This window comes from Micromonospora sp. NPDC023633 (assembly GCF_040640035.1).
GTDB lineage: Bacteria > Actinomycetota > Actinomycetes > Mycobacteriales > Micromonosporaceae > Micromonospora.
This window is the reverse complement of the sequence record NZ_JBFABB010000022.1, coordinates 1-56193: the sequence shown is the minus strand read 5'-3', so window position 1 is coordinate 56193 and position 56193 is coordinate 1. Positions and strand designations below refer to the sequence as shown.

At 72.7% G+C, this 56193-nt stretch carries 54 protein-coding genes and 2 pseudogenes (1 of these 56 only partly in view); 24 read left to right on the top strand and 32 right to left on the bottom strand.

Annotation, left to right across the window (positions count from 1 at the left end; translation table 11 throughout):
* Positions 1–99 carry the start of an APC family permease gene (locus AB0G13_RS09840; RefSeq protein ID WP_357871509.1) on the bottom strand. It extends 1977 nt beyond the left edge of the window, so the window shows 99 of its 2076 coding nt (coding positions 1–99); its start codon is at positions 97–99; its stop codon lies off the left edge, out of view.
* 162 nt (positions 100–261) lie between these two features.
* Here AB0G13_RS09840 and AB0G13_RS09835 point away from each other — a divergent pair, with 162 nt between their 5' ends.
* Together AB0G13_RS09835 and AB0G13_RS09830 are read left to right on the top strand one after the other, a co-directional pair.
* Positions 262–927: a TrkA family potassium uptake protein gene (locus AB0G13_RS09835; RefSeq protein WP_357871507.1), complete on the top strand. Its 666-nt coding sequence runs from the start codon at positions 262–264 to the stop codon at positions 925–927.
* 2 nt (positions 928–929) lie between these two features.
* The gene (locus AB0G13_RS09830) at positions 930–1619 is read left to right on the top strand and encodes a TrkA family potassium uptake protein (protein WP_357871504.1); all 690 of its coding nucleotides are present in this window, start codon (positions 930–932) and stop codon (positions 1617–1619) included.
* Positions 1620–1629: 10 nt separating this feature from the next.
* Here AB0G13_RS09830 and AB0G13_RS09825 read toward each other — a convergent pair whose 3' ends face one another.
* The 4 genes from AB0G13_RS09825 to dut form a co-directional block, all read right to left on the bottom strand.
* Positions 1630–2313 (bottom strand): DUF3159 domain-containing protein, encoded by a 684-nt coding sequence (locus AB0G13_RS09825; protein ID WP_357871502.1) that lies wholly within the window; start codon positions 2311–2313, stop codon positions 1630–1632.
* Positions 2314–2344: 31 nt separating this feature from the next.
* Positions 2345–2725 carry an OB-fold nucleic acid binding domain-containing protein gene (locus AB0G13_RS09820; protein WP_357871499.1) on the bottom strand — a complete coding sequence of 127 codons (381 nt, stop codon included), beginning with the start codon at positions 2723–2725 and terminating at the stop codon, positions 2345–2347.
* Positions 2726–2847: 122 nt separating this feature from the next.
* Positions 2848–3516, bottom strand: coding sequence for a DUF3710 domain-containing protein (locus AB0G13_RS09815; RefSeq protein WP_357871496.1), 669 nt, complete (start codon positions 3514–3516; stop codon positions 2848–2850).
* A gap of 25 nt (positions 3517–3541) precedes the next feature.
* Positions 3542–4132 (bottom strand): dUTP diphosphatase, encoded by a 591-nt coding sequence (dut, locus tag AB0G13_RS09810; RefSeq protein ID WP_357871493.1) that lies wholly within the window; start codon positions 4130–4132, stop codon positions 3542–3544.
* Between the two features lie 85 nt (positions 4133–4217).
* Here dut and AB0G13_RS09805 point away from each other — a divergent pair, with 85 nt between their 5' ends.
* A complete protein-coding gene (locus tag AB0G13_RS09805) occupies positions 4218–4724 on the top strand; it encodes a DUF3093 domain-containing protein (protein ID WP_357871490.1) in 507 nt (168 codons plus the stop codon).
* A gap of 163 nt (positions 4725–4887) precedes the next feature.
* On the opposite strand, the gene AB0G13_RS09800 is transcribed toward AB0G13_RS09805, so the two are convergent.
* Together AB0G13_RS09800 and AB0G13_RS09795 are read right to left on the bottom strand one after the other, a co-directional pair.
* On the bottom strand, positions 4888–5757 hold the full coding sequence (locus AB0G13_RS09800) for a hypothetical protein (RefSeq protein ID WP_357871487.1): 870 nt from the start codon (positions 5755–5757) through the stop codon (positions 4888–4890).
* Between the two features lie 139 nt (positions 5758–5896).
* Positions 5897–6193 carry a DUF4193 domain-containing protein gene (locus tag AB0G13_RS09795; protein ID WP_007075406.1) on the bottom strand — a complete coding sequence of 99 codons (297 nt, stop codon included), beginning with the start codon at positions 6191–6193 and terminating at the stop codon, positions 5897–5899.
* Between the two features lie 435 nt (positions 6194–6628).
* Between AB0G13_RS09795 and AB0G13_RS09790 the strand changes: the two genes are divergently transcribed.
* Positions 6629–7144, top strand: a complete 516-nt coding sequence (locus AB0G13_RS09790) for a LytR C-terminal domain-containing protein (RefSeq protein WP_357871539.1) — start codon at positions 6629–6631, stop codon at positions 7142–7144.
* Positions 7145–7222: 78 nt separating this feature from the next.
* Here AB0G13_RS09790 and AB0G13_RS09785 read toward each other — a convergent pair whose 3' ends face one another.
* Complete coding sequence (locus tag AB0G13_RS09785; RefSeq protein WP_357871484.1) at positions 7223–8038, bottom strand: inositol monophosphatase family protein; 816 nt, start codon at positions 8036–8038, stop codon at positions 7223–7225.
* Positions 8039–8325: 287 nt separating this feature from the next.
* Between AB0G13_RS09785 and AB0G13_RS09780 the strand changes: the two genes are divergently transcribed.
* Positions 8326–9936: an RNA polymerase sigma factor gene (locus tag AB0G13_RS09780; protein WP_357871482.1), complete on the top strand. Its 1611-nt coding sequence runs from the start codon at positions 8326–8328 to the stop codon at positions 9934–9936.
* 244 nt (positions 9937–10180) lie between these two features.
* Positions 10181–10414: a hypothetical protein gene (locus AB0G13_RS09775; RefSeq protein ID WP_074474066.1), complete on the top strand. Its 234-nt coding sequence runs from the start codon at positions 10181–10183 to the stop codon at positions 10412–10414.
* 212 nt (positions 10415–10626) lie between these two features.
* Here the strand turns inward: AB0G13_RS09775 and AB0G13_RS09770 are convergent, their stop codons facing one another.
* The 3 genes from AB0G13_RS09770 to AB0G13_RS09760 form a co-directional block, all read right to left on the bottom strand.
* The gene (locus AB0G13_RS09770; RefSeq protein ID WP_357871479.1) at positions 10627–12357 is read right to left on the bottom strand and encodes a DEAD/DEAH box helicase; all 1731 of its coding nucleotides are present in this window, start codon (positions 12355–12357) and stop codon (positions 10627–10629) included.
* Positions 12358–12525: 168 nt separating this feature from the next.
* Positions 12526–13176: a TRIC cation channel family protein gene (locus AB0G13_RS09765; RefSeq protein WP_357871476.1), complete on the bottom strand. Its 651-nt coding sequence runs from the start codon at positions 13174–13176 to the stop codon at positions 12526–12528.
* 40 nt (positions 13177–13216) lie between these two features.
* The gene (locus AB0G13_RS09760; protein ID WP_089001394.1) at positions 13217–13435 is read right to left on the bottom strand and encodes a DUF3039 domain-containing protein; all 219 of its coding nucleotides are present in this window, start codon (positions 13433–13435) and stop codon (positions 13217–13219) included.
* 87 nt (positions 13436–13522) lie between these two features.
* Here AB0G13_RS09760 and AB0G13_RS09755 point away from each other — a divergent pair, with 87 nt between their 5' ends.
* The gene (locus tag AB0G13_RS09755) at positions 13523–14452 is read left to right on the top strand and encodes a pseudouridine-5'-phosphate glycosidase (RefSeq protein WP_357871473.1); all 930 of its coding nucleotides are present in this window, start codon (positions 13523–13525) and stop codon (positions 14450–14452) included.
* Complete coding sequence (locus tag AB0G13_RS09750; RefSeq protein WP_357871470.1) at positions 14449–15339, top strand: PfkB family carbohydrate kinase; 891 nt, start codon at positions 14449–14451, stop codon at positions 15337–15339. Before AB0G13_RS09755 ends, AB0G13_RS09750 begins: the two co-directional genes overlap by 4 nt.
* A gap of 16 nt (positions 15340–15355) precedes the next feature.
* On the opposite strand, the gene AB0G13_RS09745 is transcribed toward AB0G13_RS09750, so the two are convergent.
* Positions 15356–15712 (bottom strand): DUF3099 domain-containing protein, encoded by a 357-nt coding sequence (locus AB0G13_RS09745; protein WP_357871467.1) that lies wholly within the window; start codon positions 15710–15712, stop codon positions 15356–15358.
* Between the two features lie 106 nt (positions 15713–15818).
* Here AB0G13_RS09745 and AB0G13_RS09740 point away from each other — a divergent pair, with 106 nt between their 5' ends.
* Positions 15819–16106, top strand: coding sequence for a hypothetical protein (locus AB0G13_RS09740; RefSeq protein WP_225851882.1), 288 nt, complete (start codon positions 15819–15821; stop codon positions 16104–16106).
* A 13-nt stretch (positions 16107–16119) separates the two neighbouring features.
* Positions 16120–16431 (top strand): hypothetical protein, encoded by a 312-nt coding sequence (locus tag AB0G13_RS09735; RefSeq protein ID WP_357871464.1) that lies wholly within the window; start codon positions 16120–16122, stop codon positions 16429–16431.
* A 10-nt stretch (positions 16432–16441) separates the two neighbouring features.
* Here AB0G13_RS09735 and AB0G13_RS09730 read toward each other — a convergent pair whose 3' ends face one another.
* The 4 genes from AB0G13_RS09730 to AB0G13_RS09715 form a co-directional block, all read right to left on the bottom strand.
* Positions 16442–17680 carry a low temperature requirement protein A gene (locus AB0G13_RS09730; RefSeq protein ID WP_357871461.1) on the bottom strand — a complete coding sequence of 413 codons (1239 nt, stop codon included), beginning with the start codon at positions 17678–17680 and terminating at the stop codon, positions 16442–16444.
* Between the two features lie 56 nt (positions 17681–17736).
* Positions 17737–18327, bottom strand: a complete 591-nt coding sequence (locus AB0G13_RS09725; protein ID WP_357871459.1) for an HhH-GPD-type base excision DNA repair protein — start codon at positions 18325–18327, stop codon at positions 17737–17739.
* Between the two features lie 185 nt (positions 18328–18512).
* A complete protein-coding gene (locus tag AB0G13_RS09720; protein WP_357871456.1) occupies positions 18513–19181 on the bottom strand; it encodes a response regulator transcription factor in 669 nt (222 codons plus the stop codon).
* The gene (locus AB0G13_RS09715) at positions 19178–21529 is read right to left on the bottom strand and encodes a histidine kinase (RefSeq protein WP_357871453.1); all 2352 of its coding nucleotides are present in this window, start codon (positions 21527–21529) and stop codon (positions 19178–19180) included. The genes AB0G13_RS09720 and AB0G13_RS09715 overlap by 4 nt, the downstream gene beginning before the upstream one ends.
* A 137-nt stretch (positions 21530–21666) precedes the next feature.
* Between AB0G13_RS09715 and AB0G13_RS09710 the strand changes: the two genes are divergently transcribed.
* The 5 genes and pseudogenes from AB0G13_RS09710 to AB0G13_RS09690 form a co-directional block, all read left to right on the top strand.
* Positions 21667–22674, top strand: coding sequence for a CPBP family intramembrane glutamic endopeptidase (locus AB0G13_RS09710; protein ID WP_357871450.1), 1008 nt, complete (start codon positions 21667–21669; stop codon positions 22672–22674).
* 158 nt (positions 22675–22832) lie between these two features.
* Complete coding sequence (locus AB0G13_RS09705; protein WP_357871447.1) at positions 22833–24317, top strand: methyltransferase; 1485 nt, start codon at positions 22833–22835, stop codon at positions 24315–24317.
* A complete protein-coding gene (gene dtd / locus AB0G13_RS09700; protein WP_357871444.1) occupies positions 24317–24739 on the top strand; it encodes a D-aminoacyl-tRNA deacylase in 423 nt (140 codons plus the stop codon). Before AB0G13_RS09705 ends, dtd begins: the two co-directional genes overlap by 1 nt.
* Positions 24740–24834: 95 nt before the next feature.
* Positions 24835–25598: pseudogene (locus tag AB0G13_RS09695) on the top strand (peptidase S8); the annotation flags it as partial.
* Between the two features lie 33 nt (positions 25599–25631).
* Positions 25632–26438 (top strand): annotated as a pseudogene (locus AB0G13_RS09690) (transcriptional regulator TrmB); the annotation flags it as partial.
* A 26-nt stretch (positions 26439–26464) separates the two neighbouring features.
* On the opposite strand, the gene AB0G13_RS09685 reads toward AB0G13_RS09690, so the two are convergent.
* Positions 26465–27253, bottom strand: a complete 789-nt coding sequence (locus tag AB0G13_RS09685) for a sporulation protein (protein ID WP_357871442.1) — start codon at positions 27251–27253, stop codon at positions 26465–26467.
* A gap of 271 nt (positions 27254–27524) precedes the next feature.
* Here AB0G13_RS09685 and sigB point away from each other — a divergent pair, with 271 nt between their 5' ends.
* The gene (gene sigB, locus AB0G13_RS09680; protein ID WP_357871536.1) at positions 27525–28529 is read left to right on the top strand and encodes an RNA polymerase sigma factor SigB; all 1005 of its coding nucleotides are present in this window, start codon (positions 27525–27527) and stop codon (positions 28527–28529) included.
* Positions 28530–28629: 100 nt separating this feature from the next.
* Positions 28630–29037, top strand: a complete 408-nt coding sequence (locus tag AB0G13_RS09675) for a VOC family protein (RefSeq protein WP_357871439.1) — start codon at positions 28630–28632, stop codon at positions 29035–29037.
* Between the two features lie 54 nt (positions 29038–29091).
* Here the strand turns inward: AB0G13_RS09675 and AB0G13_RS09670 are convergent, their stop codons facing one another.
* From AB0G13_RS09670 to AB0G13_RS09660, 3 genes are all read right to left on the bottom strand, one after another.
* The gene (locus AB0G13_RS09670) at positions 29092–31644 is read right to left on the bottom strand and encodes a GNAT family N-acetyltransferase (protein ID WP_357871436.1); all 2553 of its coding nucleotides are present in this window, start codon (positions 31642–31644) and stop codon (positions 29092–29094) included.
* A 25-nt stretch (positions 31645–31669) separates the two neighbouring features.
* On the bottom strand, positions 31670–32851 hold the full coding sequence (locus tag AB0G13_RS09665; protein ID WP_357871433.1) for an acetoin utilization protein AcuC: 1182 nt from the start codon (positions 32849–32851) through the stop codon (positions 31670–31672).
* Between the two features lie 121 nt (positions 32852–32972).
* Entirely contained in the window at positions 32973–33830 is an 858-nt protein-coding gene (locus AB0G13_RS09660; protein ID WP_357871430.1) for a sulfurtransferase, read from the bottom strand.
* A 97-nt stretch (positions 33831–33927) separates the two neighbouring features.
* Between AB0G13_RS09660 and AB0G13_RS09655 the strand changes: the two genes are divergently transcribed.
* Positions 33928–34614: a metal-dependent transcriptional regulator gene (locus AB0G13_RS09655; protein ID WP_357871427.1), complete on the top strand. Its 687-nt coding sequence runs from the start codon at positions 33928–33930 to the stop codon at positions 34612–34614.
* Positions 34615–34636: 22 nt separating this feature from the next.
* Here AB0G13_RS09655 and AB0G13_RS09650 read toward each other — a convergent pair whose 3' ends face one another.
* The 7 genes from AB0G13_RS09650 to AB0G13_RS09620 form a co-directional block, all read right to left on the bottom strand.
* A complete protein-coding gene (locus AB0G13_RS09650) occupies positions 34637–35179 on the bottom strand; it encodes a hypothetical protein (RefSeq protein ID WP_357871425.1) in 543 nt (180 codons plus the stop codon).
* A gap of 334 nt (positions 35180–35513) precedes the next feature.
* Positions 35514–36995, bottom strand: a complete 1482-nt coding sequence (locus tag AB0G13_RS09645) for an ABC transporter substrate-binding protein (protein WP_357871422.1) — start codon at positions 36993–36995, stop codon at positions 35514–35516.
* Between the two features lie 32 nt (positions 36996–37027).
* Entirely contained in the window at positions 37028–37927 is a 900-nt protein-coding gene (locus AB0G13_RS09640; protein ID WP_357871419.1) for an ATP-binding cassette domain-containing protein, read from the bottom strand.
* Entirely contained in the window at positions 37924–39627 is a 1704-nt protein-coding gene (locus AB0G13_RS09635; RefSeq protein ID WP_357871416.1) for a dipeptide/oligopeptide/nickel ABC transporter permease/ATP-binding protein, read from the bottom strand. Before AB0G13_RS09635 ends, AB0G13_RS09640 begins: the two co-directional genes overlap by 4 nt.
* Before the next feature lie 40 nt (positions 39628–39667).
* Positions 39668–40654: an ABC transporter permease gene (locus AB0G13_RS09630; protein WP_357871414.1), complete on the bottom strand. Its 987-nt coding sequence runs from the start codon at positions 40652–40654 to the stop codon at positions 39668–39670.
* Between the two features lie 51 nt (positions 40655–40705).
* Positions 40706–42190: an ABC transporter substrate-binding protein gene (locus tag AB0G13_RS09625; RefSeq protein WP_357871411.1), complete on the bottom strand. Its 1485-nt coding sequence runs from the start codon at positions 42188–42190 to the stop codon at positions 40706–40708.
* Positions 42191–42217: 27 nt separating this feature from the next.
* Complete coding sequence (locus AB0G13_RS09620) at positions 42218–43894, bottom strand: ABC transporter family substrate-binding protein (RefSeq protein WP_357871408.1); 1677 nt, start codon at positions 43892–43894, stop codon at positions 42218–42220.
* A gap of 375 nt (positions 43895–44269) precedes the next feature.
* Between AB0G13_RS09620 and AB0G13_RS09615 the strand changes: the two genes are divergently transcribed.
* A complete protein-coding gene (locus tag AB0G13_RS09615; protein ID WP_357871404.1) occupies positions 44270–45661 on the top strand; it encodes a PLP-dependent aminotransferase family protein in 1392 nt (463 codons plus the stop codon).
* 91 nt (positions 45662–45752) lie between these two features.
* On the opposite strand, the gene AB0G13_RS09610 is transcribed toward AB0G13_RS09615, so the two are convergent.
* Complete coding sequence (locus AB0G13_RS09610) at positions 45753–45995, bottom strand: DUF5522 domain-containing protein (protein ID WP_357871401.1); 243 nt, start codon at positions 45993–45995, stop codon at positions 45753–45755.
* A 209-nt stretch (positions 45996–46204) separates the two neighbouring features.
* On the opposite strand from AB0G13_RS09610, the gene AB0G13_RS09605 reads away from it, so the two are divergent.
* Entirely contained in the window at positions 46205–47476 is a 1272-nt protein-coding gene (locus tag AB0G13_RS09605) for an MFS transporter (RefSeq protein ID WP_357871398.1), read from the top strand.
* Positions 47477–47826: 350 nt separating this feature from the next.
* Positions 47827–48144: a TraR/DksA C4-type zinc finger protein gene (locus AB0G13_RS09600; RefSeq protein ID WP_357871395.1), complete on the top strand. Its 318-nt coding sequence runs from the start codon at positions 47827–47829 to the stop codon at positions 48142–48144.
* Between the two features lie 47 nt (positions 48145–48191).
* Here the strand turns inward: AB0G13_RS09600 and AB0G13_RS09595 are convergent, their stop codons facing one another.
* Positions 48192–49127 carry a DUF2332 domain-containing protein gene (locus AB0G13_RS09595; RefSeq protein WP_357871533.1) on the bottom strand — a complete coding sequence of 312 codons (936 nt, stop codon included), beginning with the start codon at positions 49125–49127 and terminating at the stop codon, positions 48192–48194.
* A gap of 435 nt (positions 49128–49562) precedes the next feature.
* The gene (locus AB0G13_RS09590) at positions 49563–50438 is read right to left on the bottom strand and encodes a barstar family protein (RefSeq protein ID WP_357871392.1); all 876 of its coding nucleotides are present in this window, start codon (positions 50436–50438) and stop codon (positions 49563–49565) included.
* A 70-nt stretch (positions 50439–50508) separates the two neighbouring features.
* On the opposite strand from AB0G13_RS09590, the gene AB0G13_RS09585 reads away from it, so the two are divergent.
* A complete protein-coding gene (locus AB0G13_RS09585; protein ID WP_357871389.1) occupies positions 50509–50706 on the top strand; it encodes a hypothetical protein in 198 nt (65 codons plus the stop codon).
* Positions 50707–50946: 240 nt separating this feature from the next.
* On the opposite strand, the gene AB0G13_RS09580 is transcribed toward AB0G13_RS09585, so the two are convergent.
* Together AB0G13_RS09580 and nrdR are read right to left on the bottom strand one after the other, a co-directional pair.
* Positions 50947–53820, bottom strand: a complete 2874-nt coding sequence (locus AB0G13_RS09580; protein ID WP_357871386.1) for a vitamin B12-dependent ribonucleotide reductase — start codon at positions 53818–53820, stop codon at positions 50947–50949.
* 68 nt (positions 53821–53888) lie between these two features.
* Positions 53889–54389 (bottom strand): transcriptional regulator NrdR, encoded by a 501-nt coding sequence (gene nrdR / locus AB0G13_RS09575; RefSeq protein WP_121395973.1) that lies wholly within the window; start codon positions 54387–54389, stop codon positions 53889–53891.
* A 567-nt stretch (positions 54390–54956) separates the two neighbouring features.
* On the opposite strand from nrdR, the gene lexA reads away from it, so the two are divergent.
* Both lexA and AB0G13_RS09565 read left to right on the top strand, forming a co-directional pair.
* Complete coding sequence (gene lexA, locus AB0G13_RS09570; protein ID WP_132232962.1) at positions 54957–55739, top strand: transcriptional repressor LexA; 783 nt, start codon at positions 54957–54959, stop codon at positions 55737–55739.
* Positions 55740–55810: 71 nt separating this feature from the next.
* Positions 55811–56193, top strand: a 383-nt coding sequence (locus AB0G13_RS09565) for a hypothetical protein (protein ID WP_357871381.1), incomplete at its 3' end; no start/stop codon positions are given.

Sequence of the window (56193 nt, the reverse complement as noted above, 5' to 3'; positions counted from 1 at the left end):
CAGCGCGATGCGCTTGGGCAGAAGCGTGTGCTTGAGCCGGTCGGACCGGAACGGTCGACCGAGGAGCAGCCGCTTCAGCAGCGAGGTGGGTCTGGCCACAACCGCCAAGCGTACGACCACCCGGGCGGGCGTCGCGGGGTGGTCGATCGCGGCGGGCCGGACGGGCGGAGTACCGTCGGTCCGCGTCCACGCCCGGAACGTGGCAGGCTCGCAGACGGCACGCTCACCGGCCGGGCGTTGCGCACCTTGAGGAGGGACGCGGTGCATGTCGTGATCATGGGTTGTGGCCGCGTCGGCTCGACCCTCGCCTACAGCCTGGAGTCCCGGGGGCACTCGGTCGCCGTCATCGACCAGGACGCCGACGCCTTCCGGCGGCTCGGCCCCGACTTCGCCGGGATCACCGTCACCGGCGCCGGCTTCGACGGCGAGGTGCTCCGGCAGGCCGGCATCGAGCGGGCGGACGCCTTCGCGGCCGTGTCCAGCGGCGACAACTCGAACATCATCTCGGCCCGGCTCGCCCGGGAGACGTTCGGCGTGTCCCGGGTGGCGGCGCGGATCTACGACCAGCGCCGCGCGCAGGTCTACGAGCGGCTCGGCATCCCCACCGTGGCCACCGTCCGGTGGACCGCCGACCGGATGCTGCGGCACCTGGTGCCGGAGGGGAACGTGGAGATCTTCCGGGACCCGACGAGCACGGTGTCGATCGTCGAGGTGCCGGTGCACAAGGACTGGGTCGGCCGGCCGGTGCGCGTCCTGGAGGAGGCGACCGGGGCCCGGGTGGCGTACCTGATCCGCTTCGGCATCGGCACCCTGCCGACCCCGTCCAGCGTCGTCCAGGAGGGCGACCAGCTTTTCATGCTGGTCACAGACGACATGGCGGCTACGGTCACGTCGGTGGCGGGGACGCCGCCGGAAGGAGGGCTGTGAGCATGCGTATCGCCATCGCCGGCGCGGGCAACGTGGGCCGCTCGATCGCCCAGGAGCTGATCGACAACGGCCACCAGGTGATGCTCATCGAACGCCAGCCCCGGATGCTGCGCCCCGACCGGGTGCCGGCGGCCGACTGGGTGCTGGCCGACGCGTGCGAGCTGGCCAGCCTGGAGGAGGCCAACATCGCCGGTTGCGACGTGGTGGTCGCGGCCACCGGGGACGACAAGGTCAACCTGGTGGTCTCGTTGCTGGCCAAGACCGAGTTCGCGGTGCCCCGGGTGGTGGCCCGGGTGAACCGGGCCGAGAACGAGTGGCTCTTCACCGAGCAGTGGGGCGTCGACGTCGCGGTGAGCAAGCCGCGGGTGATGGCCGCGCTGGTCGAGGAGGCGGTCACCGTCGGCGACCTGGTCCGGCTGATGACCTTCCGGCAGGGCGAGGCGAACCTGGTGGAGATCACCCTGCCGCCGACCGCCCCGTACGTCGGGGAGCCGCTGCGCGCGGTCCCGCTGCCCCGCGACTCCGCGCTGGTGGCGATCCTGCGCGGCAAGCGGGTGCTGGTGCCCACCCCGGACGACCCGCTCGAGGCGGGCGACGAGCTGATCTTCGTGTGCACCGCGGAGGTCGAGGACGCGGTCCGCGCGGTGGTGCTCGGGGCGGACAGCGTCGAACGCACCCGCGAGCGGCGCTGAGGCCGGCGGCTCAGCCGCCGGGCAGCCCCTCGGGCTCCGCTTCCCGGGTCACCCGCCGCACCGTCCAGACCGTGATCAGCAGCAGCAGCACGTACGGCGGGTAACCCAGCACCAGCCGCGCCACGCCGAGCGCCGTGTCCTGGTGGGCGAGGTAGAGCCCGGCCTGCACGCCCACCTTGGCCAGCCACACCACGCCCCAGAGCACGGTGAGCCCGGTGAAGGTCCGCACCAGGCGCGGGTCGTCGCGCCACTCCGCGCGGCCCTTCGCCACCAGCACCGACCAGATCCACCCCACCAGCGGCTGCCGGACGGCCGCCGAGACCAGCAGGGCCAGCCCGTAGCCGATGCCGTAGAGGATGCCGGGGAGGTAGAAGTCGCGTTCGTCGCCGGTGCGCCAGGCGATCGCGGCGCCGACGGCGATGCCGAAGAGCCCGTTGACCGCGTGCCGGACCGGTCGGCGCTGCGCCAGCCGGAGCCCGGCGATCACGAGCGCCACCGCCACCGAGGCGATCACGGCGGGCCGCAGCTCGCCGATGATGTTGGCCAGCACGAAGACGACCACGGGGATGCTGGACTCGACCAGGCCGCGCCAGCCGCCGAGCTGGTCGGCCATCTGCTCGGCGAGGGTCGGCAGCCGTTCCTCGTCCTGCGGGTCGCTCTCCGGCTGTGCCGCCCGGTGCTGTCCCGTCGTCATCGCACGCCTTCCGTCCGCCGCGGCCACCGGGTCACTTCGGCGGTTCCAGCTCGTAGTACGGGTTGTAGATCACCTTGCGGTCGTCGCGCACGGCCACCCGCCCGCGCGCGGTCAGGTGCCGGCCGGGCTCGATCCCGGCGATGTGCCGCCGACCCAGCCAGACCAGGGTGACCACGTCGCTGCCGTCGTAGAGGTCCGCCTCCAGGGTGGGCAGGTTGGTCCGCGGGGTGTAGACGACCGTGCGCAGCCGACCGGCCACCGAGACCACCTGGCCCCGCATGCACTGCCCGGCCGGGACACCACCGTGCTCGGCGCTCTCCCGGCGCAGCTCCTGCGCCTCGATCTCCGCCTCGCTCGCGGTGAGCCGTCGCAGCATGCGGCGCAGCGAACCCCGGCTCTCGTCGGTCGACATGACCTCCGCGTCACCCTCTCCACGCTGGCCGACACGACGCCGGCACCCGGGCCCCGGCGGCGCCGGAACCGTCCCGCCAGCGTACGCCGACGGGGCCGGTCCCGGCGCGTCGTGACGGACGGTCAGGCCTCGCGGGGCGCGGGCGCGGGGTTGCCGTCGGCCGGTGCTCCCTCGACCGCCTGGTCGGCCACCTCGCGGGGCAGCCGCAGCGGCAGCGGCTCGCGCACCGGCTTGGCCTCCTGGCCCCGGTCGACCACCAGGCCGTCGAGGCACTCGGCGAGCGGGCCGGCGGCGGCCGGGTTGGTGGCCACCTCGCCCTGGTAGACGCCGCGGACCATCCAGCGTGGCCCGTCGATGCCGACGAACCGCAGGTCGGTCAGCCCGTCCGGGGTACGCACCCGGGCGTGCAGCTCGGTGCCGTACTCGCCCTGGACCTCCTGGGCCGCCGCGCCGTCGTTGAACAGCGACTGGCGGATCTCCTCGCGCACCTCGTCCCAGATGCCCTCGGAGCGCGGCGCGGCGAAGACGCCGAGCTGGAGCGCGTTCGGGCCGTGCACGAGCACGACCTGCTGGATCACGCCCTCCGGGTCGGCCTGCACCCGCACCTCGACGTCGCGCACCGCCGGGATGTGCAGGCTGCCCAGGTCGAGCCGCTGCACCCCCTCGGGCGCCTCCGAGATGTCGTACGGGCCGCGGGCCGGGGCCGACTCCTCGTGGGAGTCGAGGACCTCGGTCGTCCGCTCGTCACGGGCGTGCCGTCCGGCACTGTCCCGCTTCCGGGAGAAGATCACTGCGCCAACCCTCCGCTGTTCGCACTCACCCTGCCACCTCTTCCGTCCGGCCGCCTGCCCGGTCCCGCTCTTCCCGTCGCGCGTCCGGCACGTCCGGCGCCCGCCGGCCGTCCGGGGCCGCGTCCTGCCCGCCGCCCGCCCCGACGGTCGCGGGGGACGGCACCAGGCCGGCGTGGCCGCCCGTGGAGCCGTGCCCGCCGGTCCCGCGCCGGGACACGGCCAGCTCGGCCGCCGGCTGGAAGTCCGCCCGCGCCACCCGCTGCACGACGAGCTGCGCGATCCGGTCACCGCGGGAGATCTTCGCCGGTGTGTCCCGATCATGGTTGATCAGGTTGACCAGGATCTCACCCCGGTAGCCGGCGTCGACCGTACCGGGCGCGTTGAGCACCGTCACGCCGAGTCTGGCCGCAAGCCCCGAACGGGGGTGGACGAGGCCCACGTACCCCTCGGGCAACGCGATCGCCACGCCGGTCGGGACCAGGGCCCGGCCGCCGGGTGGCAGCTCGACGTCCGCCGCCGCCACCAGGTCTGCCCCGGCATCGCCGGGATGTGCGTACGCCGGCAGCGGCAGCTCGGGATCGAGCTGCCGTACGGGCACGGGTACGACGTCGGTCACGGTTCCCCTCTTCCGTCCGTCCTGCTGGGGTGACCCTGCCATCCTGCCGGTTCCGCCGGGCGTCGTGCGCCGTACCCTCGGAGGAGTGAGCCGGTCACCATCCTCGCCGTCCCCGGCGCCGCCCGCCGCGGCGCCCTCCCAGCACGCCGAGCGGCTCGGTCTGCCGTGGTGGTTGTGGCTCGGCGGGCTGGCCGCGGCCGCGTTGCTCGCCGTGGAGGTCTGGATGGGCGCGCCCGGCGTCCGCGCCTGGCTGCCGTTCGTGGTGCTGCTGCCGGCGACCGTCGCCGGCCTGGCCTGGCTCGGCCGGATCCGGATCGCGGTACGCGACGGCGAGCTGCGGGTGGACGACGCCCGGCTGCCGGTCCGGTTCGTCGCGGACGTCGTCCCGCTGGACGCCGCCGGCCGGCGTGAGGTGCTCGGGGTCGGCGCCGACCCGCTGGCGTTCGTGGTGCAGCGGCCGTGGATCCCCGGCGCCGTCCAGGTGGTCCTCGACGACCCCGCCGACCCCACCCCGTTCTGGGTGGTCAGCACCCGCCGCCCGGTCGAGCTGGCCGAGGCGCTGCTCGCCGCCCGCGACGCCGCCCGCCCCTGAGTCGTCCGGCACCCTCCGCGCCGTCCCCCTGCCCCGCTCGGCCGCCGTGCCGCTGCCTTGCTCGGCCGCCGTCTGCCTGAGCCGCCCTGCCGCGCTCAGCCGCCGTCCGTCTGCCCGGCCGCCGTCCGGCGCCCGGTCCCGTCCCGCACCCGGTGCCGGCCGCTCAGCGGGCGCCGGGGAGGGCCGGCGGGGTGCCCGGCAGGGCCGTGGTGCGGCGGCGCAGATCGCTGCGGAGCTGGTCCGCCATCGTCCGGGTGGCCCGGCGGTTGAGGTAGCTGGCGACCGCCGCCCCGGTGAGGAAGGGGCCGAGGGTGGTCAGGTTGCGGCCGAAGCGCCTGAGCAGGGTGTCCCGCAGCTCCTTGCGCGCGGCGGTGCCCAGCACGGCGCCCACCCCGACACCCGGCATCATCGGGTTGATCCCCCGCTGGCCGGCCCAGGACTGCACCAGCGCGACCGCCCGCTGGGTGCCGCCGCTCGGCACCGGGACCCCGTAGACCTCGTGCAGCTCGCCGATCAGCTTCAGCTCGACGGCCACCACGGCGACCGTCTCGGCGGCCAGCAGCACCGGCGCGGAGAGCAGGGCCGGAGCGACCGTCCACTCGACCGCCGCCACTCCCCCGCCGGCGGCGCCGATCCCGGCCGTCGTCCGCGCGGCGTTGCGCACCAGCCGATCGGCCAGCGCCTCGCCGTCCAGGCCGTCGAAGTGCCGGCGCAGGGTGGCCAGGTCGCGCACGGGCACGTGCGGGGCGATCTCGGCGACCGTGTCGACCATCCAGCGCACCGCGCTCTTCGGTTTGAACAGGTCGGCCAGCCCGCGCGCGCGGGCCTGCCCGACGAGCCGGCCGAGCAGCTGCCGCCGGCGGGCCGGCTCGATGTCGTCGGCGGTCAACGCCGCGACGGTGGCACCCAGCTCGTCCGCCCCGCGCGCGGGCACGGCGTCGGCGTGGTCGTCCCGCGCGGCGTGGTCGCCCACACCGTCGGCCCGGGTCGTGTCCGCGCCACGCGTGCCGCCGGACTCGCTCCGCTCGCTCATGGTCCGACCTCCCGAATGGACCGACGTCGACATGACGGTCTCCCGTCAACGAGTCAAGCAGGTCCCCCGGAGTACCGCACGGCGACTCGGGCAGCGGCGGCCCCGACGAGGGAGCCGCCGCTGGTGCGGACGAACGGTGTCAGACGCACTCGCGGCAGATGAGCTCGCCGTTGCGCTCGACCGCCAACTGGCTGCGGTGGTGCACGAGGAAACAGCGGGCGCACCGGAACTCGTCCTGCTGCATCGGCAGCACCTTGACCGTGAGTTCCTCGTCCGCCAGGTCGGCGCCGGGCAGCTCGAAGCTCTCGGCCACCTCGGCCTCGTCGACGTCCACGGCGCCCGACTGTGAGTCGACGCGTCGGGCCTTGAGCTCTTCCAGGCTGTCCTCGCCGAGGTCGACCTCGTCGCGACGCGGGGCGTCGTAGTCGGTGGCCATCGGTTTCACTCTCCCATATCGATGTTGTCGCTTCCGGTTGTAACGCCGGACGACGCTGTTTCGGTTCCGCTGGCCGGCCACCACTTGTGTCGGTCACCCGACCCGAAGACAGCACGGACGGAGGCACCCCCAAGGAACGGCCGGCGAGGCGCGGAACCATACCCCCCCTCTGGGCGAGGCATGTATACCGCCCTCGTGGCTGAGATGTACGCCCCCGCACGCGAAGTTGTTCCCAATGTGACTCAGGCGACACGAAGATAGGGGTAGTACTACCCGGTTCCGGGATGGCGCGCCGGCATGTCCGGCTGTTTCCACGCGACGGCCGGACAACCGTTAACCTCAGCGGCGTACTCGACGGCCGGCGGGGCGGCCCGACCACCGGCGGCCGCCACCACCCACCACTGTCCGGGGAGCACCCTGATGAGCTTTGCGCGAGTGCGAGCACTCGTTGTCGTCGGCCTGCTGGCGGTGCTGGCCCTCGTCTTCGTGGTCGTCGCGCTGGTCCGCGACACCCAGAGCAGCGCCGGCCTCGCCGGAGGTTGCCCGGAGGGCTGGCCGCTGGCCGACGTGACCCTGCGGGAACCCAAGGACGTCAAGATCAACGTTTACAACGCGACCGATGAACCGGGTCGAGCCACCACCGTCGCGGACGACTTCCGCAACCGCAAGTTCCAGGTCAAGAAGGTCGGCAACGAGAAGAAGCAGATCGACGACATCGCGGTCCTGCGCTACGGCCCGAAGGGAGTCGGCTCGGCGCACCTGCTGCGGGCGTACTTCCTGAACAACGCCGAGTACGACTACGACGCCAAGCGCACCGACGACGTCGTCGACGTGGTGCTCGGCGGCGGCTTCCAGCAGCTCGCCACCACCACCGAGGTCAACCAGTCCCTGGGCGACCTCGGCCCGCCGGTCGCGCCGGAGGAGTCCTGCCCGATGCCCCAGGACGACTGACCGCGTCGTGCCCCGGTCCCGCCGGGGCCGCACGACCGCGCCGCGCCCCCGGTCGTGCGGGGGCGCGGCGTCGGCCGGTCAGGGACCGCCCGAGGCGTCCAGGTCGGCGAGGCGGTCGTGCAGCGGCTTGAACAGCGCCGCCGGCGCGGCGATCACCAGGTCCGGGCCGGCCGGCAGCCCGCCCAGCCCGGCGACCAGCAGTCCCGCCTCGGTCGCCACCAGGGCGCCGGCCGCCTGGTCCCAGGCGGCGAGCCCCTTCTCGTAGTAGGCGTCCACCCGCCCCTCCGCCGCCAGGCAGAGGTCCAGCGCGGCGGCGCCGAACCGGCGGATGTCCCGGATGTGCGGGATCAGCTCGGCGATCACCCGGGCCTGGTGCGCCCGGCGCGCCGGGTCGTAGCCGAACCCCGTGGCGACCAGCGCCTGGCCGAGGTCGGTCTCGGTGGAGCAGCGCAGCCGCTCGCCGTCGCGCCACGCGCCCCCGCCGACGGTGGCCGTCCACTCCTCGCCGGTGCTGACGTTGCGCACCACCCCGGCGACCACCTCGCCGTCGACCTCGGCGGCGAGCGACACCGCGCAGTGCGGGATCCCGTAGAGGTAGTTGACCGTGCCGTCGATGGGGTCCACGATCCAGCGGACCCCGCCGGGGCCGACCGGGCCGGTCTCCCCCGCGCCGTACTCCTCGCCGAGGACGGCGTCGCCCGGCCGCAGCCGGCGCAGCGCGTCGATCACCTGCCGCTCCACCGCCCGGTCGGCGGCGGTCACCACGTCGGTGACCGTGCTCTTGGTCGCGGCCACCGACACGCCCTCGACCCGCATCCGGTGCGCGGTCGCGGCCGCGTCCCGGGCCACGTCGACCGCGATCTCCAGCAGTTCCGACGGCGCCGAGCGATCCATCGTTCGTCCCCTTCCCGCACGCCCGGGGTGTTCCGGGTCACGCGCGGTACCATCCTTACAAAGTCCACATCTGCGTCGAATCGGCGGTCCCCGCCGCCGGTCCGCCGTGCGGCGACGGATGATCGCCGCAGACGGCGTTACAATTCACCCCTGCCCACGCTGCGACGGACCGCCACGACCGGCCGGCCCGGGACACGGGGGTCCCTCAACCACATCGCCCGGCAAGGTGCCCCGCTCTGCGTCGGACGACCCGGCCGTGCTCGCTCTTCGCCTCCGGAAGGTCATTCGTGACAGAACCCCGCCAGACCGGCGCCGACGTTCGCTCGCTCACCGACACTCTGATCGCCCACGCGCAGAGCGCCGGCGGTCAGCTCACGTCGGCTCAGCTCGCGCGCACCGTCGAGTCCGCCGAGGTGACTCCGGCCCAGGCCAAGAAGATCCTCCGGGCGCTCTCCGAGGCGGGAGTGACCGTGGTGGTGGACGGCTCGGCGAGCACCCGCCGCCGCGTCGCCGCCGCCCGGTCGGCCACCCCGGCGTCCCGGGCCACCACCGCCAAGACCACCAAGAAGGCCGTCGCGCCCGCCCCGAAGCAGGCGCCCGCCGCCGACGAGGCCACGGCGCCCGCCCCGCGCAAGGCCGCCCCCCGCAAGGCCGCCGGCACCACCGCCGAGGTGGCCGCCAAGGCCGCCGCGCCCGCGAAGGCCACCAAGTCGACCCGGGCCACCAGGGCGACGGTCGCGGCGGCCGGCGCCAAGCCGGCCAAGGCCGGCGGCAAGGCCAAGGGCGAGGGCGCCGAGGGCGACATCGACCCGGAGGAGCTCGCCGCCGAGATCGAGGACGTGGTCGTCGAGGAGCCGGCGGAGCTGACCCGGGCCGCCGAGACCGACGCCGCCAACTCGGCCAGCGACAACGACTTCGAGTGGGACGACGAGGAGTCCGAGGCGCTCAAGCAGGCGCGCCGCGACGCCGAGCTGACCGCCTCCGCCGACTCGGTCCGGGCCTACCTCAAGCAGATCGGCAAGGTCCCGCTGCTCAACGCCGAGCAGGAGGTGGAGCTGGCCAAGCGGATCGAGGCCGGGCTCTACGCCGCGGAGCGGTTGCGCGCGGCCGAGGAGGGCGAGGAGAAGCTCACCCGCGACATGCAGCGGGACCTGGGCTGGATCTCGCGGGACGGCGAGCGCGCCAAGAACCACCTGCTGGAGGCCAACCTCCGGCTGGTCGTCTCGCTGGCCAAGCGCTACACCGGCCGCGGCATGGCCTTCCTCGACCTGATCCAGGAGGGCAACCTCGGCCTGATCCGCGCGGTCGAGAAGTTCGACTACACCAAGGGCTACAAGTTCTCCACGTACGCCACCTGGTGGATCCGGCAGGCGATCACCCGGGCGATGGCCGACCAGGCCCGCACCATCCGCATCCCGGTGCACATGGTCGAGGTCATCAACAAGCTCGGCCGCATCCAGCGCGAGCTGCTCCAGGACCTGGGCCGCGAGCCCACGCCGGAGGAGCTCGCCAAGGAGATGGACATCACACCCGAGAAGGTGCTGGAGATCCAGCAGTACGCCCGGGAGCCCATCTCGCTGGACCAGACCATCGGCGACGAGGGCGACAGCCAGCTCGGCGACTTCATCGAGGACTCGGAGGCCGTGGTCGCGGTCGACGCGGTCTCGTTCTCGCTCCTGCAGGACCAGCTCCAGCAGGTGCTGCAGACGTTGTCCGAGCGTGAGGCGGGCGTGGTACGCCTGCGCTTCGGCCTGACCGACGGCCAGCCGCGCACGCTGGACGAGATCGGGCAGGTCTACGGGGTGACCCGGGAGCGCATCCGGCAGATCGAGTCCAAGACGATGTCCAAGCTGCGTCACCCGTCGCGTTCGCAGGTGCTCCGGGACTACCTGGACTGATCGCGATCGTCAACCGAACGTGTCGTTTTGACCACCTGGCGTGCAACGTCGGAAGGTGATCGTCCGGTTGCACGATTGTGATCGTTGACGTGGCACCCTTGGTGCACGGCACACTGTCCCTGCCATGTGTGACCTCGGTCCCCCGCGGGCACACAGGGAAGGCAGCGCCGGGACAGGGTGTTGCACGATAGGTGAGCAACGACCGAAGAGATTGTTCATCGGTGACGACCAGAGGAGGAAGGCGATGACCCCGACCCTCACGCCGCCGCCCGAGACGGTGGCTCCCCCAGCCGCCGATGAACGGTGCGACCGCTGCAATGCTGCCGGCAAGCTCCGGATCACTCTGGCGGGTGGGAGCGAGCTGGTGTTCTGTGGGCACCACGCGAACAAGTACGCGGAGGATCTCGTGAAGATCACCGTGCGGTTCGCGACGGACCCGGAGTTCAGCTGGCGTGGCGCCGATCTGATGGCGAACTGAGAGACCGCAACCCACGACATAGCCGGCCGGAGGCCCCCTGAGGGGGCCTCCGGCCGGCTTTTCGTGTCCACCCGCCCAGCCCCCGCCACGCCCGCCCGAGGGGGGCACGGGCGGAACGGATCGCGCGGTCCCGCCACGGGCGGCCACGCACCCCCGGCCGCGACGCACCGGCCGGGTCGCCCGCCGCGACCGGCCGTCGACCGGCTCGCCCGTCAGAGGGTCTGGACGGTGGCGATGCGTTCCTCGAGCTGCTCGATGGTGGCCTGCGCGCTCGGCGGCCCGCCGCAGAGGCGGCGCAGCTCCGCGTGGATCTTCCCGTGCGGCTGCCCCGTGCGGTGGTGCCGGGCGGCCACGAGGGCGTTCAGTTGGCGGCGTAGGGCGACGCGACGCTGGGCGGCACTCATTGGTACCGGCGGGGCCGTGGGCGCCTCAGCGGCCGCCTCAGCGGGCCTGGCGGCCCGGCGGCGCTGGGCCGCGAGCTGCTCCTGCTGCCGCTTGGTCAGCAGCAGGGCCACCTGGTCGGCGGTGAGCAGCCCGGGCAGGCCCAGGTACTCCTCCTCCTCGGGCGTCCCGGCCTGCGCGGCGGTGCCGAACGAGGCGCCGTCGAAGATCACCTGGTCCAGCTCGGCCGTCGCGGAGAGCGCGGCGAACCGCTTCTCCAGCTCGCCGCTGGCCTGGTCGGCGCGCTGGGCGCGCTCCAGCAGGTCGTCGTCGAAGCCCTCGCGGTCCTTGGGCTTGCCGAGCACGTGGTCCCGCTCGGCCTCCATCTCGCTGGCCAGCCCGAGCAGGTGCGGCACGCTGGGCAGGAAGACCGACGCGGTCTCGCCGGGGCGGCGGGCGCGGACGAACCGGCCGATCGCCTGCGCGAAGTAGAGCGGGGTGCTGGCGCTGGTCGCGTACACGCCGACGGCCAGCCGGGGGATGTCGACGCCCTCGGAGACCATCCGGACCGCCACCAGCCAACGCTGCTCGGACGCCGCGAACGTGGCGATCCGCGCCGAGGCGCCCACGTCGTCGGAGAGCACCACCGCCGCGCGCTCGCCGGTCACCTGCGCGATGAGCTTCGCGTACGAGCGGGCGGCCTGCTGGTCGCTGGCGATGATCAGCCCGCCGGCGTCGGGCATCCCCGCGTTGCGCAGCACGGTCAGCCGGGCGTCGGCGGCCCGCAGCACCTGGGGCATCCAGTCGCCCGCCGGGTCCAGCGCGGTACGCCACGCCTGCGCGACGAGGTCCTGGGTCATCGGCTCGCCGAGCCGCGCCGCCAGTTCCTCCCCCGCGTTGGTGCGCCACCGGGTCTCCCCCGAGTACGCCAGGAAGAGCACCGGCCGGACGACGCCGTCGCGCAGCGCGTCAGCGTAGCCGTAGACCGAGTCGGCGCGGGAGCGCAGCAGGCCGTCCCCGCCCCGCTCGTAGCTGACGAACGGGATCGGGTTGTCGTCGGAGCGGAACGGGGTCCCGGTGAGCATCAACCGGCGCTCGGCGCCCTCGAAGGCGGCCTTCACCCCGTCGCCCCAGGAGCGGCTGTCGCCCGCGTGGTGGATCTCGTCGAGGACGACCAGGGTGCGCCGGGTGAGGGTGCGCCGCTTGTGCACGTGGGGCGCCATGCCCACCTGCGCGTACGTCACGACGGCCCCGTGGAAGTCGGCGGAGGAGTGCAGGTCGGCGTTGCGGAACGCGGCGTCGAGCTGGATGCCGACCCGGGCCGCCGCCTGCGCCCACTGGGTCTTCAGGTGCTCGGTCGGGGCCACCACGGTCACCGCCTCGACGGTGCCGTCGGCGAGCAGCTCGGCGGCGATCCGCAGGGCGAAGGTGGTCTTTCCGGCGCCCGGGGTGGCGACCGCCGTGAAGTCGGGGTCCCGCCGGCGCAGGTACTCCACGAGTGCCTTGCGCTGCCACGCGCGCAGTGCCGGAAACGTCTCGATCGCCGGCAACCGGGCCGCCACGGGAAGCTCCTCTCCGACCGCCTGACGGCGGACCCCGGGCGAGGGCCACGGGTACCGCCGCCCATGAAAACGCCTCCGCGCAGATGGTGCCGCGAAGGCCGACTCAGCATAACCAGCACGGGCCGCCGGACCCAGCCGACGCCACGCTGGTCACATCCGCCACCCGGGTCAGGGGTGGCTGCCGCGGGTTCCCGTACGCGAGGGACGCAGGGTGGCCACCGGCGCCGACCAGCGCCGCCGCAGCGCCACCAGGCGGAGCAGGAAGACCACCGCGGCCGCCGCGGTCAGCCAGCCGGCGTTGGCGTGCCCGAGGGCGTCCAGCAGCGCCACGAGGATCGAGCCGGCGAGCGCGGCCACGGCGTAGATCTCCCGCCGCAGCACCACCGGGATCTCGGCGGTGAGCAGGTCCCGCCCGAGACCGCCGCCGATCGCGGTGAGCATGCCGATCACGCAGGCGCCCACCGGCGGCACCTGGGCGTCGAGGGCCTTGACCGTGCCGGTGACGGTGAACAGCCCCAGCCCGGCCGCGTCCAGCACCAGCACGGTGGTGCGCAGCCGGGCGAACTGGGGATGCAGCCAGAAGACGGCGGCGGCGGTGACGGCGGCCGTGGCGGCGTACCGCCAGTCGCCGAAGGCCAGCGGCGGCGCCTCGTCGATCGCCAGGTCCCGGAAGATCCCGCCGCCGAGCGCGGCCACGAAGCCGACGAAGACGACGCCGAAGAGGTCGAGCCGTTTGGCCACCGCCGCGGAGGCCCCGGAGGCGGCGAAGACCGCCACTCCGGTGAGGTCGGCGAGGAGCAGGGCGGTGGAGGTGGTCACCGGCGAAGGTTACGTGCGCGACCGGGGAGGCCGCACACGGTCACTCGCCCCAGGAGTCGTAGATCTCCTTGCACTTGGGGCAGACCGGCGAGCCGGGCTTGGCGGCCTTGGTGACCGGGAAGGTCTCCCCGCACAGCGCGACGACGAAGGTGCCCATGACGGCACTCTCGGCGATCTTCTCCTTACGCACGTAGTGGAACATCTCGGGACCGGTGTCGGCGTCCTTCAGCTCCGGACGCTCGAGAACCTCTGTGCTCACTTCTGCACCTCCGACCGTCAAGTCTGGCAGGTCACCCCCGGCCCGGTCCACTGCAGGTAGCCCGGACGGGGGCCGTACGGTGGTGACGTGACCGACTTTCACATCCGCTACGGCAGCGAGGTTGCCGACGCCCTGCGCGACGGGCGTCCCGTCGTCGCCCTGGAGAGCACCATCGTCTCGCACGGCCTTCCCCGGCCGGACAACCTCCGGGTGGCCCGCGAGATCGAGCAGGCCGTCCGCGACGCGGGTGCGGTCCCGGCGACCATCGGCATGGTCGGCGGGCGGCTCGTGGTGGGCCTGGACGACGCGGAGCTGACCCGGCTCGCCACCGTCGACGGGGTCGCCAAGCTCTCCGTACGCGATCTCGCCATCGCCGCCGCGACCGGCGCGGACGGCGCCACGACCGTGGCCGCGACCAGCGCGGTGGCCGCCGCCGCCGGGATCGGGGTGTTCGCCACCGGCGGCCTCGGCGGGGTGCACCGGGAGGCGGCGCAGACCTTCGACGAGTCGGCCGACCTGGGCACCCTGGCCCGGACGCCGATCGCGGTGGTCTGCGCCGGGGTCAAGTCGATCCTCGACGTGGGCGCCACCCTGGAGCGGCTGGAGACCCTCGGCGTCGGCGTGGTCGGCTTCCGGACCCGGCGCTTCCCCGGCTTCTTCATCACCGACGGCGGCTTCGACCTGGACTGGTCGCTGGACTCGGCCGGGCAGGTCGCGGACGTGCTGGCGGCCCGGGAGCAGCACCGCGTGCACCACGGCGGCCTGATCGTGGCGAACCCGCTGCCGACCGACGAGCAGCTCGACCCGGAGCTGCACGACCGGACCCTCGCCGACGGGCTGGCCCTGCTGGAGCGCGACGGGGTGACCGGCAAGGCCGTGACGCCCTACCTGCTCGCGCACTTCCACTCGGCGACCGAGGGGGCGAGCCTGGCGGTGAACGTCCGGATCATCCTGCGCAACGCCGACCTCGCCGCCCGGATCGCCGTCGCCGCGGCCGCCCGCCGCGCCGGGGCATGACCGCAGGCCGCGTCCTCGTCGTCGGTGACCTGATCACCGACGTGGTAGCGGTGCTGGCCGGGCCGATGGCCACCGGATCGGACACGCCGGCGGCGATCCGGTTCAGCGGCGGCGGGCAGGCCGCCAACACGGCGGCCTGGCTCGCCGCCCAGGGCGTACCGGTCACGCTGGTCGGTGCCGTCGGCGACGACGACGCCGGGCGGGACCGGGTGGCCGAGCTGGAACGCGCCGGGGTCGACTGCGCGACGACCGTGTGCCCCGACCGCGCCACGGGGACGGTCATCGTGCTGGCCACGGCCGGGGAGCGGTCGATGATCACGGAGCGCGGCGCAAACCTGCGGCTGGCCCCGGCCGACGTCGACGCGGCGCTGGCCGCGTCGCCGGAGGCGCGGCACCTGCACCTGTCCGGGTACACCCTGCTGGACGCCGAGTCGCGACCGGCGGGGCTGCGCGCGCTGGCCGCCGCCCGCGAGCGCGGGCTCACCACCAGCGTCGACGCGGCCTCCGCGGCCCCGCTGCGGCGGGTCGGCGCGGCGGCCTTCCTGTCCTGGGTACGCGGGGTCGACCTGCTCCTGGTCAACGCCGACGAGGCGACGGTGCTGGCCGGTGGGATGGACCCGGCGGCGCAGGGGCGGGCGCTGTCGGCCTCCGCCCGGCGGGTCGTCGTCAAGCAGGGCGCGGCCGGGGCGGTCTGGGTGGACCGGGACTCCTCGGCCACCGTGGCGCCGGCGCGCCGGGTGGCGGTGGTCGACGTCACCGGGGCCGGGGACGCGTTCGCGGCCGGGCTGCTGGCCGCCTGGCTCGACGGCGCGGAGCCGGCGGTGGCGCTGGGCCGCGCCGGCGACCTCGGCGCCCTCGCCGTCTCCCAGGTGGGCGCCCGCCCCTGACCCCCTCTCGGGTGGGTCAGGGCTCGACGTCGATGATCTTGTGGGGACGTTCCTCGGCGGTGAGGCTCATCGGTGGGGTCTCGTCCCGGTGTCGCGGCTGGAACCGGTTGGCCAGCCGGTGCTGCTCCTTGGGCGGGCGGTCGTTGGCCAGCAGGACCGCCAGCCACGGGATGAGCACCATGCCCAGGGCCACCATCGGCAGCCAGAGCCAGAGCAGCGGGGCCTGCACGCCGACCAGGACGGCACCGACGATCACGCAGGCCACCCGGATGCCCATCATCAGCACGTAGCGCTTCTGACGGCTGGTGAGCTGGTCGTCCTGGCTGCGTGAGGCGTCGGTGATCAGGATCGGCTGGTACGCCTGACGCTTCACCACGGACCTCCTCGAGGGGGTTACGCCCCATCCTGTCACCTGCGCCGCGTGATCAGCGAAAATCGCTCGACCTGGCCTCGTGTTACCTGCGTGGTACGCTCGCGCCGTGGGCAGCAGGTTCAGCTTCACCGACGAGGCGTTGGCCAACCTGAGGGTCTACGACGTCACGCCCGGGGAAGTCTGGGAGGCGCTGCACAGCACCCGCCGGGTGATCCGGCACCTCGGCGACGACGTGATGGTCGTCTACGCCGCCGCCCGCCGGGGGCGCCGGCTGGCCGTGCTGCTCGCCGAGGCCGACGGCACCGACAACGACTGGGACATCCTCTCCGCCCGCGAGCTGAGCGACGTCGAGGCGAAGCGCTACGACGAGGCCGTGCGGAGATCTCGCCGATGAGGAGGCGGTGACGATGAACCGTAACGACGCGACCAAGCATTTCCACAGCGGCGGTGACCGGCTCGCGGAGCTGATCGACGGGAGCCAGCCGGTGGAGCTGCCCACCCCCGACACCGACACCCCCATGGTCAGCCGCTCGGTACGCCTGCCACTGGAGACGTACGAACGGGTCCGCGCCGCCGCCGACGCGCGCGGCATCGGGGTCACCACGCTCATGCGGCAGTGGATCGAGGCCGGCCTGGCCGACCTGGACGACTCGGCCACGGTCTCCCTCGCCGACGTCCGGCGGGCGCTGGCCGCCCTCTCCCGGCCGACCGCCGCCTGACGGTCCCCGGTCACGGCGCGGGGAACTCGCCCCCGCCGGTCCCGCCGGTCCCGAGCGGCGACGCGGCCGTCTCGGGCGGGCGACCTCTGCTGCGCCACGCGTCGGCGGACGCCACCCCCACCAGCACCAGGGCGACCAGCGCCAGCGCCAGCATGGGCGGCCCCAGGGTGAGCGCCGGCGACAGCAGGAGCAGCACCAGCAGGCCCACGACCCGCGACCGGGACACCCGGCCGAAGATCTCGTACTCGAAGCGGGCCCGGGCCGCCAGGAAGATCGCCGGCCCGCCGGCGACGAAGACCAGCCACGTCGGGTCGGTCCGCCCGTGCGGGTGCGCGATCACCAGGTCGTAGCCCACGGCGGTGCTCAGCACGCCGATCACGATGACCAGGTGGGTGCTGCTGGCGGAGGCGCCGAGGCGCCCGGGCGACCGGGCCACCCGCAGCGCCTCGGCGAGCAGGTGACCCGCCCGGTGGAAGTAGATCCGCCAGAGCAGCGCCGTGGTGAGGAAGGCGGTCGCGAAGGCGCCGGCCCGGTCGGCGGTGAACTCCGCGCCGCTGTAGGTCAGCCCGATGACCAGGATGGTCTCCCCCAGCGAGATGAGGAAGATCTGCTGGTACCGGTCGGCCAGGTGCTCGCCGGCGATCAGCCAGCCGGAGGTGCGCGCCGGACCCAGCCGGGGCAACGGCCAGCCGAGCAGCAGGCCGGTGTGGTCGACGACCACGGCGAGCGTCCAGAGCGGCAGGCGCAACTGCTCCGGCCCGAACGCCCCGGCCAGCCACGGCACGGTGCCCGCGACCGCCCAGGCGAAGAGTCGCCACGGCACGGTGCGGCGCGGATGGTGGCGCAGGGCCGTGGCGATGACCAGCGGGCGGACGAGCATCACCGCCAGGTACGCCAGCACGAACGAGGGTGCCCGGTCCTCGAACGCCCGGGGCAGCGCCACGGCCATCACCATGGCGCCGAACATCGTCCCGACCACGACGAACTGGATCACCGGCTGCTCCGGCTCGTACCGGCTGGTGACCCAGGTGGTGATCGACCAGAGCAGCCACAGGGCCAGGAAGAGCACGCCCGTGCGCCCGATCTCGGCGAGCAGGATCCCGACGGAGGCCCCGGTGCCGTCGATCAGGCGCAGCGAGACCCGGGTCAGCGCGAAGACGAAGACCAGGTCGAAGAAGAGCTCCAGGAAGGTCGCCCGGGGCGAACTGTCCTCCGGCCGCAGCAACCGCCCGCCGCCTTCGTCCGTCATCGGCTGCCCGTCGTCGCCATCCTGGCTACAACGACCGCCACGACGTCGCGGTTGCGTCAGCCCCCGGCGGTCTTCGCCTTCGCCGCCGCCTTCATCTGCTGCTTGTACTCGCGCACCCGGCGCAGCGATTCCGCGTCGGTGACGTCGGCCACCGACCGGTGGGCGTCCGGCTCGCCGTAGCCGCCGGCCGCCTCCCGCCAGCCCTCCGGCGTGACCCCGAACCGCTTGCCGAGCAGCGCGAGGAAGATCTGCGCCTTCTGCGCGCCGAAGCCGGGCAGCTCACCGATGCGGCGCAGCAGCTCCCGGCCGTCGGCGACGTCGGACCAGAGCCGGGCGGCGTCGCCGTCGTACCGGTCGACGAGGACCCGGCACACCTCCTGCACCCGGGCCGCCATCGCCTTCGGGAACCGGTGCAGCGCCGGCGGCCGGGCGAAGAGGGCGACCAGCGCCTCCGGGTCGTGCTCGGCCAGCTCCCGGGCGTCCAGGTCGCGGCCGAGCCGCTCCGCGAGCACGTAGGGCGAGGAGAACGCCTTCTCCATCGGCACCTGCTGGTCGAGGACCATGCCGAGCAGCAGCGCCAGCGGGCTGCGCGCCAGCAGCCGGTTGGCCTCGGGGTCGATGGGCAGTGCGAGCGTCATGGCGACCATCCTGCCCAATGACGCGGGCCGGACGGACGGGCCACGCCGGTCCGACAACCACTCGGAGCGACGGTCACGTCCTGCGGCAGGACCCGGCCTGCCCTGCCGCCGCCGAGGCGCCGCCCATCCTGGCCAGGCAGGGCGTCACGGCCCGCCCGGAAGGCGTGGGCCCCCGGCGTGTCCGGCCGGCACGCCTACGGTGACCGCCGGGTGCCGGGCCGGACGAGCCCGAGGTCGTAGGCGAGGATGGTCGCCTGCACCCGGTCCCGCGCACCCAGCTTGCCGAGCAGGGCGTTGACGTGCGCCTTGACCGTGCCGGTCGCGACGCCCAGCTGCCCGCCGATCTCCGCGTTCGTCAGCCCGGCCGCCAGCCGGACGAAGACCTCGCGCTCCCGTGCGGTGAGCGCGGCCAGCTCAGCGGGCTCCGCCGGCGGGGTGAGCGCCCCGGTGGCGAAGGCGTCGATCAGCCGGCGGGTGACGGTGGGGGCGAGCAGCCCGTCGCCAGCGGCCACCACCCGGATCGCGTGCAGCAGGTCGACCGGCTGGGCGTCCTTGAGCAGGAAGCCCGAGGCGCCCACCCGCAGTGCCTCGAACACGTGGGCGTCCAGGTCGAAGGTGGTCAGCACCAGCACCCGGGGGCCGGCCGGGTCGGCGGTCAGCCGGGCGGTGGCGGTCAGGCCGTCCATCCCCGGCATCCGGATGTCCATCAACACCACGTCCGGTCGGCTCCGGGCGGCCTGATCGAGCGCGTCGGCGCCGTCGGCGGCCTCCCCGACCACGGCCAGGTCCGGTTCGGCGTCGACGATCGCCGCGAACCCGGCCCGGACCACCGGCTGGTCGTCCACCACCAGCACCCTGATCATCGCGCCCCCTCCCGCACCGGCTCCCGACCCTGCCCGGGTCGGGCGGCGGCGGCCACGGCGGCCGGCGGCAACGGCAGCCGCGCCCGCAGCTCGCCGCGGCGCAGCGCGAGCCGGCCGCCGAGCGCGTCGACCCGGGCCCGCAGCCCGGCGACGACCAGCGGGTCCGACGCGGCGGGCAGGCCGGTGACCGACACCCTCAGCTCACCGCCGGCCAGCCGCAGCACCACCCGTGCCGGCCCGGCACCCGCGTCCAGCGCGGCCTCCACCAGCCGGTACGCCGACACGTCGACGTCGGCCGGTAGCGCCGGCACGGTCCCCGGCGCGTCCAGCACGACGTCCCGGCCGTCCGCCTGCCGCGACGCGCAGAGCCCGCCGACGTCGGCGATCGTGGGTTGCGGACCGTGCAGCGCCGGCCGCTCGTCGGCGCGCAGGTCGTCCAGCAGGCCGCGCATCGCCGCCAGTGTGGCCCGCGCCTCGACCAGGATCTCGTCGAGCCGGCCCTGGTCGGCGACGACCACCAGGCGACTCGCCCGGTCCAGTACCGCCGAGCGCAGCCCGGCGCCCACCCGCTCCCGCTCGGCCCGGGCGGCCGCGACGGCCCGGGCGGTCGCCGCGGCCAGCGCGTCGTCCTCCCGGCTTACCATCCGCCGCCAACGGCCCCCAACCAGCGCGCCACCACCCCAGGTCAGCAGCATCGGCACCAGCAGCAGTCCGGCCACGAAGACGGTCATGAAGACGGTGACGGGAACGTGCACGGGCTCCCCGGCGACCGAACCGTCCGCCGCCGCCGTACCGACCAGGCCCACAGCGAGCGTCGTGGCCGCCACCGGTGCGGCCAGCCACGTCGGACCGGGCCGTCGGGCGTACGCGGCCACGGCCCAGACGGCGGCGAGGTCGGCGAAGCCGGCGGTCAGCAGTACGAACTCCGCGCCCCGGGGCAGCTCGACCAGCAACGCGACGACCGGCCAGAGCAGCACGGTTCCGGCGACGCCCGCGAAGGCGGCCCACGGCCGGCGGCAGCGCCAGCCCAGCGGCGCGGCGTGCGCCACGGAGAGCAGCAGGAGCGGGAGAAGGACGCCCGGGTCGCGTAGCCTCGCCAGTTCGGCGTCGGTCTCCATCGAGACGAGCGCCGCGGCCACGGGAAGCGCCAACGCGTTACCGACCAGCGCGGCGGTCACCAGGGACCGCCCGTTCTCCGACCGGGCCGGCGACGGCCGGCCGGCGGGACCCACCTCGACCGGCAGCCGTGCCTCGACCCGCCAGCCGTCGCCGTCCGGCCCGGCGCGCAGGGTGCCGCCCAGGGCGGTGACGCGTTCCCGCAGGCCGCTGATCCCCTGCCCGGCACCCAGCCCGAACCCGACCGCCGGCCCCGGTACGCCGATGTCGGCGACGGTGACCGTGACGGTTCGGGCGTCGACCGCGACCCGGACCGAGACGTCGGCGCCGGTCGCGTGTCGCACCACGTTGGTCAGGGACTCCCGGACGACGGCGTGGACGACCTCGGCGAGGGCGGGCGGCGGTTCCGGGCCGGTCCGGTCGAGGCGCACCGGCTGGCCGAGCCGGTGGAAGCCGACGACGAGATCGTCGAGCCGCTGCCGCAGCGGCCGGGGGGCCTCGGTGTCGTCGCTCATCACCGCGACCAGGCGGCGCAGCGCGGCCAGGGTCTCCCGCCCGGTACGCGCCGCGAATCCCACCGCCTCCGCGGCCAGCTCCGGACGCCGGGCCGTGAGGCGCTCCGCCGCTCCCACCGTCACCACGATGGAGGTGAGGTGGTGGGCGCTGACGTCGTGCAGCTCCCGGGCGAGCCGGCGGCGTTCGGTCTCCGCCGCCTGACGGGCCTCGGCCTCGACGGCCACGAGCCGGCCGGCCACCGCCGCCCGTCCGGTCATCCAGTGCCGGCGGCTGCGTCCGAGGCCCACGGCCAGCAGGTAGCCGAGCACGGCGACGACGACCTCCCCCAGGTAGGCCTCCACGGTTTCGAAGCGGGGCAGGTTGACCAACGCCACCCACAGGGCGCTGGCGGCGAGCGCCACCCGGACCACCCGGCCCGGCACCCGAACGGCCACGGACCAGATGGCGACCAGCTCGGCGAAGCTGAGCACCAGCAGCTCGTCCGGAGAGGCGCCCAGTCGGCCGAGGGTCTGCGCGGCCAGGACCACTCCCAGCGCCGGGAGTGGCCGGCGCTGCCGCCAGCCCAGCGCCAGGAGGGTGACCACGGCGGCGACCAGACCCGCCGAGGTCGCGGTCACGTCCGGTGCGTCACCGCGCAGCAGCGGCAGCCCGGGCCAGAGCAGGAGCTGGGCGCCGACCAGCGCCGACGGCAGCGACCACGTCCGCAGGAGAGTCATGATGAGGGCAACCCTACGTATGCCCGCCGGCCGGTCACGTCGCCCGCGGGCAGGAGATGGCCTATACCCCAGGGTGGGTGCCACATTCGGTCCGCACGTCGACTCGTCGGCCCGTCGGCGACGGCAGTCTTGCTCTCATGATCAGTGCTGCTTCCCCGGGTACTCCGTACCACCGACTCGCCCGGACCGGCCGGCAGCGGTGGTGGCGGTCGCTCGTCGGCATCCTCGCCCTGCTCGGCGGGGCGTTGCTCGTCGGCTGTGCGCTCTTCGGCGTCGCCGCCGTCGTGGCGGAGATCACCGACCGGCCGACGGACGCCGACGGGCTGCCCGTCTTCGGTCCCGTCGTGGACACCGCCCTGATGGTGCTGGCGGTGGCGGGGGCACTGCCGCTGACGATGGCCGTCACCCGCTGGGTCGAACGCCGGCCGGCCGGCAGCCTCTCCTCCGTGCTCGGCCGGGTCCGGTGGCGCTGGCTGGGCACCTGCCTGCTGACGGCGGCTCCGGCGATCATGGTCATGCTGGTCGGCAGCCACCTGCTCCTGCGGGCCACCGGGGACGAGATGGTGCTCGTCGGCCCGCTCGACGCCTGGGTCGGCTGGCCCGCCTTCGCCGCCGGACTGCTGATGGTCGTCGCGCTGGTCCCGTTCCAGTCCGCCGCCGAGGAGTACCTGTTCCGCGGCTGGCTGCTCCAGGCCTTCGGGACCTGGCTACGCTCGCCCTGGCCGGGACTGGTGGCACAGGCGGTGCTCTTCGCCGCGGCGCACGGCTGGGGCACGGCCTGGGGCTTCGCCGACCTGGTCGTGATGGGTCTGCTCTGCGGGTGGCTCACGGTGCGTACCGGCGGCCTGGAGGCAGCCGTCGCGCTGCACGTGGTCAACAACGTGAGCGCGTTCGGGCTGGCTGCGGCGTTCGGCGGGCTGGCCGTGGACGAGACGATGGCGGACGCGCCGTGGCAGCTGGTGCTGGTCGACGTGCTCATCCTGCTGGCGTACACCTGGCTGGTGGCACGGGCAGCCGACCGACGCGCGCTGGCGGCGGTGGCGCCCGGGATCGGATCTCCCGACCAGGCTGGCGGCGACCCGGTGGCCGACGGCGGGCAGGCGCACCCGGACGGACGGTCCGCGTGGCCGGTCAGGGTGGGTTGACGGCGGCCGGGTCGGCGGCCGGGCGAGCCGCGCCGGGAATCGGGCGCGCCGCGGGTGGCGACGTCGTCGCCCGCGTGCGCGGGAGCCGGCGCCGGAGTCGCCACGCCGATCTCCAGGGTCGTCGAAACCCGGCCCGCGACGCCAGGCAGGATGGCGACGTGGACGAACACGACATGTTGCTCTCCCCCGCCGGGGTCGAGGCGCTGCGGACCGCGCTGACCCGAGCCGGGTTCACCTCGAACGGCATCGCCACCCGACTCGGCCCGCAGGCCACCGGCGGGGTGGCCCGCAACGACTTCCGGGCGGCGCTGCGCGCCACCGAGGACCGCGACCCGCTCGGCACCCTGATCCGGGTGTTCGTCTGCGAGCAGACCGAGCCGGAGGCCGCCGTGGCCGCCGCGCTGGCGCCGCTGTCGCTGGCCGAGGCGCTCGCCGGGGGCCTGGTCGAGAGGCACGGCGACGGGCTGCGGATGGGCGTGGACCTGGAGCCGTACGGGGACGACTGGTGGGTGCTCGCCGACGTGCCCGCCAGCGCCCGGCCCGGCCGGCCGCTGCACGCCGAGCACGTCCTCGGCATCGGCGGGGCGACGCAGACGCTGATCGGCGCGACCGTCCGCCGGCCCGTCGAGGCCGCGCTGGACCTGGGCACCGGCTCCGGCGTGCAGGCGCTGCACCTGGCCACCCACGCGCGGCGGGTCACCGCCACCGACCTCTCGGCGCGGGCGCTGCGCTTCGCCGCCACCACCGCCGCGCTCAACGGCCAGGACTGGGAGCTGCTCCGCGGCGACCTGGTCGCCCCCGTCGCCGGGCGGCGCTTCGACCTGGTGGTGAGCAACCCGCCGTTCGTGGTCGGCCCCGGCACCACCACGCACGTCTACCGCGACTCGGGGCGGGTCGGCGACGCGATCGGCGCGGAGCTGGCCGCCGCCGCGCCCGGCCTGCTCACCGAGGGCGGCACCATGCAGTACCTGGCCAACTGGGTGCACGTCGCCGGGGAGGACTGGGGCGAGCGGGTGACCGGCTGGTTCGCCGGCACGGGGCTGGACGCCTGGGTCATCCAGCGCGAGGTGGCCGACCCGATGGCGTACGTCAACCTCTGGCTCACCGACGTCGGCGAGGCGGCCGACCCGCGCCGGATGGCGGACTGGCTGGACTGGTTCGACGCGCACAAGGTGGAGGCGGTCGGCTTCGGCATCGTCTCGCTGCGCCGCTCCGGGCACGACGACCCGGTCGTCCGGGTGGAGGACCTGCGCCAGCGGGTCGAGGCGCCGCTCGGCGACCGCGTCGGCGCGTGGTTCGACCGCCAGGACTGGCTCCGCGCCCGCGACACCGACGGGCTGCTCGACGCCCGCTTCCGGGCCGCCGACGGCCTCCAGCTGCGGCAGGAGGCCACCATGGGCGACGAGGGCTGGGCGGTGGACCGGCAGGTGCTGGCCATGCCGCACGGTCTGCGCTGGACCGAGGAGATCGACCCTCTCGTCCTGGCCCTGGTCGGCGGGGCCGACGGGCGGCTGCCGCTGCGCGACCAGCTCGCCCTGCTCGCCGCCGCGCACGACGTCGCTGCCGAGGAGCTGGCCGAGGCGGCGGGGCCGATCGTCGCGCACCTCGTCGAGCGCGGCTTCATCGAGCCGGCGGCCGACTGATGCGGGCCGTGGTGCAGACCGTCGGCCGCGCCGGCGTGACGGTCGACGGCGAGGTGGTCGGCGCGATCGACGACGGGCTGCTGGTGCTGCTCGGGGTCACCCACACCGACACCGTCGAGACCGCCGGCACGATGGCCCGCAAGGTGCACGAGCTGCGGATCCTCGACGACGAACGGTCCGCGGCGGACACCGGCGCGCCGATCCTGGTGGTCAGCCAGTTCACCCTCTACGGCGACGCCCGCAAGGGCCGCCGCCCGAGCTGGACGGCGGCCGCCCCGGCCGAGGTGGCGGAGCCCCTGGTGACGGCGGTCGTGGAGGCGCTGCGCGCCCGGGGCGCGAAGGTGGAGACCGGCCGCTTCCGCGCCCACATGCTGGTCGAGAGCGTCAACGTCGGCCCCCGCACGGTGCTGCTCGAACTCTGACCGGCGCCGCAGGCGAGTGGCGGAGTCGCGCCGTGGCGCAACCCCGCCGACGTCAACTGTTCCCGGGGGCGGAACGGCGACGGTAGAACCGTCGCATGCCATCCCCCTCACAGCCCTTCACCTGGGGCCGCGCGAGACGGCGGCTCACCGCCGCCGCGGCGGCGACCGGAATGGTCGCGGCCGGACTCGCCACGATCCAGACACCGGCGACGGCGGCCGGCCCGCCCCCGGCCGCCCCCGCCGCCACCCGGGACACCCACACCGTCACCCTGGTCACCGGCGACGTGGTCACGGTGACCACCTTCGCCGACGGCAGGGCCACCGCCGACGTCGACCGGCCGGCCGGCGCCACGGGCGGCGTGCGCGTCCGGCAGAGCGGCGACGACCTCTACGTCCTGCCCGACGAGGCGCTGCCGCTGCTCGACGGCGACAAGCTCGACCGGCGGCTGTTCAACGTCACCGACCTCATCGAGATGGGGTACGACGACGCGAAGACCCCGACGTTGCCGCTGATCGCGGCGTACACCCCGGCGAAGGCCCGCTCGGGGAAGCCGGCCGCCCCGCGCGGCGCGAAGCTCGTCCGCGACCTGCCCAGCATCCGGGGTGCGGCGCTGTCCACCGAGAAGAAGCAGGCCCGGGCCTTCTGGTCCACCGTCGCGCCCGCCTCGGCCGCGGCACCGGCCACCGCCCTCGGCGGCGGGGTGGCGAAGCTCTGGCTGGACGGTCGGGTGACGGCGGCGCTGAAGGAGAGCGTGCCGCAGGTCGGCGCGCCCGCCGCCTGGGCCGCCGGGTACGACGGCAGCGGGGTGACGTGGCGGTGCTCGACACCGGGGTCGACCCCGGCCACCCCGACGTGGCGTGCGGCCTGGTGAAGGGCGGCCCGGACGGGCAGTTCTCCCCGGCGCCGCCCGCCGTCGCGCTCGGGGCGTTGATCAGCGAACAGCGGGGCGCCCTGCGCAGCGCGGAACTCGCGCTGGTCACGCTCGCCGAGGAGTACCGTTCGTCGATCGCGGGACGCACGATCGACGAGTTGATCGAGGTGGTCAGCGGCGTCGACGCCGTCCGGCACCGGTTCGCGCAGGTGCAGCACGCCGCCCGCACGGAGGTGCGCAGCTTCGTCACCACCCCGTTCATCGCCGTGCCGCCGGGCACCAACGCGGTGGAGTCGGCGGCGGTCCGTCAGGGGGTGCACTTCCGGGTCGTCATCGACCGGCCGACGCTGGCCGAACCGGGGGTGGTCGCCGAGACGCTGGAGTCGCTGCGCGACGGCGTCCAGGTGCGGGTGGTCGACCACCTGCCGATCAAGCTGGTCCTGGCCGACGCGGAGCTGGCCCTGGTGCCGTTGACCGCCACGCCCGGTGGTGAGCCCGGTGCGGTGCTGCTGCACCGCACCGGGCTGCTGGCGGCGATGGACGCGCTGTTCGAGATCGTGTGGCGCCACGCCCACCCGCTCGACTCGTCGGCGCTGACCGGCCCCGCCGACGACCGGACCGCCGCGCAGGCGGGCGACGGCCCGACCGAGCTGGACCGGAGGATCCTGGCGCTGCTGCTGGCCGGGCTCACCGACCCGGTCGTCGCCGCCCAGCTCGACCTGTCGTTGCGGACCCTCCAGCGGCGCCTGCGCCACCTGATGGACCTCGCGGGGGTGGAGACCCGGATGCAGCTCGGCTGGCACGCCGCGCGTCACGGCTGGGCCTGACCGCCCGGCGGCCGGCGCGCGTGGCGTCAGGAGAAGAGGCCGCGGCGCTGGAGCGACTGGCGGATCCAGCCGTCGAGCTGGGCGGTCCAGTCGGTGCGTTCGGCGGTGGCGTGGTCGATGGTGAAGCGGCCGAAGGCGTCCCGCCCCTCGGTGAACAGGCCGCCACGCTTGTCGAGTTCGAGCACCACCTGGATCTGCTGCGGGTCGGTGACGAGGGTGACCTCCAGCTGGTTGATCGCCCCGGCGTACTGCGGCGCCGGATAGAACTCGATCTCCTGGTAGAAGGGCAGGGTCTGCCGCACGCCGTAGATGTGGCCCCGCTCCACGTCGGCCCGGGCGAACCGGAAGCCCAGCCGCAGGAACGCCTCCAGGATCTTCTGCTGCGACGGCAGCGGGTGCACCGCCACCGCGTCCAGGTCGCCCTTGTCGACCGAGCGGGCCACCTCCAGCTCCGTACGCAGCCCCATCGTCATCCCGTGCAGGTGCTGCCCGTACAGCTCGGTGAGCGGCGTCTCCCACGGCACGGCGAAGCGAAACGGGATGTCGTGGCGCTGCCCCGGGCCGAGCCGGAACGCGCCGGTGACGGCCTGCCGGTGGAACTCCTGCGTGGTCTCGTAGTCGTTGTCGCCGCTCTCGACCTCGACCCGGGTGACCAGTCCCAGGGCGACGTACGACACGTCGACGAGGTGGTCGCCGCCGGCCACGTGGATGACGCCCTCCAGCTGGCCGCCGGGGCGGCAGTTCGGATTCGTCAGCACGGTTTCCACGGACGGGCCACCCACACCCATCGCCTGCATGAGCCGCTTGAAGACCACGACACCCTCCATAACCTGTTCGGTGCGCCGACGTCGCCGGCGGCGCCGGCCATGCCGGCCGACCGATGGCACGGTAACCGCCTGCGGCAACAAGCGCTCGGCGACGAACCGCCCACGCTGAGCAGGCCATCGACGGAATTCGTGTCGGGTCCCCGATCGCCTCACTCCCGTTTCACGCCCCGCCCGCCAAGCTGTGTGTCACACCGGCACCACTGGGCCGGATCCAACGGCACAGACGTGGACACGGGGAGAGACTGAGATGGCCCTGCAGATGACGGAGCACCGGACGCGCCCGGCCGGCACCACCGAGGCCGCGAGCGCCACCGACACCCTGACCGACCTCGACGCCACCGACGAGCGCGGCGTCTCCACGGACCTGGTCCGGGCTTACCTCAACGGGATCGGTCGGACGAAGCTGCTGACCGCCGCCCAGGAGGTCGACCTCGCCAAGCGGATCGAGGCCGGCCTGTTCGCCGAGGAGAAGCTGGCGACCTGCACCCCCGTCTCGGCGGAGCTGCGGGCCGACCTGGAGCTGATCGTCACGCAGGGCCGGGCCGCGAAGGACCACCTGCTGGAGGCGAACCTGCGCCTCGTGGTCAGCATCGCCAAGCGCTACACGGGTCGCGGCATGGCCTTCCTCGACCTGATCCAGGAGGGCAACCTCGGCCTGATCCGCGCGGTCGAGAAGTTCGACTACGCCAAGGGCTACAAGTTCTCCACGTACGCCACCTGGTGGATCCGGCAGGCGATCACCCGGGCGATGGCCGACCAGGCCCGCACCATCCGCATCCCGGTGCACATGGTCGAGCAGGTCAACCGCATGGTCCGGGCCCGCCGCGAGCTCTCCGTCTCGCTGGGCCGCGAGCCCACCGTCGCCGAGGTGGCCCGGGCCATGGACATCCCGGAGTTCCAGGTGATCGAGCTGATCTCGTACGACCGGGAGCCGGTGAGCCTCGACCAGGCCGTCGGTGAGGACGGCGAGAGCGCGCTCGGCGACTTCGTCGCCGCCGTCGACCCGAGCGCCGAGCCGGGCGACGCCGCCGCGCAGGGCGAGCTGCGCAACGAGGTCAGCATCGTGCTGTCCACCCTCTCCCAGCGCGAGCAGGCCGTGATCCGGCTCCGGTTCGGCCTCGACGACGGCCGGCAGCGCACCCTCGACGAGGTCGGCCGGGAGTTCGGCCTGTCCCGGGAGCGGATCCGGCAGATCGAGAAGGTGACCCTGCTGAAGCTGCGCGACCCGGAGCGGGCGCAGCGCCTGGAGGCGTACGCCTGCTGACCTCCTCTGGACCACGCGGGGCCCCGGCGGTTCGCCGGGGCCCCGCGTCCGTTTGGGCCGGGTTCCTTGACCCGGGCCGCCCGACGGGCTACCAACGGGTGTGAACTGGACCCTGGAAGTGGTGGTCGTGCCGGTCTCCGACGTGGACCGGGCCAAGTCGTTCTACGCCGACCAGCTCGGCTTCGCCGTGGACCACGACACGGTCATCGACGACGACGCGCGGATCGTGCAGCTGACCCCGCCCGGCTCGGGCTGCTCGATCGTGATCGGCAAGGGGGTGCTGCCGGACATGCCGCCGGGCTCGCTCAAGGGCCTCCAACTGGTCGTGCCCGACCTGCGCCGGGCACGGGCGGAGCTGGTCGAACGCGGCGTCGAGGTCAGCGAGATCCAGGTCGTCGGCGTCAATCCCCGCCCGGTGCCGGACCCGCTGGACAACGTCGGCTTCGTCCACTTCGCCGACCCCGACGGCAACGCCTGGGCGGTGCAGCAGATCTCCGCGCGGGCCTGACCGCTCCACCGCCGGAAGGGGCGTCCTCCGCAGGCGACGGGAGGGCGCCCTCCCTCACAGCCGGCGGGGGCCGGTGTCGGGGCGGGCCACGGCGGAACCGACCCGGACGGTGGCGTGCAGCACCGAGATGCCGTCGGGGCGGGCGAGCACCGGATTGAGGGTCAGCGCGCGCACCCGGGGCTGCTCGTCGGCGAGCCGGCCGACCCGCAGCAGCAGGTCCGCCAGGGCCGCCCGGTCCACCGGCGCCGCGCCCCGGTGCCCGCGCAGCAGCGGCGCCGCCCGGGGCTCGTCGACCAGCTCGGCCGCGTCCAGGTCGGTCAGCGGCACCGCCCGCCAGGCCCGGTCGCCGAGCAGTTCGGTGGCGACGCCGCCGAGCCCGAAGCCGACCACCGGGCCGAACGCCGGGTCCTCCACCAGCTCGACCACGCAGGCCACGCCGGGTGGGGCCATCGGCTGGACCAGGACGTCCGCGCCAAAGACCGCCGACATCTCCGCGTACGCGCGGTGGACCGTGGCCGCGTCGGGCAGGTCGAGCCGGACCGCGCCGAGGTCGAGCCGGTGCCGCAGGCCGGGGGCGGCGGCCTTGAGGGCCACCGGGAAACCCAGGCGGGCCGCCGCGTCGACGGCCGCCGCGGCGGAGCGCGCCAGCACGGACCCGACCACGTCGATGCCGTACGCCGCGAGCAGCCCCACCGGGTCGAGGGCCTCCGGATGCAGGGCGGCGTGCGCCGCCGCGCGGTCCACCCGGGGCAGTTCCGGCGGCACCCCGGCGGGCCGGCGCAGCCAGTCGGCGTACGCGGTGACCCGGGCGAGGGCGCGGACGGCCTCCTCCACGCTCGGGTAGGCGGGCACCCCGGCGGGCGCCCGGCCGGCCAGGAACGTCGCCACGGTCGGCTTGCCGGCGGCGGACGCGCTCGGCAGCGCGGCCGTGAAGTCCGCCTCCGTGTCGGTGAGCTGGCCGGGCAGCGGCGGGGCGAACACCACCACCAGCGCGTCCACCTCGTCGTCGGCGCCCGTCCCGGCGAGTGCGGCGGCGAACTCGGCCACGCCGGCGCGCGGGCCGACGTCGCGCGGGTAGCCCCGGGCGACGGTGAGGCCCTGCGCGGCGCAGGCGGTGGCCGCCAGCCCCGTCAGCGCCGGAGAGTTGCCGACCACGCCGACGCGCGACCCGGCGGGCAGCGGCTGGTGGGCCAGCAGCACCCCGACGTCGAGCAGCTCGGCGACGGTGTCCACCCGGATCACGCCGGAGTGGGCGAACAGCGCGGCGACCGCCACCTCGTCCGGGCCGGCGGAGTCGCCCACCCCGGGCGGCCGGGCCGGCGAGGCGAGCGCCACGACGGGCTTGTCCCGGCCGATCCGCCGGGCCAGCCGGGCGAACTTGCGCGGGTTGCCGAAGGTCTCCAGGTACAACATGATCACGTCGGTGCCGGGGTCGTCCTGCCAGTACTGGAGCAGGTCGTTGCCGGAGACGTCGGCCCGGTTGCCGGCCGAGACGAAGCTGGACAGGCCCAGCCCGCGCCGGTCCGCCTCGGCCAGCAGCGCCACCCCGAACGCGCCGGACTGGCTGAAGATGCCGACCCGGCCGGGCACCGGCAGCCGCGGGGCGAGGGTGGCGTTGAGGCGTACCGCCAGGTCGGTGTTGGCCACCCCCAGGCAGTTCGGGCCGACCACGCGCATGCCCGCCGCGTGCGCCGCGCGGACCAGCGCGCGCTGCGCGGCGGCGCCCTCGCCGCCGGCCTCGGCGAAGCCCGCCGAGATGACCACCAGGCCGTGCGCGCCGGCGGCGGCCGCGTCGGCGACCACCTGCGTCGCCGCCTCCGGCGGGACCGCCACCACCGCCAGGTCGACCGACACGCCGGCATCGGCCGCCGAGGCGTACGCGGGCAGCCCGGCGACCGTCGCCGCGCTCGGGTGCACCGGAACCACCGCGCCCGGGTAGCCGCCGTCGCGCAGGTGCCCGAGCACCGCCGCGCCGACGCCCCGCCCGGTGGCGCTGGCGCCGTAGACGGCGACGCCGCGCGGGGCGAGCAGCCGGGCGACGGAGCGGGCCTCGGTGCGGTGCTCCCGCCCGCGCTGCACCTCCAGCGTCGCGTCGGTGGGGGCGATCGGGAAGGTCAGGTGCACCACGCCGTCGGCGAACTGCCGCTGGACCTGGTAGCCGAAGTCGGAGAAGACCCGCAGCATCGCGCCGTTGGCCGGCAGCACCTCCGCCACGAAGTTGGCGATGTCGTTGCGGCGGGCCGCGTCGGCCAGGTGCTCCAGCAGCACCGAACCGATGCCCCGGCCCTGGTAGGCGTCCTCGACCACGAACGCCACCTCGGCCTCGGGCGCCTCCGGGCCGAGCCGCTCGTAGCGGCCGACGGCGACGATCCGGCCGCCGACCAGCACCACGAACGCCTCCCGGTCGCGGTGGTCGACGTTGACGAAGCGGTGCAGGTCCCGCTCGGGGATGCGCGGGTACGGCGAGAAGTAGCGCAGGTAGCGGGTGCGCTCGGAGAAGCGCGAGTGCATCGCCACGATGCCCGGCCCGTCCGACGGGCGGATCGGCCGCAGCTGCACCGTGGTGCCGTCGCTGAGCAGCACGTCCACCGGTTCCACCGTGGTCACCTGCGTGGTCCCCTCCGGCAGCGGATCAGTCGCGTGGGTCGTGCGGATCGAGCCCGAACAGCGGGAAGGCGCTCTTGCGGGCCGCCGCGATCGCCCGGTCCACCGCGGTCGGCTCGCCGGTCGGCTGCCACGGCTCGTACGCCGGGTCGACGTCGTCGGTCATCCGCAGCGGGATCTGCCGGCCCGGCCGGCGCGCGGCGGCCAGTTCCCGCCACGGCGGCGGGGTCAGCGTCGCCGGGTCGATCGGCTCCCCGGTGGCCACCGCGAGCAGGTGCGCCCAGGCCCGGGGCACCACCTCGACCAGCGCGTACCCGCCGCCGCCGGTGGCCACCCAGCGGCCCTCGCAGAGCTCGTCGGCGAGCGCGCGCAGGGCCAGGTAGGTGGCGCGCTGCCCGTCCACGGAGAGGTTCAGGTCGGCGAGCGGGTCGAGCCGGTGCCCGTCGGCGCCGCACTGGGTCACCAGCACCTGCGGCCGGAACGCGCGCAGCACCGACGGCACGACCGCGTGGAAGGCGCGCTGCCAGCCGGCGTCGTCCACGCCGGGCGGCAGGGGGAGGTTGACGGCGCTGCCCTCCGCGCCCGGCCCGCCCGTCTCGTCGGGGAAGCCGGTGCCCGGGAAGAGCGCCAGCGGCGTCTCGTGCACGCTGACCGTGAGCACCCGCGGGTCGTTCCAGAAGACCTGCTGCACCCCGTCGCCGTGGTGCACGTCCACGTCGACGTAGGCGACCCGCTCGGCGCCCAGGTCGAGCAGGCGGGCGATGGCCACCGCCGGGTCGTTGTAGACGCAGAAGCCGGCGGCCCGGGCCGGCATGGCGTGGTGCAGGCCCCCGGCCACGTTGACCGCCCGCCGGGCCTCGCCCCGCCAGACCGCCTCGGCCGCCGCCACCGTGGCGCCGGCGACCAGCGCACTGGACTCGTGCATCCCCTCGAAGACCGGATTGTCCGAGGTGCCCAGCCCGAAGCCGGCGAAGAGCGGGTCGCGGGGGGCGACCTTCACCGCGGCCAGGTAGCGCGGGTCGTGCACCCGGCTCAGCAGCGCGTCGTCGGCCGGCTCCGGCTTCACCAGCCGCACCCCGGGACGCGCGAGGACACCCAACTCCCGGGCCAGGGCGAACGTCAGCTCCACCCGTACCGGGTCGAGGGGATGGTCCCCCATGTCGTAGGCGAGCAGCGACTCGTCCCACACCACCACCGTGTCGTCGGACATGGGATCATCGTCGCACGCGCGCCCCGGCGCACCCGCGCACGCGCTGCTCAGCCGCCCCGGTGTCGCCCCGGTTCGCGCCGTTCCGCCAGCCGCCCGGGGTCGGCCCGGCGCGCGGTGCCGCTCAGCCGCCCGGGGTCGGCCCGGTGGCGACCGGGCGGGCCGGCTCGGCGACCCAGTTGCTCCACGACCCGACGTAGAGCGCCGCGTCCGGCCGGCCGGCCAGGTGCAGCGCGAACACGGCCTGCGCGGCGGTCACCCCCGACCCGCAGTACGCCCCGACCGGCCGGTCGTCGCCCACCCCGGCGGCGGCGAACCGCTCGCGCAGCGCCTCGGCGGCGGGGAACCGGCCCTCGGCGACGTACTCGCCGGCCGGCAGGTTCACCGCGCCGGGGACGTGCCCGGCGACCGGGTCGATCGGCTCGGTCTCGCCCCGGTAGCGCGGCGCGGCCCGCACGTCGAGCAGGACCCCCTCGCCGGCCGCGGCCAGCCGGGCCGCCTCCCCCGCGTCGAGCACCGGCAGCGCGCCGGGGCGCACCTCGACGTCGCCCGGTGCCGGGTTCGGCGCCGTCGTGCTGGTGGGCAGCCCGGCGGCCAGCCACGCCGGGAAGCCGCCGTGCAGCAGCCGTACCGGCCGGTGGCCCGCCCAGCGCAGGGTCCACCAGGCCCGGGCGGCGGCCATGCCGTCGCCGCCGTCGTACACCACGACGGGATGACCGGCGCGCACGCCGGCGGCCCGCAGCGCGGCCTGGAGCGCGGCGGGGTCGGGCAGCGGGTGTCGGCCGGCGGGGCCGGGCGGCCCGCAGAGCGCGGTGTCCAGGTCGACGAAGACCGCGCCGGGCAGGTGGCCGGCGGCGTAGTCGGCCCGGCCGGGCGGCCCGGCGAGCCGCCAGCGGACGTCGAGCAGCGTCGGCGGGTCGGCCTGGCCGAGTTCGACCGCGAGCCGGTCGGCCTCCACCAACAGATCCTCGGTTGCGGACATGGCGTCCAGTCAACACCATCCCGGCACCGACCTGGCGGTTCGCCGTGGGGCGTTCGGTGAACGCCGAGGTAGCATCGTTGGCCGGAGGTCCGCTGACGTGAAGCATGATCTGGTCGACACGACCGAGATGTACCTCAAGACGATCCTCGAACTGGAGGAGGAGGGGGTGCCGCCCCTGCGTGCCCGCATCGCCGAGCGGTTGGGGCAGAGCGGGCCGACCGTCAGCCAGACCGTCGCCCGGATGGAGCGCGACGGCCTGCTGACCGTCGAGGGCGACCGCCACCTGGCGCTCACCGCGCACGGCCGCAGCAACGCGGTCTCCGTGATGCGCAAGCACCGGCTCGCCGAGTTGCTGCTGGTCAACGTCATCGGGATGCCCTACGAGGAGGCCCACGAGGAGGCCTGCCGGTGGGAGCACGTGATGAGCGACGCCGTCGAGAAGCGGGTCTACGACCTGCTCAACCGGCCGACCCGCTCCCCCTACGGCAACCCGATCCCGGGGCTGGAGGAGCTGGGCAAGCCGGAGCAGACGGCCGCCACCCCCATCGAGGGTGAGCGCAACCTGGCGTTCCCCGGGCTGTCGGGACCGGTCGTGGTGCGACGCATCTGCGAGAGCGTGCAGACCGACTCGGACGTCCTGCGGCAGCTGCACGCCGCCGGCGTCGACCCGGGCGCGACCGTGCTGGTGGCGCAGGAGCGCGACGGGGTCTCGATCGACCGTTCGGGCGAGCGGATCAGGCTGCCCCGCGAGATCGCCTCCCGCGTCTTCGTCGCCTCCCACTGACCCACCCCGTCGCCCCTCGGGGTCAGATGGCGCGGGTGTCCAGCTGTCGGGCCAGGGCGACGAGGGCGGTCGTCAGCTTCTCGGCCTCGGCCTTGCCGGCGTCCCCCGGGGTGGCGTAGCGCAGGGTGGCGAGGCGGCCCTCGGCGGCCAGCCAGCCCACCTCCACGACCGGCCCGAGGGCACCCTTGGCCGAGGTGGTCCGCCGGTACGCCCGCTGGCCGAGCCCGGAGACCTTGGCCGCCTTCTCCGGCACCACGTCCGAGGCGAAGGTCGCCGCGTCGATCGACGTCTCGGTGACGGTCAGCGTCAGCTCCGGCAGGGTCGCCCGCCCGACGCGCACCACGCAGGTGTGGCTGTCGCCCGTCGCGCCGGCCGCGGCGACATCGAAGCGGAAGCCCGCGTGCTGCTCGATCACGCCGAAGTCCAGCAGCCGGCACGCCCCGCCGGAGGAGGCGGCGGCCACCGCGACCGGCGCCGGCGGCGGCACGGCCACCGGTTCCGCCTCCGCGCCGCAGCCCGTCACCAGCAGCACGGTCACCCCGGCGCCCACCATCCGCCCGCGCACGATCACTCCTCCGCTGTCTCACCTCGACGTGCCCGCCGGACACCGTATGGCCCGCAAGAGCCACTTGTGAAGACCGAAAGAGCACAGGGGGCCGACATAGGGCGAGGACGCGGCGCGGACCACGCGTTCACCGTCGAAGGCAACAAGCCCCGCCCTGCTGGCCGCGATCACCGGCCGGCTGCCTGTGGCGAGCAGCGCGTATACCGATACCGAAACGGCCGCAGCGGCTACCGCAGCACCCGCACAAGCTGTGTGGACCCACTGGTGTCAACGACCTGAGCACGGTTCGGCTCTCGGCAGTCGTGACTGCCGAGAGCCGGGACCGGGTAAGGGCTCAGGCGACCGCACGCATCCGGCCCCAGTGCCACCAGGGGATGGAGAAGCCGAGTTGGTCGGCCCAGCCGAAGAACTTCTCGCTGCGCGGATAGTACGTGCCATACCAGAACAACGGCACCCATTCGGTGTCCCGCGCCCACACCTTCTGGAGCTCCCGGTAGTGCTCACGGCGCTCGGCGCGCGTCCCGGCGTTGCGCGCGGCCAGGTAGGCGGCGTCCACGTCTGCGTTGCGGTGCATACACATGTTGTTCTGCCCGCCGGTGGAGTACTTCGTCGCCGTGATCTCCGGGTCCGGCGCCATCGAGCCGCCGACGATGATCAGGTCGAAGTCGTGCTGGTCGCGGACCTGCCGCGCCCAGTCCACCGAGGACAGGCCGGCGAAGGTCGTCTCGAACCCGACCGCACCCAGCTGGCGGCTGATCATCTCAGCGATCGGCCTGTGACCGTGGAACGTGTCCATGTAGAACATGGACAGCCGGCCCCGGACACCCGAGGAGTCTGCGGTGACACCCGCCTCGTCCAGCAGCGTGCGGGCCCGCTCCGGGTCGAACCGGGGGGCCTTGGCGTCGGCGTTGAACGCCCATGATGAGCCGATCAGGTAGTGGTCCCAGGCCTGGGACACCCCTGGGTCGCCCAGTTCGGCGATCTCGTCCCGGTTCACCGCGTGCGCGATGGCTTCCCGTACCCGCTGGTTCTGCCACAGCTCGCGCCCGTGGTTGAAGTCCAGCAACGCCATGCCGGGGCCCCGCCGCTTGAGGACCTCGATCCCGGGCACGCCCTCCACCAGGCCCAGCCGGTCCCGGGTGACGGTGTCCTGCGGCGCGAAGTGCGCCTCGCCCCGGGCGATCATCCGGGCGCACTCGTCGCGGTCCGCGACGATCTTCAGGATGATCCGGTCGATCTCCGGCTGCGGACCCCAGTGGTTCTTCACCGCCTCCAGGATGATGTGCTCACCCGGAATCCACTCGGCCAGCCGGAACGGCCCCGAGCCCACCGGGTTCAGGTTGTGCGGGTTCGTCGCCCAGTCCGTTCCCTCGTACAGGTGCCGGGGCAGGATGTGCGCGAAGATGAAATTCCCCAGGAGTACGAGGAATCCCGCGTTCGGAGTGTGCAGGTGGTAGTCGACGGTGTGGTCGTTGACCGCGACGATCGTCTCCACGTCCCGGAGGAACATCCCACCCTGGTAGCCCATCTTCTGGGCGTGCAGATGGGTGTAGACGATGTCGTGCGCGGTCAGCGGGGTGCCGTCCTGCCAGCGGGCGGCCTTGTTGAGGTGGAAGCGCCAGCGACGCGACCCGTCCAACTGCTCCCAGTGGGTCGCCAGATCCGGGAACGGGTTCACCTCGTACCACTCGTTCAGCACGACGCGGTTGTAGATGTTGTTGCAAGCCAGATAGCCGGCGCTGCCTGTCACGTTCCGGTATACGTCATTGAACTCCACCGCGTCATGCGGAGTAGCCACCACGAAATCTACGGACATGCGTGCCTCTCTGTTTTGTTGTTCGGTGACGGCTACAGGGCGTCACCGTGCGGGCACGGCGGCAGGCCGTCGGTTTCCGTCGGCCACCGGCGTTGCAGCATTCGCGGCTTGGCCCGCTCGATTCGCGGGTCCGGCACCGGCACCGCCGCCAGGAGTTCCCTGGTGTACGGGTGCGCCGGCTCGCCGATCACCTGTCCGGTCGGGCCGAGTTCGACGAGCTGACCGCCGTACATCACCCCCACCCGGTGGGAGATGTCGGCAACCACGGCAAGGTCGTGGGCCACGAACAGGTAGGAGACCTGCCGTTCCCGCTGCAACTCCTTGAGCAGGCTCAACACCTCCGCCTGGACCGACACGTCCAACGCGGACACCGGCTCGTCGAGCACGATCAGCTTCGGGTTCAGGGCCAGTGCGCGGGCGATGGCGATGCGCTGGCGCTGGCCGCCGGAGAACTCGTGTGGGAACTTCCGCAGGCTGGCGGCGGGCAGGCGTACCTGGTCGAGGAGCGTCCGGGCCCGCGCGCCGTCCACCGGCAGCCGGTGGATCCGCATCGGCTCCGCGAGCAGGTCCGCCACCGTCATCCGAGGATCCAACGAGGTGTACGGGTCCTGGAACACCACCGAGATCTCCTGCTGCAACGCGCGGGCGGTGGCGCCCTTGCGCTGGGAGACATCCTGGCCCAGGAACAGCACCTGACCCGAGGTCGGCTGCTGCAACCCGAGGATGGTCCGCAACAGCGTGGTCTTACCCGAACCCGATTCCCCGACGATGCCGAGCGTCTCCGCCGGGCCGACCGAGAACGAGGCGGAGCAGAGGGCGTGCACGATGGCCTGCCCGCGTCGTCGGGCCGCCCGGGGAGCCCGGAAGTGCTTCACCAGGTCCGTGACCCGCAACAGTTCGGCGGACCCGCCGATGGGCGTCTGCGTGCTCATTGCCCCTCCCCCGCCTGACTGGTGATCCGGGGTGCCAACGACAGCAGCTTCCTGGTGTAGTCCGACTCCGGGTTGTCGAAGATGGCGAAGACGTCCCGCTGCTCGACGATCTCGCCCTGGTACATCACGGCGACGCGGTCCGCGATGCCGGCGACGAGGGCCAGGTCGTGGGTGATGAAGAGCATCGCCGCACCGGTGCGTTCCCGCGCCAGCGCCAACGTCGCCATCACCTGGGCCTGCACGGTGACGTCCAGGGCGGTGGTCGGCTCATCGGCGATGATGAGATCCGGATCGTGCACCATGGCCAACGCGATCGCGATCCGTTGGCGCATGCCGCCGGAAAGCTGGTGCGGATACTGGTCGAGCCGAGCCTCCGCGTCCTTGATCGCCACGCTCTCCATCAGCTCGATCGCGCGCCGTCGTGCCTCGGCCCGTTTGACCGTGCCAGCCAGTGCCATCGAGTCCGCGAACTGGGCACTGATGGTGAGCACCGGGTTGAGGGTGGTCGACGGGTCCTGGAGGATCATCGCGATCCGCCGACCCCGGTATTCGCGCCACTGCGCGAAGCTCAGGCCGCTCAGCTCGGCGCCGTCGAAGTTGATCGCCCCGCTGCCCACCGCGTTGCTGGGCAGCAGCCCCACCAGGGACAGCGCGGTGAGGGACTTTCCGGACCCGGACTCACCGACGAGGGCCACCACCTCGCCCGGCCTGACCTCCAGGTCGACGGCGTCCACCGCGATGTGTTCACCGAACCGTACGGAGAGGTCCGACACCTTGAGCAGCGGCTTCTGCGATGGTGCCGAATCGGCGGACACCGGATGCGGCTTGCGCCTGCGCAGCCGGCGAGGTGTCGCCAGCGGGTTGGTGGGCGAGGACTTCGGGTTGAAGGCGTCCCGCAACCCCTCGCCGACGTAGTTGACCGCCAGCACGATCGTGATGATCAGCAGACCCGGGAAGTAGAACAGCCACGGGCGGGTCAGCACCGCCGACTGTGCGTTGGCGACCAGCAGACCCAGGGAGGTGTCCGGGGGCTGCACACCGAATCCGAGGAAGGACAGGCTGCTCTCGGCGAGGATGGCCACACCGAACATGAGCGTTCCCGACACCACGATGTGGTCTGACGCGTTGGGCACCAGGTGCCGGAACATGATGCGGATCGGACTCGCCCCCATCACCCGGGCCGCGTCGATGAAGGCCAACTCGCGCATTCCGAGCACGACACCTCGGACGAGGCGGGCGACCGACGTCCACATCAGCGCGCCGAGGACCATGGCCAGGCCGAGCCAGGAGACTCCCTTACCCGCGACGAGCGAGCCCAGGAACGCGGCGAGCGCGATGGTGGGCAGGGTGAGCACGAGGTCGACCGTGCGCATCACGGCCGCGTCGACGAACCGTCCGAAGTAGCCGGCCGCGACACCCATGACGACGCCGATGACACAGGCGATGATCGTGACCGAGCCGGCGATGAGCAGCGACTGCTGCATGCCGCGCAGCACCAGCGCGAACAGGTCACGGCCCAGGGTGTCCGTGCCCATCGGGTGTCGCAGGGACGGGGACTGCGACAGTTCGGGGGTGATGTCGGTGTGGTCGTAGGGCCACAGCGGCGGCACGATGATCGCCACGAGGATGACGATGAGCAGGACAGCGAGTGCACCCATGCCCACCTTGTGCCGGACGAACCGTCGGAAGGTGACGGCCATCTTCGACGTCCCGGCCGTTGGCGCGAGATCGTTGGCCAGCTCAGGACTTTGCATAGCGCACCCGAGGATCCACAAGGCCGTACAGGATGTCGGCGATCAGGTTGAATACGACCACTGCGGTGGCGGCGATGAGCAACCACGCGAGTACGGCGTTGGTGTCGCGGATCGCGATCGACTCCAGCAGGAATCCGCCCATTCCGCGCCACTGGAAGACCGTCTCGGTGATCACCGCGCCGGAGAAGACGACCGGAAGGTCCAACGCGACGATGGTCACGATCGGGATGAGCGCGGGACGGACCACGTACGACCTGACGATCCGGCCCCGGCTGAGGCCCTTGAGCACGGCGAACCGGACGTGGTCACCGGCCAGCCCCTCGGCGACCGCCGCACGTTGGTAGCGGCTCCAGGTCGCGAAGTGGACCAGGGCCAGCACCAGCGTCGGTAGGATGAGGTGCCCGGCGATGTCCGCGATCCGGGCGCCTATCGCCTCCGGTTGTGGCACGGAGACCGCCCCCACCGTGTAGAAGAGCTGATAGCCGGTCGCGTCGTTCAGCCCGATCGCCCACTGCTTGAACAGCACGGCCAGCCAGAACGACGGCAGCGCGAGGAGCACGAACGCGGTGGGAGTCATGATCAGGTCCGGCCATCGGCGCTGGTGCAGTGCCGAGACCGTGCCGGCGATCAGGGAGAGGACGAGTGCGAGCACGATGGCCAGCACCACGAGACGCAGCGTGACGCCGACCCGGGTGCCCAACTCGGCCCCGATGTCCCGGGTCGCGATGGTCGACGGGCCGAAGTCACCGGTGAGCACCCCGCCGAGCCAGTTCAGGTAGCGCACGGGGAGGGGGTTGTTCAGCCCCAGACGCTCTTCCTCAGCGATGATCACCGACTCCGGGACCGGCGGCTGCCGGTCCCGGAGCTCAGCCAACGGATCTCCCGAGACCGAGATCACAGTGAAGATCACGACGGAGGCGAGCAGCAACACCAGGACGGCACTGGCGAGCCGTCTAAGGATCAGCCGAAGCATGGCTTCGCTCCTCCTTCCCTCGGGAAGATCTGCATGTTGGGTACCGGGTCCCTAGACGGCGCGGATTCTGCCCCAGTGCCACCACGGCACCGAGTAGCCAACCTGGTCGGACCAGCCGAAGAAGTCCCGGCTCCGGGCGAAGTAGGTGCCGTACCAGAACAGCGGCACCCATTCGGTGTCCCGGGCCCAGATCTCCTGAAGCCGGCGGTAGTGCTCACCACGCTCGGCGAGCGTGCCCGCGGTGCGCGCGGCCAGGTAGGCGGCGTCCACGTCGGGGTTACGGTGCTGGGCCATGTTGTTCTCGCCCCCGGTGGAGTACTTCGGGGCGGTGATCTCCGGGTCCGGTGCCATCGAGCCACCGACGATGATCAGGTCGAAGTCGTGCTCGCGGCCGACTCGACGGGCCCAGTCCACCGACGACAGGCCCTCGAAGTTCACCTCGAAGCCGATCGCGCCCAACTGGCGTTTGATCAGCTCGGCCAGCGGCTTGTGGCCGTGGAAGCTGTCCATGTAGAACAGCGACAACCGGGCCCGTACGCCGGAGGCGTCGGCCTTCATGCCCGCCTCGTCCAGCAGCGCCCGCGCGCGATCCGCGTCATGGGCCGGCGCCTTGGCGTCCGGGTTGAACGACCACTCCACCGAACCGAGCAGGTAGTGGTCCCAGGCCTGGGACACCCCGGGGTCGCCGAGTTCGGCGATCTCCGCCCGGTTCACCGCGTGGGCGACCGCTTCCCGGACCCTCTTGTCCTGCCAGATCTCGCGGCCGTGGTTGAAGTCCAGCAGCGCCATGCCCGGCCCCGGGTCCTTCAGCAGCTCGATGTTGGCCGTGGCCCCGTCGAGCAGGTGCAGCCGGTCCTTGGTCAGGGTGTCCTGCGGGAAGTAGTGCGCCTCACCCCGGGCAACCATCCGGACGCACTCGTCGCGGTCCTTGACGATCTTCAGGATCAGCCGGTCGATCTCCGGCTGCGGACCCCAGTGGTTCTTGACCGCTTCCATGATGACGTGCTCGCCCGGAATCCACTCCGCCAGCCGGAACGGACCGGAGCCCACCGGCTTGAGGTTGTGCGGGTTCGTGGCCCAGTCGGTTCCCTCGTACAGGTGCCGGGGCAGGATGTGGGTGAAGATGAAGTTGCCCAGCAGGACGAGGAATCCGGCGTTGGCGGTGTGCAGGTGGTAGTCGACGGTGTGGTCGTTGACCGCCACGATCGTCTCGACGTCCTTCATGAACCGCCCGCCGGTGTAGCCCATCTCCTTGGCGTGGAGGTGGGTGTACACGACGTCGTGCGCGGTCAGCGGCGTGCCGTCCTGCCACCGGGCGGCCTTGTTGAGGTGGAAGCGCCACCGGCGCGACCCGTCCAACTGCTCCCAGTGCGTCGCCAAATCGGGAAACGGGTTGATGTCATACCACTCGTTGAGCACAACCCGGTTGTAGATGTTGTTGCAGGCGATGTAGCCGGCACTTGCGGTGGTGTTTCGGTAGACGTCGTTGAACTCAATCGCGTCGTGTGGGGTCGCCACCACAAAGTCGATCGTCATCCGGTTCCTCTCTCGCGGAGCGGAGAACTACTTACGTAGTCCCCACTGCTCGATATTCATCGTGGTTCCGTACTTGCTGGGATTGATGAAGATGTTGCCGAATTTGCTGGGGTACGCGGCCATCTGCGGGTTGGCGAACAGCGGCAGCACCACACCGTCGGACAGGAGCTTCCGGTCGATCTCATTCATCAGATCGATCTGCTTCTGCGGGTCCAGCTCCGTCGCGGCTGCCGCGAAGAGTCGATCCGCCTCCGGCGACGAGTAGCCGAACGAGCGGGCGGCCTTGGTGCCGTACCACTGCTGGAGGGAGAGCGAGCCCAGGTCGAGGGCGGTGCCGGTGGCCATGATGTCGAAGCTGCCCGTCCGCAGTGCGGGAGAGTAGCGGGCGCCGTCGGCGGCGTCGATGGTCACGGTGATGCCCAACGGCTTGAGCTGCGACTGGGTGATCTGCGCGAGTTCCATGCGAAGGACATCGGTGGACAGGGTCAGCATCTTCAGGTCACGCAGCGGCTTCCCGTCCGGGAGGATCAGCTTGCCGTCGGTGATCTTGTATCCGGCCTTTTCGAGGATGTCGAGAGCAGCCTTGGTGTCGCCCTTACCGATGTTGAGCTCATCGGTGTTGTCGCGGTAGGCGGGGATGCCACCCACCTTCTGTCCGGGCACGTACACACTGCTCTTCGAGCTCGGCTGATCCGGGGCGAACTGGCCCACGGTGCGCTTACGCATGTCCTCCAGGTTGAGCCCGGTGGAGATCGCCTTGCGTAGCGCCGGGTCGCTCATCACGTCGCCGGTGGTCTTCATGCCGAGGTGGAAGTAGGTGAGCGTCGAGCCGAGCAGGACGGTCATGTTGTTCATGGCCTTCACCTGGTTGACGGTGTCGACCGTGGGGTTCTGGTAGGCGAGGTCGATCTCACCGTTCTGCAGGGCGGTGATCTGTGCGCCCTGACCGGCGATGTAGCGGGTGTTGATGGTGTCCAGGTGCGCCGGGTCGCCGTACCACTTGGGGTTCTTGACCATCGTCATCGAGACGCCGTCCTGGTACTCCTTCACCAGGTACGGGCCGCCCGAGAACTTCGGCACGTTCTTGCCGAAACCGTCGTTGAACGAGGTCGCCAGGTCCCCGTACGACGTGGCCACGTGCGCCGGCAGGATGTAGTTGAACAGCGCCTGCCACTGGGCGAACGGCTGCGAGTAGGTCATCGTCACCGTCTTGCCGTCCGCGCTGGTGTCGACGGACGTGATCAGCGAGTAGCCCTCGGTGAAGGCGGCCTTGCACTCGGCGCACTTCTTCGGGTCCTGCACGGCCTGCGTGTACTCGAAGTCCTTGCCGGTGATGGGTGTGTCATCGGACCAGACGGCCTTCGGTTGGATCTTGTATTCGACCTTCATCGGGTCGGTGCTGACCACCTGGGCCGACTCCAGGAGTGCCTTGTTGAGCACCACGCTGGTGTCCGGGTTGGTCAGGAACGGGTGCGGATAGAGCGGCCACTGCTGCTGGCGCTGGCCGGTGGTGTCACCGGCGGCGGACAGCGGGTTCCAGTCCACCGGAGCACTGGCGGCGGCGATGGTCAGCGTCCCACCGTCCGTCACCTCGGTTGACGAGGTCGGAGCGTTCGGCTTGTCATCGGCGATCTTCGTGCAGCCGGCCATCCCGGCGAGCGCGGCAAGCGCGACAACGGCCACGAGGCGTCGAGGGGTTTTCACTGGCACACGTCCTCTGAGCTGAATGAGTGGTATGCGGCTTTCGCTGAGTGCGGCGGCGCAACTCAGGCGGCGGCTGCCAGGGTGGCTGGACTCCGCAGCTAGAACCCCGAAGTGCGAGGTCAACGCCCATGAAGCTAAGTTCGAGTTATGTTCCGGTCAACAGAAAAATGTCTATGGACATATTAACCGGTGGGTTGCTTGACCAGCCGCGACGTATTCCTCGGCCGGCTCCGACCTCCCCTGCCGCCGGAAGGGCCCACAGCAGGCGAGTGCTCCGCCCCGGTTCGACCCCCACCTGAGGCACTACAGTCAGCGCCGGCATGCCTTTTCGCCCGAATCACTTTTGACGCATACCACCACCAGAGGACACAAACCGTGACACCACCGGCGCCGCTGGACAGCGAGGAGTGCCTGCGGCTCATTCAGTCGCAGCTCACGCTGCGTACGACCAACGCGCTGGCTCGCGCGATCATCGACATGATCGCCTCGGGCGAGCTGCCGGCACAGTCCCAGCTGCCCACAGTGCGGGATCTGGCGGCTCAGTTGGGGATGAGCCGATCGGCCGTGGCGCAGGCATGGAAGACCCTCAGCTCGCGGTATGTGATCGAGACCCGGCGTCGGGGTGGCACCTTTGTCCTGGGGCCACCGCAACCCCCGCGGGCCCGACGGTTCGACAGCATGGTCCGCACCTCGTCAACGATGCCGATCGACCTGGGAAACCTGCGCAGCGACGACCTGACGCCGCCGGATCTGGCTCCGGCTCTTGAGTACGCGCTCCGCAGCCGCACCCTGCACAACACCTTTGCCGATCCCATCACGCCTGAGCTGGCGGCATCCGTCCGGCCGTACTGGCCGTCCGAGACCAATCAATTTCTTGCCACTCACGGCCTCGTTGACGCCCTCGAACTGGCGCTCACCTCGGTGGCTCGCCCCGGTGACCGGGTAATCATCGAGTCGCCCAGCCAGGCGCGGGTGCTCGACATCCTGGAGTCCATCGGCGCCACCGCCGTCCCTGTCCAGTACCGGCCGGACGGCCCCGACCTGGACCAGTTGCGGGTGGCGCTGATCAGCAAGCCGGTCGCGATGATCTACCAGCCGAATGGGAGCGCCCCGTCGGGCCGGACCGTGGACGACAACTGGATCGAGGCCGCTGCGGCGTTGCTCCGCGACGAGTCATTCCCGATCTTTGAGCTGTCACTGACTCCGCTGATGCGGCCTCGACAGCGATCCCTGGCGAACCACCTGCCGAGCCGGGTCGTCCACATGCAGAGTTACAACTTCTTCTTTGGCGCCGACCTGCGCGTCGCCGTGGTCGGCGGCGGCCCGGAATACATCGAAATGATGTGGATGCGGCTCACCTACTCATCTCGATGGGTCAGTCGAATTCTCCAACTCGCGTTGGCATTCCAATTGACGGACGCCAGAGCGAAACGCCACACGAGTGAATTCGTCATCGAGTGCAGACGGCGACATGCCGCATTCAGCCAGGCCCTCGCCAGCTACGGGTTCGACCTTGAAACGACTGACGGACCGCACATCTGGCTGCCCGTTCCCGACGAGCACTCGGTCTGTACACGACTCAGCCGGCACGGAATCGTCGTACACCCCGGCAGCTTCTTCGAAGCGGAACCGGCTCTGCAGCAGCACGTGCACGTCAACGGCACCGCACTGGGCAGTGGCATGGACACCACGGCCCAATCGATCGCCGAGGCGTGTCAGATACCCGCGAAGGTTGGCGAGATCTCCTCAGTCTCGATCCACCAGTGATGCCGGATTGGCGGCAGAACGACCGGGGGTGCGTCAAATGCCCGCAGCTGGTATTCGGTAACTCCGAACCGGGGCTTGCCGTTCTGCCGTGTCAGTCGTCGACGTACGGGCAGTGCCGGCAGCCGCGACCACAGCAGGTGCCGCGCCGGGCCAGGAAACCCGCGCTGAGCACGAAGAGGCCACTGGTCGGGTCAAGGTAGCCGGCCTCACCGGCGGTCAGGGCTGCGGCGTGCGCGGCCAGGATCCGCTCCCGGTCCGGGTGCTCCGGCGGCAGCCGGGACGGGTGAGGCTCGGTCGGCGGCCGGTCCGCCAGCGGTCGTCGCTCTCCGGTCACCGGCGCAGTCTAGAGACGCGTCCGTCGTGTCCCGCCCGGAGCCGCGCCGGCCTGCCTGCGGTTAGCTATAACCAGTGGCGTCGATCCGGGCGGGGCCGGCAGGCTGACCCGATGGACCATGGACGGGCCGGGCGCCCGCGACGCGCGTGGGCCCTCCGGGTGTCGGAGACCTCCGCACGGCGTTCGCCGGGGCGGGCCGGGGACCCGACGTGACGCAGCAGGCGGCCGGGCCCGCCGGAGGTGTTGCGCCGAAACGGCCCTCGCTGCTGCGCAGCCGCAACTTCGGGCTGCTCCTGGCCGGGCAGACGGTCAGCGAGCTGGGCACCCGGGTCTCCAACGTGGCGGTGCCGCTGCTCGCCGTCGGCACGCTCGACGCCAGCGTCTTCCAGGTCGCGCTGCTGACCGCGCTCGCCTGGCTGCCGTACCTGATCTTCTCCCTGCCCGCCGGGATCCTCGCCGACCGGGTCGACCAGCGGCGGCTGATGGTCGCCTGCGACCTGGGCCGGGCGGCGCTGCTGCTGTCGGTGCCGGTGGTCGCCCTGGCCGGCCGGCTCACCCTCGGCTTCCTGTACGCGGTGGTCGGGCTCTCCGGCGTGCTCACCGTCCTGTTCACCGTGGCCCACAAGAGCATGATGCCGAGGCTGGTGCCGCCGGACCGGCTCGTGGACGCCAACGCGAAGCTCACCGTCAGCCAGGACTCCGCCGAGCTCGTCGGCCCGACGATCGGCGGCGTGCTGGTCGGGCTCGTCGGCGCCGCGCGGACGTTCGTCGTCACCGGCCTCGCCTTCGCCGTGAGCGGGTTGACCCTGCTGCTGATCCGGGAGGCGCCGGCCGAGCCCGCGCCCCGCCGCGACCGGGTGCCGCTGCGGGTGGAGATGACCGAGGGGCTGGGCTTCATCCGGCGCCAGCCGATCCTGCGCCGCATCCTCGCCTGCACCACCACCTCGAACTTCTTCGTCATGGCGTCCGGCTCCATCGAGGTGGTCTTCCTCCTCGAGGAGCTGCACGCCACGCCGGCGCTGGTCGGGCTGGTCTTCTCGGTGAGCGCCGTGGGCGGCCTCGTGGTCGGCGCGTTCGCCGACCGGTTGACCGCGTGGCTCGGCTCGGCCCGGGTGATCTGGGTGGCGATGGCCGCCCCGGGCCCGCTCTACCTGCTCATGCCCCTGGCGCGCCCCGGCTGGGGGGTGCTGCTCTACGGCGTCGGCCTGGCCGCGTTCTCCGCCAACGTGGTGCTCTACAACGTGGCCACCCTGACGTACCGGCAGCGGATCACGCCGCCCGCCCTGCTGGGCCGGGTGAACGCGGCGTTCCTCTGGGTCTGCTTCGGGGTGATCCCGCTCGGCGCGCTCACCGGCGGCACGCTCGCCAGCCAGCTCGGGCTGCGGCCGGCGCTGTGGATCTGCGTGCTCGGCACCTGGAGCGCCGCGCTCTTCGTCGTCTTCTCCCCGCTGCGGCGGATGCGGGACATGCCGGCGGCCTGACCGGGTGACTCCGGGCACGGGCCCGGCCCTCTTGCGCACGGAAGCACGTTGGCTTTCCGATCCGCCCGGCCTATGGTGGCTGCATGTGTTCGACCGGTCAGCAGAGCAGCACCGCCGTCATGGTGACGGTGGCGTCCGCTGCTGCCTGCCGGTGTGCCCTGCGGGTGACCGTGGCGACCCGGGTGGTGCGATCCGCGGTCGCGCCGTCGTGCGCCGGCTCGGTCGCCTCCCGACTGCCGAGCCCCGCCGGACGTAGCCCTCCGTGGACCGGTTGCAACTCTTGCGAACGGCCACCAGGGCGAAGCTATCCAGCTTCGGCCCTTTTTCTTTTTCCCCAGAGGAGCTACGCCATGACCACGCCCACCCAGTCCAACGAGCAGAAGTGGCTCGACGACCTGCGGACGACCCTGACGAACGACTTCGAGGCGCAGACCGTCCGGCTGACCCAGCTCACGGCCGACACCGGCGACCCGGGCGAGGCGCACACCCAGGGCGCGCTGATCGCCGCCACCCGGCAGAGCATCGACCAGATCAGCGGGGCGCTGCGCCGCCTCGCCGAGGGCCGGTACGGCATCTGCGAGCGGTGCTCCGCCCCGATTCCCCGGGAGCGCCTGGAGGTGCTGCCCCACGCCCGCTTCTGCGTGCCCTGCCAGCAGAAGCAGCACTGACCGTACGCGGGCTGCCGTGTCCTCCTCCGGCGCGGCAGCCCGTCGGGTCAGCCGAACCAGCTCATCGCCTGGCCGTGCGGGCGGGTCCAGGCCAGGGGCCGCCCGTCCAGCGCGAGCACGTTGTGCAGCGCCTCGTCCGGCGGCTCCGGCAGCGCGTCGTGGGGCAGCACGTCCGGGGACTCGTTGGAGATCCAGTGGCCGGGCAGACGGCGTACCACGTCGGCGAACGCCTCCCGGCGCGGCGCCGGCACCTGGTAGAGCACGGAGGTGTGGAACACCACCAACGTCGCGCCGGCCGGCGCCCGCGCGGCCAGCGCGGGCAGGTCGTCCACCAGATCGCCGCGCGCGAGCAGCGGCGGGTCTGAGGCGGCGACGGCCACGGCGGCCCGCAGCCGCGCACGGCGGTGCGCGTGCTCCGGCCAGATGAGAGCGTCGAGCCAGGCGACGTCCGCCGGATCGGTCACCCGCAGCGGATTCAGATCGAGGCCGGCCCGCCACACCACCTCCGGTAGCCGCTTCGGCGGGACCAGGCCGGTGGCCGCGCATTCGAGGACCGGTTCGCCGGTGCCGAGCGTGTGGTCGCCGTAGCGGTAGGCGTACCGGTCGGGGTGGAGGCAGAGCCCGGCGGACGCGCCGACCTCCAGCAGCGCCAGCGGCTGCGGCAGCGCGGCGAGCACCGGCAGCAGCACGGCGCACCGCCCGGGCTCGTTCGTCTGGGTCGCGCGGGTGCGCAGTTCCGCCTCGATCGCCGGCCAGTTCGCCAGCGCGAAGTCGCGGAAGGCGTCCGGGTCGTCGACCGGCCCGCCGAGCAGCCGTACGACGCCGAACAGCAGGTTCGGCTGCCGCCTGGCCGGCGGGAGCGGGTCGAGCAGGGCGAGCAGCTCGTCGTCGCGGGAGACGGCGAGGGACAGGCGCTCGTACGCCGGCGACACGGCGCGCGCCTCACGGGCGCCGAACTCGGCGTACCTCTCGGCGGTCGTCATCCTTCGATGATCGCGGTCGACCGCACACGATGTCTCCCTCCCGCGACGCGGCTTCGTGCGCGCCGAGATCTCCTCCAGATGCTGGCGCTGGTGCTGCCGCACCATCTCGTCCCAGACCTTCTGGTCGTAGTCGGGGTCGGGCGGGATCCACTTGTGGAAGCCGTCGCTGTAGTGGAAGCGCTCGTCGCCGCGCCGGATGATGCTCACCGGACCCACCCCAGGAACCGCCGGTGCAACAGCCCGGCGGGCGTCCAGGTCAGATCCTCGGCCGCCCAGGCCAGGTAGGACCCCATGCACAACGACGTCGGCGCGTCCTCGAACCCGGTCCGTTGTTCCTCGCGTCGCGTCCCGCTTCGCCGAAAATGCGATTTGCCCCGTTGTACCCCGCCTACCGTCCCATTGCCTGGGAAGCAGATCTCCACCGACAAGCTTCAGTCAGCGCAGTTCGACCTCGATCCCGTCCTCGGCAAGCCACTGGAGAACCTGGTCCAACACGGTGGTCGGTGCCGCCTTGCCGTGGCCGGCGACAGTGGTCAAATGCGTGCGCGCAACCACGGCGTCATGCCAGACGAGGCGAAACGGCCAGGGGGCACCCCAGCCTCCTGCCACACAGTCGTGGAGCGCATCGCCGTTCCAGCCGAAGTAGCCGCCCGGACCGTTGACGGCCTCGCCCATGGCGCAGTAGAAGCCTTCGAGGTCGGTGATGTGGCGTCCGTCGAGGTGGTAGGTGGTCCCGACCGGCTTGTCGGGCTCATCGTGGCGGTGATGAGCCAGCGCCGCTCCGGACCATTGGTGCCTGAGTTCGCGGTCGAAGTCTGCCCACAGCCCGGGCTCCGCCGGGCGGCCGGCATGCCAGAGCTCCCAGATCCGCCGCGCACCGCCCGGCAGGGGATCAGCGACGGCGGCGTCGAGTGTGACGTCGAGCAGACCGTCAGCCAGCGCCGATGGGCGGACACCCGTCACCGACGCTCGCAGGTGGACACCGACCATGCGGGTCGCGACGCCGTCTTCGGCCACGCTGTGGAGCGAGGTGCTGATTCGGCGGCGGTGCGAAGCGCCACCGGGGTTGCCGGCGCCTCGGGCCAGCGCGTCCAGAGCACGGCGTAGTGGTGGCTGTGGCAGGCATCCGAGCAGCGTCGCCGCACGCGCCACAGGCGGCGTCTCGACGAACAGGCCCTCAACGTCGGCGCAGACGGCGACCGCGACGTCTGGTTCACCCACGGCGGTCTCGTCGACCAGCAACCACCGAAGCGGCACCGGCTTGTCCCAGCGCCATCGCAGGTCGGGCGAACTCACCCCGTCATCGGTCATGCGAATCCCTGGCCAGCATGAGCGAGGCCGAGCCGAGGTCCAGGGGATTGATGCCGGCGTCAAGGTGGATGTGAGCGCCCTCGGGCGCCCGTGGATCCGACAGCGCGAGGCACATGCGAGCGAGATCCCGAAGCCCAGCGGGATCACCGAAGACCTCGACCGCCCGTCGACGATCTCGACGGTGATCGAGCCGCCCTCGGCGGGCGCAACAACGCCGATTGCCGGATCGTACGGTGGGACCGAAAGTGAGATCTCGTTCATGCCGTGAGTGTGCCGCACGGCTATGTGCCGCCAAAAATCCCGAGTTCGGTACCGACGAGGAGGCTGACCGTGGGGGGGCGGGAGGGACAACGTCCATCGGCACGCCTTCCGGCTGCGCTCGTACGCCGACCGCGAGCTGCCTCCCACCCGGATTCGGGTGGGAGGCAGCTCGCGGTAGAGCCTTGGACGTCGACCGGCGGTTCCGCTCAGGGGCCCCTCACCGGAGACGTGCGAAGACTTCCCGGTGTCAGCTGCAGCCGCTGGTGGAGCCGCAGCCCTCGCAGACGTAGCAGCTGCCGGCCGGGCGCATCTTCGTACCGCAGGTGAAGCAGAGCGGCGCGTCGGCGGCCTTGCCGATCACGGCCTCCAGCAGCTCGGTGCTGGAACCCACGGACGGCGCCGGCTTGGCGGCGGCGACGTCGGCGGTCTCCTGCGCCGGCTGGGCGACCGGGCCGGTCTTCGGCTCGACCGGCGCTTCGACCGGGGCGGAGGCGGCCATCGCGGTGAGGTCCGCACCGCTCGCCTCCGCCTCCGCCTCGGCCCGGAGCTGGGCGGCCCGCTCACTGGCGGTGAAGATGCCCAGCTCCGCGCGGCGCTCGTACGGCAGGAAGTCCAGCGCCAGGCGACGGAAGATGTAGTCCATCACCGAGGCGGCCATCCGCACGTCCGGGTCGTCGGTCATGCCGGCCGGCTCGAAGCGCATGTTGGTGAACTTGCTGACGTACGTCTCCAGCGGGACGCCGTACTGGAGACCGATGGAGATGGCCACCGAGAAGGCGTCCATCACGCCGGCCAGGGTCGAGCCCTGCTTCGACATCTTGAGGAAGACCTCGCCGAGGCCGTCGTCCGGGTAGGACGAGGCGGTGAGGTAGCCCTCGGCGCCGCCGACGGAGAAGCTGACCGTCTCCGACGGGCGCTTCTTCGGCAGCCGCTTGCGCACCGGGCGGTACTCGACGACCTTCTCGACGACCTTCTCCACCTCGGCGGGGGCGGCCTCGGTGGCCTTGTTGGACTTCGCCACCGACAGCGGCTGGCCGACCTTGCAGTTGTCGCGGTAGATCGCCAGCGCCTTGAGGCCCAGCTTCCAGCCCTCGAAGTAGATCTTCTCGACGTCCTCGACGGTCGCCTGCTCCGGCATGTTGACCGTCTTGGAGATGGCGCCGGAGACGAACGGCTGGACGGCCGCCATCATCCGCACGTGACCCATCGGGGCGATGGACCGCTCGCCCATCGCGCAGTCGAAGACCGCGTAGTGCTCCGGCTTCAGGCCCGGGGCGTCGACCACGTGGCCGTGGTCGGCGATGTGCTCGACGATCGCCTCGACCTGCTCCTCGGGGTAGCCGAGGCTGCGCAGGGCGCGCGGCACGGTCTGATTGACGATCTGCATCGAGCCGCCGCCGACCAGCTTCTTGAACTTGACCAGGGCCAGGTCCGGCTCCACACCGGTCGTGTCGCAGTCCATCATGAAGCCGATGGTGCCGGTCGGCGCGAGGACGCTCGCCTGCGCGTTGCGCCAGCCGAACTTGTCACCGAGCTTGTTGCCCTGGGTCCACTGCTTCGTCGCCTCGCGGACGATCGCGGTGGCCACGGTGCCCGAGGGCTTGATCTCGTCGTTGGCGGCGGCGTGCTTGCGCATGACCCGCTTGTGCGGCTCGGCGTTGCGGGCGTAGCCGTCGTACGCGCCGACGACGCCGGCCAGCTCGGCCGAGCGGCGGTAGGCGGTGCCGGTCATCAGCGAGGTGATCGCCGCGGCGACCGAGCGACCCTGCTCCGAGTCGTAGGGCAGGCCGGAGGCCATCAGCAGGGCGCCGAGGTTGGCGTAGCCGATGCCCAGCTGCCGGTAGGCGCGGGACGTCTCACCGATCTTCTCGGTCGGGAAGTCGGCGAAGCAGATCGAGATGTCCATCGCGGTGATGACGAACTCGACGGAGCGGACGAACTTCTCCACCTCGAAGCCGCCGTCGGCGCGGAGGAACTTCATCAGGTTGAGCGAGGCGAGGTTGCACGAGGAGTTGTCCAGGTGCAAGTACTCCGAGCACGGGTTCGACGCGGTGATCCGCCCGGTCTCCGGGCAGGTGTGCCAGTCGTTGATGGTGTCGTCGTACTGCAGGCCGGGGTCGGCGCACTCCCAGGCGGCCTGGGAGATGGTGCGGAACAGGTTCTTGGCGTCGATGGTCTCGATCACCGCGCCGTCGAGCCGGCCGCGCAGGTCGAAGCCGCCGCCGTTCTCCACCGCCGTCATGAACTCGTCGGAGACCCGGACGGAGTTGTTGGCGTTCTGGTACTGCACGCTGACGATGTCGGCGCCGCCGAGGTCCATGTCGAACCCGGCGTCGCGCAGCGCGCGGATCTTGTCCTCCTCGCGCGCCTTGGTGACCACGAACTCCTGGATGTCCGGGTGGTCCACGTCGAGGATGACCATCTTGGCCGCGCGCCGGGTGGCGCCGCCGGACTTGATGGTGCCGGCGGAGGCGTCCGCGCCGCGCATGAAGCTGACCGGGCCGGAGGCGTTGCCGCCGGAGGAGAGCAGCTCGCGGGAGGAGCGGATCCGGGACAGGTTCACGCCGGAGCCGGAGCCGCCCTTGAAGATCAGCCCCTCCTCCTTGTACCAGTCCAGGATGGAGTCCATCGAGTCGTCGACGGCCAGGATGAAGCAGGCGCTGACCTGCTGGGGCGACGGCGTGCCGACGTTGAACCAGACCGGCGAGTTGAAGCTGAACACCTGGTGCAGCAGCATCCAGGTCAGCTCGTGGGCGAAGATCTCGGCGTCGGCCGGGCCGGCGAAGTAGCCGTACTCCTCACCTGCGGTGCGGTAGGTGGTGACCACCCGGTCGATCAGCTGCCGCAGCGACCACTCCCGCTCCGGGGTGCCCACGGCGCCCCGGAAGTACTTGGTGGTCACGATGTTCGCCGCGTTGACGCTCCACGACTCCGGGAACTCGACGCCGCGCTGCTCGAAGTTGACCGAGCCGTCCCGCCAGTTCGTCATGACGATGTCGCGGCGCTCCCAGGCGACCTCGTCGTAGGGGTGCACCCCCTCGTTCGTCCAGACCCGCTCGATCTTGAGTCCCGCGCCGGCCTTGTTCCGTGCCCTGCTGGTTGTCACACCGTCCCCCGACATCTCATCCGCCCCCTCGTCCGCACGGCCACCCGCCGCCCGATCCGACTGTCATCACCTTGAAGGAAAAATCAACTGGTACGGCCGGCGGCCTCGGCCGCGTCGGCCCCGGCGCCCTCCCGGGCGCGCGCGGCGGCCCGCAGCGTCTCGATCTCGCGCTCGAAGTCGGCGAGCGAGTCGAACGACCGGTAGACGCTGGCGAACCGCATGTAGGCCACCTCGTCCAGGTCCCGCAGCGGGCCCAGGATGGCCAGCCCCACCTCGTGGCTGGGGATCTCGGCGGCCCCCTTGGCCCGGACGGTCTCCTCGACCTTCTGCGCGAGCAGCGCGATCGAGTCGTCGTCCACGGGCCGGCCCTGGCACGCCTTGCGCACCCCGCCGATGATCTTGGTGCGGCTGAACGGCTCGGTGACCCCGCTGCGCTTGACGACCGCGAGGACCGCCTCCTCCACCGTGGTGAACCGCTTGCCGCACTCCGGGCAGGACCGCCGCCGCCGGATCAACTGGCCGTCGTCGGCCTCCCGCGAGTCGACGACCCGGGAGTCGGCGTGTCGGCAGTACGGACACCGCATCGCACCCGACCTCCTTCGTCGATCGCGGGCCCGCCGACCGCTTCCCGGGCACGCGTCAGCGCGACGGAGCCATCTGTCGATGGTCTTCGCCGTGTCGACGGTGCCGGAGTGCGGTCGGTAGTCGAACCCAACCTGTAGGCGACTTACGCCCGTGTGACTACTACATCTAGGGGTCGACCGTAGGCCGCTGCGGATCCGAGGTCAAGTTGGCCGGCGTGTCCGGCGCGTCACGCGACTCCGGGGTCGACCGGCACCGCCGCCCGCCGGAGGACCAACCGTCCGACGCCCCCGCGGGTTACCGGTCCGACCGGGGCGAAACGGCCGACGATCGGACGGAAGTCGAACACCCGTTCGACCCGACGTACCATTTATCAGAACACGAGTACGAGCGAGGCTGTTTTTCACCCCGACACGCCGAGCAAGGTCGTACAGATGTTTGAAAATGACCGATCTCACCTATACGGTCGTGAACAACCGGGCGCGGAATCCTCCGTTCCCCGGTCACCGCGCACCACCGCACGCACCACGAGCCGCCAAGGCACCCAGCGCCGACCAGGGAGGACGGACGTGACCGAGGATCGGGCCAGCCGGCCGAAGAGCCCGCAGCAGATCACCGAGGCGGGCCCGCCGGCCACCCGACGCCGGGGCGCCGCGCGCAGCCGGACCGGGCAGCCGGCCGTGCGCCCGGTCACCCCGGTGGTCAGCGCCTTCCCCGACCCCGCGACGGTGGATCTCACCGCCCGGCAGCGCCGCATCCTGGAGTTCATCCGCACCTGGGTCGAGCGGCACGGCTACCCGCCGAGCGTGCGGGAGATCGGCGAGGCCGTCGGCCTGGTCTCCCCGTCCAGCGTCGCCTACCAGCTCAAGGAGCTGGAGAAGAAGGGCTTCCTGCGCCGCGACCCCAACCGGCCGCGCGCCGTGGACGTCCGGGCACCCGCCGAGGTCGACGACGAGCTGGCCCGCTCGCAGCGCCCCGCCCCGGCCTACGTGCCGATGCTGGGCCGGATCGCGGCCGGTGGCCCGATCCTGGCCGAGCAGGCGGTGGAGGACATCTTCCCCCTGCCCCGCGAGCTGGTGGGTGAGGGCGAGGTCTTCATGCTCCAGGTCAAGGGCGACTCGATGCTCGACGCAGCGATCTGCGACGGCGACTGGGTCGTGGTCCGGCAGCAACCGACCGCCGAGGCCGGCGACATCGTCGCCGCAATGCTCGACGGCGAGGCGACCGTGAAGACCTACCGCCGCCGCGACGGGCACGTCTGGCTCATGCCGCAGAACCCGGCCTTCGACCCGATCCCCGGCGACGACGCCACGATCATGGGCCGGGTCGTGGCGGTGCTGCGCCGCATCTGATCCGCCACCGCGCCGGGGTGGCCGCCGTCGGCGGTCACCCGGGCACACTCCGCAGGAGCATCGACGGCCCGGTGCGGAGATCAGTAACGGTCACCCCGGTAGCCCCGGCCGCCACCGGGCACGTGACCGTAGCCGCGACCGTCCTCGGGGCCGTCGTCGCGCCGGCGCACCGGCCGCTGGCCCCGGGGGTCCGGTTCGTCGCCCCGACGCGGCGGCTCGGCCCGGCCACCGCCGTAGACGCCCCCGCCCGGCTGCCCCCCGCCGCCGTAGACGCCGCCCCCGGGGCGACCGCCACCCTGGCGGCCACCGCCGCCGCCACCGCCCTGACGCCCGCCGCCCTGGCGGCCACCGGGCGGCGGCCCACCCAGGCCGGGCGGCCCGTCGACGGGCGGGCGACCGCCGCCGTAGACGCCACCGCCGCCGGCAGCCGGACGGGCGCCGCCGTAGACGCCAC

What these genes read in the sequence shown, in the direction of transcription:
- AB0G13_RS09635 (WP_357871416.1), bottom strand. Translation starts at nt 39,627, where the DNA reads ATGGCCGTCACCTTCCGACGGTTCGTCCGGCACAAGGTGGGCATGGGT.
- AB0G13_RS09730 (WP_357871461.1), bottom strand. Translation starts at nt 17,680, where the DNA reads ATGACGGACGAAGGCGGCGGGCGGTTGCTGCGGCCGGAGGACAGTTCG.
- AB0G13_RS09725 (WP_357871459.1), bottom strand. Translation starts at nt 18,327, where the DNA reads ATGGTCGCCATGACGCTCGCACTGCCCATCGACCCCGAGGCCAACCGG.
- AB0G13_RS09640 (WP_357871419.1), bottom strand. Translation starts at nt 37,927, where the DNA reads ATGAGCACGCAGACGCCCATCGGCGGGTCCGCCGAACTGTTGCGGGTC.
- AB0G13_RS09715 (WP_357871453.1), bottom strand. Translation starts at nt 21,529, where the DNA reads ATGACTCTCCTGCGGACGTGGTCGCTGCCGTCGGCGCTGGTCGGCGCC.
- AB0G13_RS09590 (WP_357871392.1), bottom strand. Translation starts at nt 50,438, where the DNA reads ATGACCGATGACGGGGTGAGTTCGCCCGACCTGCGATGGCGCTGGGAC.
- sigB (WP_357871536.1), top strand. Translation starts at nt 27,525, where the DNA reads ATGACGGAGCACCGGACGCGCCCGGCCGGCACCACCGAGGCCGCGAGC.
- AB0G13_RS09665 (WP_357871433.1), bottom strand. Translation starts at nt 32,851, where the DNA reads ATGTCCGACGACACGGTGGTGGTGTGGGACGAGTCGCTGCTCGCCTAC.
- AB0G13_RS09630 (WP_357871414.1), bottom strand. Translation starts at nt 40,654, where the DNA reads ATGCTTCGGCTGATCCTTAGACGGCTCGCCAGTGCCGTCCTGGTGTTG.
- AB0G13_RS09750 (WP_357871470.1), top strand. Translation starts at nt 14,449, where the DNA reads ATGACCGCAGGCCGCGTCCTCGTCGTCGGTGACCTGATCACCGACGTG.
- AB0G13_RS09645 (WP_357871422.1), bottom strand. Translation starts at nt 36,995, where the DNA reads ATGTCCGTAGATTTCGTGGTGGCTACTCCGCATGACGCGGTGGAGTTC.
- AB0G13_RS09825 (WP_357871502.1), bottom strand. Translation starts at nt 2,313, where the DNA reads ATGACGACGGGACAGCACCGGGCGGCACAGCCGGAGAGCGACCCGCAG.
- AB0G13_RS09785 (WP_357871484.1), bottom strand. Translation starts at nt 8,038, where the DNA reads ATGGATCGCTCGGCGCCGTCGGAACTGCTGGAGATCGCGGTCGACGTG.
- dtd (WP_357871444.1), top strand. Translation starts at nt 24,317, where the DNA reads ATGCGGGCCGTGGTGCAGACCGTCGGCCGCGCCGGCGTGACGGTCGAC.
- AB0G13_RS09735 (WP_357871464.1), top strand. Translation starts at nt 16,120, where the DNA reads ATGAACCGTAACGACGCGACCAAGCATTTCCACAGCGGCGGTGACCGG.
- AB0G13_RS09625 (WP_357871411.1), bottom strand. Translation starts at nt 42,190, where the DNA reads ATGACGATCGACTTTGTGGTGGCGACCCCACACGACGCGATTGAGTTC.
- nrdR (WP_121395973.1), bottom strand. Translation starts at nt 54,389, where the DNA reads ATGCGGTGTCCGTACTGCCGACACGCCGACTCCCGGGTCGTCGACTCG.
- AB0G13_RS09795 (WP_007075406.1), bottom strand. Translation starts at nt 6,193, where the DNA reads ATGGCCACCGACTACGACGCCCCGCGTCGCGACGAGGTCGACCTCGGC.
- AB0G13_RS09775 (WP_074474066.1), top strand. Translation starts at nt 10,181, where the DNA reads ATGACCCCGACCCTCACGCCGCCGCCCGAGACGGTGGCTCCCCCAGCC.
- AB0G13_RS09820 (WP_357871499.1), bottom strand. Translation starts at nt 2,725, where the DNA reads ATGTCGACCGACGAGAGCCGGGGTTCGCTGCGCCGCATGCTGCGACGG.
- AB0G13_RS09660 (WP_357871430.1), bottom strand. Translation starts at nt 33,830, where the DNA reads ATGTCCGCAACCGAGGATCTGTTGGTGGAGGCCGACCGGCTCGCGGTC.
- AB0G13_RS09580 (WP_357871386.1), bottom strand. Translation starts at nt 53,820, where the DNA reads ATGTCGGGGGACGGTGTGACAACCAGCAGGGCACGGAACAAGGCCGGC.
- AB0G13_RS09595 (WP_357871533.1), bottom strand. Translation starts at nt 49,127, where the DNA reads ATGACGACCGCCGAGAGGTACGCCGAGTTCGGCGCCCGTGAGGCGCGC.
- AB0G13_RS09800 (WP_357871487.1), bottom strand. Translation starts at nt 5,757, where the DNA reads ATGAGCGAGCGGAGCGAGTCCGGCGGCACGCGTGGCGCGGACACGACC.
- AB0G13_RS09720 (WP_357871456.1), bottom strand. Translation starts at nt 19,181, where the DNA reads ATGATCAGGGTGCTGGTGGTGGACGACCAGCCGGTGGTCCGGGCCGGG.
- AB0G13_RS09600 (WP_357871395.1), top strand. Translation starts at nt 47,827, where the DNA reads ATGACCACGCCCACCCAGTCCAACGAGCAGAAGTGGCTCGACGACCTG.
- AB0G13_RS09710 (WP_357871450.1), top strand. Translation starts at nt 21,667, where the DNA reads ATGATCAGTGCTGCTTCCCCGGGTACTCCGTACCACCGACTCGCCCGG.
- AB0G13_RS09830 (WP_357871504.1), top strand. Translation starts at nt 930, where the DNA reads ATGCGTATCGCCATCGCCGGCGCGGGCAACGTGGGCCGCTCGATCGCC.